General features: G+C 66.4%; 44 protein-coding genes and 2 riboswitches (1 of these 46 only partly in view). Of the genes, 29 read left to right on the forward strand and 15 right to left on the reverse strand.

Going from position 1 to position 57,671, the window contains the following annotated elements; all coding sequences use genetic code 11:
* Positions 1-215: 215 nt before the first annotated feature.
* Positions 216-827, reverse strand: a complete 612-nt coding sequence (locus H4O11_RS05885) for a DNA-3-methyladenine glycosylase (protein ID WP_246333317.1) — start codon at positions 825-827, stop codon at positions 216-218.
* Positions 828-1,119: 292 nt separating this feature from the next.
* Between H4O11_RS05885 and H4O11_RS05890 the strand changes: the two genes are divergently transcribed.
* Positions 1,120-2,409: a carbohydrate porin gene (locus H4O11_RS05890; protein WP_182338478.1), complete on the forward strand. Its 1,290-nt coding sequence runs from the start codon at positions 1,120-1,122 to the stop codon at positions 2,407-2,409.
* Between the two features lie 396 nt (positions 2,410-2,805).
* Positions 2,806-3,219 (forward strand): hypothetical protein, encoded by a 414-nt coding sequence (locus tag H4O11_RS05895; RefSeq protein ID WP_182338479.1) that lies wholly within the window; start codon positions 2,806-2,808, stop codon positions 3,217-3,219.
* 68 nt (positions 3,220-3,287) lie between these two features.
* Here the strand turns inward: H4O11_RS05895 and H4O11_RS05900 are convergent, their stop codons facing one another.
* Complete coding sequence (locus tag H4O11_RS05900; RefSeq protein ID WP_182338480.1) at positions 3,288-4,232, reverse strand: LysR family transcriptional regulator; 945 nt, start codon at positions 4,230-4,232, stop codon at positions 3,288-3,290.
* Between the two features lie 164 nt (positions 4,233-4,396).
* Here H4O11_RS05900 and H4O11_RS05905 point away from each other — a divergent pair, with 164 nt between their 5' ends.
* The 14 genes from H4O11_RS05905 to H4O11_RS05970 all read left to right on the forward strand — a co-directional run bounded on the left by H4O11_RS05905 (position 4,397) and on the right by H4O11_RS05970 (position 18,139).
* Positions 4,397-5,569 carry a muconate/chloromuconate family cycloisomerase gene (locus H4O11_RS05905; RefSeq protein WP_182338481.1) on the forward strand — a complete coding sequence of 391 codons (1,173 nt, stop codon included), beginning with the start codon at positions 4,397-4,399 and terminating at the stop codon, positions 5,567-5,569.
* 21 nt (positions 5,570-5,590) lie between these two features.
* Positions 5,591-5,881, forward strand: coding sequence for a muconolactone Delta-isomerase (catC, locus tag H4O11_RS05910; protein WP_182338482.1), 291 nt, complete (start codon positions 5,591-5,593; stop codon positions 5,879-5,881).
* A gap of 77 nt (positions 5,882-5,958) precedes the next feature.
* Positions 5,959-6,894: a catechol 1,2-dioxygenase gene (catA, locus tag H4O11_RS05915; protein ID WP_182338483.1), complete on the forward strand. Its 936-nt coding sequence runs from the start codon at positions 5,959-5,961 to the stop codon at positions 6,892-6,894.
* 94 nt (positions 6,895-6,988) lie between these two features.
* Positions 6,989-8,338 (forward strand): Rieske 2Fe-2S domain-containing protein, encoded by a 1,350-nt coding sequence (locus tag H4O11_RS05920; RefSeq protein ID WP_182338484.1) that lies wholly within the window; start codon positions 6,989-6,991, stop codon positions 8,336-8,338.
* Complete coding sequence (benB, locus tag H4O11_RS05925) at positions 8,335-8,823, forward strand: benzoate 1,2-dioxygenase small subunit (protein ID WP_182338485.1); 489 nt, start codon at positions 8,335-8,337, stop codon at positions 8,821-8,823. The genes H4O11_RS05920 and benB overlap by 4 nt, the downstream gene beginning before the upstream one ends.
* A gap of 24 nt (positions 8,824-8,847) precedes the next feature.
* Positions 8,848-9,873, forward strand: a complete 1,026-nt coding sequence (gene benC / locus H4O11_RS05930; protein ID WP_182338486.1) for a benzoate 1,2-dioxygenase electron transfer component BenC — start codon at positions 8,848-8,850, stop codon at positions 9,871-9,873.
* Between the two features lie 2 nt (positions 9,874-9,875).
* A complete protein-coding gene (gene benD, locus H4O11_RS05935) occupies positions 9,876-10,652 on the forward strand; it encodes a benzoate diol dehydrogenase BenD (protein WP_182338839.1) in 777 nt (258 codons plus the stop codon).
* Between the two features lie 64 nt (positions 10,653-10,716).
* Positions 10,717-12,054, forward strand: coding sequence for an MFS transporter (locus H4O11_RS05940; RefSeq protein ID WP_182338487.1), 1,338 nt, complete (start codon positions 10,717-10,719; stop codon positions 12,052-12,054).
* 9 nt (positions 12,055-12,063) lie between these two features.
* Positions 12,064-13,266 (forward strand): benzoate/H(+) symporter BenE family transporter, encoded by a 1,203-nt coding sequence (locus tag H4O11_RS05945; protein ID WP_182338488.1) that lies wholly within the window; start codon positions 12,064-12,066, stop codon positions 13,264-13,266.
* Between the two features lie 86 nt (positions 13,267-13,352).
* Positions 13,353-14,021: a 3-oxoacid CoA-transferase subunit A gene (locus H4O11_RS05950; protein WP_182338489.1), complete on the forward strand. Its 669-nt coding sequence runs from the start codon at positions 13,353-13,355 to the stop codon at positions 14,019-14,021.
* Positions 14,021-14,671, forward strand: coding sequence for a 3-oxoacid CoA-transferase subunit B (locus tag H4O11_RS05955; protein WP_182338490.1), 651 nt, complete (start codon positions 14,021-14,023; stop codon positions 14,669-14,671). Before H4O11_RS05950 ends, H4O11_RS05955 begins: the two co-directional genes overlap by 1 nt.
* A complete protein-coding gene (gene pcaF / locus H4O11_RS05960; RefSeq protein ID WP_182338491.1) occupies positions 14,668-15,870 on the forward strand; it encodes a 3-oxoadipyl-CoA thiolase in 1,203 nt (400 codons plus the stop codon). Before H4O11_RS05955 ends, pcaF begins: the two co-directional genes overlap by 4 nt.
* A gap of 2 nt (positions 15,871-15,872) precedes the next feature.
* On the forward strand, positions 15,873-16,646 hold the full coding sequence (gene pcaD, locus H4O11_RS05965; RefSeq protein ID WP_182338492.1) for a 3-oxoadipate enol-lactonase: 774 nt from the start codon (positions 15,873-15,875) through the stop codon (positions 16,644-16,646).
* A gap of 62 nt (positions 16,647-16,708) precedes the next feature.
* On the forward strand, positions 16,709-18,139 hold the full coding sequence (locus H4O11_RS05970) for a DcaP family trimeric outer membrane transporter (RefSeq protein WP_220466629.1): 1,431 nt from the start codon (positions 16,709-16,711) through the stop codon (positions 18,137-18,139).
* A 24-nt stretch (positions 18,140-18,163) separates the two neighbouring features.
* Here the strand turns inward: H4O11_RS05970 and H4O11_RS05975 are convergent, their stop codons facing one another.
* Together H4O11_RS05975 and H4O11_RS05980 are read right to left on the reverse strand one after the other, a co-directional pair.
* On the reverse strand, positions 18,164-19,051 hold the full coding sequence (locus H4O11_RS05975; protein ID WP_182338493.1) for an HNH endonuclease family protein: 888 nt from the start codon (positions 19,049-19,051) through the stop codon (positions 18,164-18,166).
* A 1-nt stretch (position 19,052) separates the two neighbouring features.
* On the reverse strand, positions 19,053-21,353 hold the full coding sequence (locus H4O11_RS05980) for an AAA family ATPase (RefSeq protein ID WP_182338494.1): 2,301 nt from the start codon (positions 21,351-21,353) through the stop codon (positions 19,053-19,055).
* A 263-nt stretch (positions 21,354-21,616) separates the two neighbouring features.
* Between H4O11_RS05980 and H4O11_RS05985 the strand changes: the two genes are divergently transcribed.
* On the forward strand, positions 21,617-24,163 hold the full coding sequence (locus H4O11_RS05985) for a methyl-accepting chemotaxis protein (protein WP_182338495.1): 2,547 nt from the start codon (positions 21,617-21,619) through the stop codon (positions 24,161-24,163).
* Between the two features lie 39 nt (positions 24,164-24,202).
* On the opposite strand, the gene H4O11_RS05990 is transcribed toward H4O11_RS05985, so the two are convergent.
* A complete protein-coding gene (locus H4O11_RS05990) occupies positions 24,203-24,964 on the reverse strand; it encodes an SDR family NAD(P)-dependent oxidoreductase (protein WP_182338496.1) in 762 nt (253 codons plus the stop codon).
* A gap of 108 nt (positions 24,965-25,072) precedes the next feature.
* On the opposite strand from H4O11_RS05990, the gene H4O11_RS05995 reads away from it, so the two are divergent.
* Positions 25,073-25,978 carry a LysR family transcriptional regulator gene (locus H4O11_RS05995; protein WP_182338497.1) on the forward strand — a complete coding sequence of 302 codons (906 nt, stop codon included), beginning with the start codon at positions 25,073-25,075 and terminating at the stop codon, positions 25,976-25,978.
* A 34-nt stretch (positions 25,979-26,012) separates the two neighbouring features.
* Here the strand turns inward: H4O11_RS05995 and H4O11_RS06000 are convergent, their stop codons facing one another.
* From H4O11_RS06000 to H4O11_RS06015, 4 genes are all read right to left on the reverse strand, one after another.
* Positions 26,013-26,570, reverse strand: coding sequence for a redoxin family protein (locus H4O11_RS06000; protein WP_182338498.1), 558 nt, complete (start codon positions 26,568-26,570; stop codon positions 26,013-26,015).
* Positions 26,567-28,975, reverse strand: a complete 2,409-nt coding sequence (locus H4O11_RS06005) for a protein-disulfide reductase DsbD family protein (protein ID WP_182338842.1) — start codon at positions 28,973-28,975, stop codon at positions 26,567-26,569. The genes H4O11_RS06000 and H4O11_RS06005 overlap by 4 nt, the downstream gene beginning before the upstream one ends.
* A 14-nt stretch (positions 28,976-28,989) precedes the next feature.
* The gene (gene cutA / locus H4O11_RS06010; protein ID WP_182338499.1) at positions 28,990-29,328 is read right to left on the reverse strand and encodes a divalent-cation tolerance protein CutA; all 339 of its coding nucleotides are present in this window, start codon (positions 29,326-29,328) and stop codon (positions 28,990-28,992) included.
* A gap of 69 nt (positions 29,329-29,397) precedes the next feature.
* Positions 29,398-31,203: an endonuclease gene (locus tag H4O11_RS06015; protein WP_182338500.1), complete on the reverse strand. Its 1,806-nt coding sequence runs from the start codon at positions 31,201-31,203 to the stop codon at positions 29,398-29,400.
* A 273-nt stretch (positions 31,204-31,476) separates the two neighbouring features.
* Here H4O11_RS06015 and H4O11_RS06020 point away from each other — a divergent pair, with 273 nt between their 5' ends.
* The 7 genes from H4O11_RS06020 to H4O11_RS06050 all read left to right on the forward strand — a co-directional run bounded on the left by H4O11_RS06020 (position 31,477) and on the right by H4O11_RS06050 (position 42,628).
* Positions 31,477-31,767, forward strand: a complete 291-nt coding sequence (locus H4O11_RS06020; RefSeq protein ID WP_042614504.1) for a co-chaperone GroES — start codon at positions 31,477-31,479, stop codon at positions 31,765-31,767.
* A gap of 78 nt (positions 31,768-31,845) precedes the next feature.
* Positions 31,846-33,495 (forward strand): chaperonin GroEL, encoded by a 1,650-nt coding sequence (gene groL / locus H4O11_RS06025; RefSeq protein ID WP_182338501.1) that lies wholly within the window; start codon positions 31,846-31,848, stop codon positions 33,493-33,495.
* 1,013 nt (positions 33,496-34,508) lie between these two features.
* Entirely contained in the window at positions 34,509-35,147 is a 639-nt protein-coding gene (locus H4O11_RS06030; protein ID WP_182338502.1) for a LuxR C-terminal-related transcriptional regulator, read from the forward strand.
* A 58-nt stretch (positions 35,148-35,205) separates the two neighbouring features.
* Positions 35,206-38,292 carry an ATP-binding protein gene (locus H4O11_RS06035; protein WP_182338503.1) on the forward strand — a complete coding sequence of 1,029 codons (3,087 nt, stop codon included), beginning with the start codon at positions 35,206-35,208 and terminating at the stop codon, positions 38,290-38,292.
* Positions 38,293-38,419: 127 nt separating this feature from the next.
* Entirely contained in the window at positions 38,420-38,851 is a 432-nt protein-coding gene (locus H4O11_RS06040) for a DUF1090 domain-containing protein (RefSeq protein WP_182338504.1), read from the forward strand.
* 209 nt (positions 38,852-39,060) lie between these two features.
* Positions 39,061-41,283, forward strand: a complete 2,223-nt coding sequence (locus H4O11_RS06045; protein ID WP_182338505.1) for a fimbria/pilus outer membrane usher protein — start codon at positions 39,061-39,063, stop codon at positions 41,281-41,283.
* Positions 41,284-41,533: 250 nt separating this feature from the next.
* Positions 41,534-42,628, forward strand: coding sequence for a 3-deoxy-7-phosphoheptulonate synthase (locus H4O11_RS06050; protein WP_182338506.1), 1,095 nt, complete (start codon positions 41,534-41,536; stop codon positions 42,626-42,628).
* 51 nt (positions 42,629-42,679) lie between these two features.
* Here H4O11_RS06050 and H4O11_RS06055 read toward each other — a convergent pair whose 3' ends face one another.
* The 4 genes from H4O11_RS06055 to H4O11_RS06070 all read right to left on the reverse strand — a co-directional run bounded on the left by H4O11_RS06055 (position 42,680) and on the right by H4O11_RS06070 (position 50,874).
* Complete coding sequence (locus H4O11_RS06055; RefSeq protein WP_182338843.1) at positions 42,680-45,781, reverse strand: efflux RND transporter permease subunit; 3,102 nt, start codon at positions 45,779-45,781, stop codon at positions 42,680-42,682.
* A gap of 2 nt (positions 45,782-45,783) precedes the next feature.
* Positions 45,784-48,870 (reverse strand): multidrug efflux RND transporter permease subunit, encoded by a 3,087-nt coding sequence (locus tag H4O11_RS06060; protein ID WP_182338507.1) that lies wholly within the window; start codon positions 48,868-48,870, stop codon positions 45,784-45,786.
* Positions 48,867-50,033 (reverse strand): MdtA/MuxA family multidrug efflux RND transporter periplasmic adaptor subunit, encoded by a 1,167-nt coding sequence (locus H4O11_RS06065; RefSeq protein ID WP_182338508.1) that lies wholly within the window; start codon positions 50,031-50,033, stop codon positions 48,867-48,869. The genes H4O11_RS06060 and H4O11_RS06065 overlap by 4 nt, the downstream gene beginning before the upstream one ends.
* Before the next feature lie 223 nt (positions 50,034-50,256).
* Complete coding sequence (locus H4O11_RS06070) at positions 50,257-50,874, reverse strand: trimeric intracellular cation channel family protein (RefSeq protein ID WP_182338509.1); 618 nt, start codon at positions 50,872-50,874, stop codon at positions 50,257-50,259.
* A gap of 80 nt (positions 50,875-50,954) precedes the next feature.
* Positions 50,955-51,048: riboswitch (glycine riboswitch) on the reverse strand.
* A 12-nt stretch (positions 51,049-51,060) separates the two neighbouring features.
* Positions 51,061-51,151: riboswitch (glycine riboswitch) on the reverse strand.
* Between the two features lie 41 nt (positions 51,152-51,192).
* On the opposite strand from H4O11_RS06070, the gene H4O11_RS06075 reads away from it, so the two are divergent.
* Positions 51,193-51,513: a GIY-YIG nuclease family protein gene (locus H4O11_RS06075; protein WP_182338510.1), complete on the forward strand. Its 321-nt coding sequence runs from the start codon at positions 51,193-51,195 to the stop codon at positions 51,511-51,513.
* A gap of 112 nt (positions 51,514-51,625) precedes the next feature.
* Here the strand turns inward: H4O11_RS06075 and H4O11_RS06080 are convergent, their stop codons facing one another.
* Positions 51,626-52,909 carry an NAD(P)/FAD-dependent oxidoreductase gene (locus tag H4O11_RS06080; protein WP_182338511.1) on the reverse strand — a complete coding sequence of 428 codons (1,284 nt, stop codon included), beginning with the start codon at positions 52,907-52,909 and terminating at the stop codon, positions 51,626-51,628.
* Between the two features lie 104 nt (positions 52,910-53,013).
* On the opposite strand from H4O11_RS06080, the gene H4O11_RS06085 reads away from it, so the two are divergent.
* Positions 53,014-53,838 (forward strand): NYN domain-containing protein, encoded by an 825-nt coding sequence (locus tag H4O11_RS06085; RefSeq protein WP_182338512.1) that lies wholly within the window; start codon positions 53,014-53,016, stop codon positions 53,836-53,838.
* Between the two features lie 60 nt (positions 53,839-53,898).
* A complete protein-coding gene (locus H4O11_RS06090; protein ID WP_182338513.1) occupies positions 53,899-54,519 on the forward strand; it encodes a glutathione S-transferase family protein in 621 nt (206 codons plus the stop codon).
* Between the two features lie 142 nt (positions 54,520-54,661).
* On the opposite strand, the gene H4O11_RS06095 is transcribed toward H4O11_RS06090, so the two are convergent.
* Entirely contained in the window at positions 54,662-56,839 is a 2,178-nt protein-coding gene (locus H4O11_RS06095; protein ID WP_182338514.1) for a primosomal protein N', read from the reverse strand.
* Positions 56,840-57,253: 414 nt separating this feature from the next.
* Between H4O11_RS06095 and H4O11_RS06100 the strand changes: the two genes are divergently transcribed.
* On the forward strand, positions 57,254-57,671 hold the 5' portion of the coding sequence (locus H4O11_RS06100) for a hypothetical protein (protein ID WP_182338515.1). The gene runs 584 nt beyond the window's last position; the window shows 418 of its 1,002 coding nt (coding positions 1-418); it begins with the start codon at positions 57,254-57,256; its stop codon lies beyond the right edge, outside the window.

Here is a 57,671-nt window from a genome sequence, read left to right on the forward strand (position 1 = left end):
TGCGATACGCAGGCGCCTGGGCCTTCGGTGGCATGAGGGTAGCGCCGAGCCATGCTCGGCGGCTCTCCGTTGGCGGCCATGGATGAATCCCGCCGAGCATGGCTCGGCGCTACCGTTTTTCTTTCTTTTCATGCCTGGCGTGACGCGAACGCCGCCACGGCTACTGCCACGGCAAGCTCGAAGTTGTTGCCCGCCGCAGTGAAGGCGATGGCCACTCAGCGCCTCGGCCGCACCGATACATGGGCATGGTCCGGTACATGCCAGCGCCACGGAAAATCCGTCGCGCGGCTGATGCCGATGCGCGGCCCGATGACGGGAGAGGAAGGGGGCCGCGTGCCGTCGTCCACGATGCTGACCCCGCGGTCGGTGCTGACCAGGTCCGCGCCATCAAGATCGCGGGTGATGCCGAATGCCTGCGACAGTTTTCCCGGCCCGCTCGCCAGGTCGCGGTCACGCCTGGCCTTGGGCCGGGCAAGCCGCATCGCCTCCAGGCCGTGCAAGGGCTCGGCGGCACGCAGCAGCACACCGACGCCTTCGCCCACTTCACCGCACACCGCATTGCTGCCCCAGTGCATGCCGTAAGTGAAGTAGACATACAGGTGCCCGGGCTCGCCGAACATGGTGGCATTGCGCGCGGTCATGCCACGGTACGAGTGCGCTGCGGGATCTTCGCTGCCAGCGTACGCCTCGACCTCGATGATGCGTGCCGCGCGGCCATCGTCGCGCAGCAGGATCTTGTTCAGCAGGTCCGGTGCTACCAGTGCAGGATGACGGCGATAGAAATCCCGTGGCAACACCATCCACGGTGCGCGGGGTGACTGCGGCATGTTCCACATCTCCAGGCTTTGCGCATAGCGTGCACGGGAACCGGTATCGGCCAGGTCAACGCGCCGTTCCTGCACGCGTGGCGACCGCAGGCCCGCATGCCGACGTTGGCGACGCCGCGGGGGCGTCGGTGTCGCCAACGACATGGCCCGCTGCCCGCCGGCGTTGCTGATTCAAGACATTGACTGGGTGATCAAGCGACATCCTGACGCAATCGACTGAGCTGCGTTCGCGCCCGCGTTGGCGCTTCGGCTGCCATGCAACGTTAAGCCTCCGTCAGAGAAGGAGCGTTGCATGGGCACGGTCTTGTCATTCGCTGGTTCGCCGCTTTCGTGCAGTGCGCTGTTGGCTGCCTGCGTTGCCATCAGCCAGCCATTGCCCGCGTTGGCCGATACCACCGCTGGAATCACCGGCGACTGGGGCGGACGCCGCAGCGCCTGGGCCGACAAGGGCGTGGACCTCGATCTGGGCTACACCGTTGAAGCGGCACGCAACCTGTCCGGTGGCACGCGCCGCAGCGATGCGCATGCAGGGCAACTGTCCGCAGCAGGGCGTTTCGACCTGGACCGCGCGTGGGGCTGGGAAGGGATGCGCGCGCAGGTCTCGTTGAGCCTGCGCGATGGCGACAACCTGGCCGATCGCACGGGCCTGGGCACGCTGATGCAGAACCAGGAAGTCTACGGACGTGGCCACATCGTGCGGCTCGGCAATCTGTGGCTGGGCAGGCGCTCGCATGACGGTCGTTTCGACGTGAAGCTGGGCCGTCTGGCGGTGGGCGATGACTTCAATGGGCTGGACTGCGTGGCGATGAACCTCGCATTCTGCGGCAGCCAGCCGGCGGTGTTTGCCGGCGACTACTGGTTCAATTCGCCACTCAGCCAATGGGGTGGGGTGTTCGAGTATCGCCCGGTGCCAGTGGTTTACCTGCGCGCAGGTGCCTACCAGGTAAACCCGCGTTATGCCGACACGCGCGGCGGCGGCCTGCGGCTTGCGCCATCCGGCACGGTGGGAACATTGACCCCGCTGGAATTGGGCTGGGAGCCGTCGTTTGCTGGCCTGCATGGGCATTACGCATTGGGTGGCTGGTACAGCAGTGCGCCCCGTGCCGATGCCGTGCAGCCGCTGCAGGATATCGGTACGGGCATGACCGCGTTGATGCGCACGGGTGCTTACGGTGGCTGGGCCAGTGCACAGCAGCAGTTGACCGCCGGCAGTGGCGACAGCGTGCGTTCCGGCCTGCGCGGACAGTTGGCGATGGCGATGGGCGACCGTCGCACCGGCAGCGTGCAGCAGATGCTCAACCTGCAGTTGATCTATACCGGGCCGACCGTGGCACGGCCGCAGGACCGGGTCGGTATCGGCGTGGCCACCACGCGCCTCAATCCGCGTGCCGCCCGTTTCGCGCAGGCGCGTGATGGTGGCCAGCGTGCGCAGGCAGAACATGTGGCTGAAGTGTTCTATGGGTGGAAGCCGGTGCCCGGGCTGGATGTACAGCCCGGCGTGCAGTATGTACGCCATCCGGGAGGCTTCCCCGCACACGGGGACGCGGTGGTGATGGGGGTGAAGGCGGACGTCCGTTTCTGATCGCCGCGGGGGGATGGCGGGGTCTCGGTACTGACGGGCCATGCCCGTCACGGAGCGTAGGCAGGAAAAACCGCGCTACGACCACCGTCGCCATCTACCCGAGCCAAAAATGCAGTTTTCCTGATGTACCCGCATGGCGGAATTGCACACGATGTCCTCGCTGGAACCAACTTTTCCAGCCGGGATTGGCGTCCCGATTGCCTTGATTGGATAACTCTGTTGTCGCCTGTACTGGGCGCGGCGGAGAATGCATCGCCTGCCGGTTACATGGCGGGCGGTGTGTGGGGATTCCCATATCCGCCGGTTATTCTTCCCGATCGAGGCGCCGGTACGCCAACCCGCACCGTCCGCCACCTGCCCATGGGCAGGTGGCTCAACGACTATGCGAGGTTTTTCATGGCGGAATTTTCTCCCACCGGCGCGCGACTGCACGCGCTGATCGGTGACGCGGTACTGGACCTTCCCTTCCACCTGGTGGAGCGCCTCGAACACGCGCTGGCCGACGGCGTGACGCCTGAAATGACGCCTGCGCTGATTGGCCATCTGCGCTTGATGGAGCGCGGCGATGCTGGTGATGGCATGCCGTGGGACGAACCAGGGCTGCCGGATGGGCGTAGCGGCGAGCTGGCACGGGTGAGCCGCAACCTGACCGCGCTAAGTGCGCTGTGGCGGCTGTTGCAGGCAGCGTACATGGCGCGGCGCCATGGCGGTGCCGGACAGGGACTGGGGGAGGACATGGAACAGGCGCTGATACTGGCAGGGCGGGAGCTGGCCGATTCGGCGGGTGTGGCATTGCACTCAAGGCGGTGATGGGGGCCGTTGCCGTGACGACCAACGGTCGTCACCCACCAGGGCAGTCATCATCCACCAGACCCCCGTCAGTCGCTGCCGAACTGCGGGCGGGTAGGCAGGTTGTGCTCCAGGTCCAGCCACGGTGGGTTCTCGGCGTACATTTCCTGGATCAGCTTCTTGACGATGCCGATGTAGCGCGAGTCGTCCGCACGCCGGTAATTCAGCACCACCGGCGAGGTTGCACGTTCGCCTTCGATGAGCCGGTAGTGCAGGTCCGCGCGCAGCTGGCGCGATGCGCTGGGCACCACGCACACGCCGGTTTCCGCAGCCACCAGGCCAAGCGCCGTCTGCAGGTCCTTGGCCTCGTGCACTTCGGAGGGTTCGGCGCTATTTTCGCGCAGCAGCGTCAGCACCTGGTCGGCGAAGCCGGGCCGCGCATCCTTCGGATAGACGATCAGCAACTGCCCGGCCAGCGCGGACACCGGCACCGGCGCATCGGTGGTGGCCAGCGGCGAGCCAAGCGGCACTGCCAGGGCCAGCCGCTCTTCGCGCAGTACATCGCCGGCCACCGCGGGATCGTTGTGGCGCAGGCGGCCGATGCTGATGTCGATGCGGCCGGCCTTCAGCGCTTCGATCTGCTGCATGGAGGTCATGTCCATCAGCCGGATATCCAGTTCCGGTGAATGCTGCCGCAGCTTGCGCACCAGCAGCGGCAGTCCACCGTACAGCGTGGAGGCGACAAAGCCGATGGCCAGCACGCTGCGCTCGTTCAGGCCTACCCGGCGCGTCGCGGCCTGCATCTGCTCCACCCGGCCCAGGATCTGCAGCGCCTGCTCATGGAACAGGCGGCCGGCGTCGGTCAGCCGCAGTGGCCGGCTGCTGCGCAGGATCAATTGCACCCCCAGTTCTTCCTCCAGCAGCTGGATCTGCCGGCTCAGCGGCGGCTGGGCGATGTGCAGGGTCTCGGCGGCGCGGGTGAAGTTGCGCTCGTGGGCGACTGCGCAGAAATAGCGGAGCTGTCTGAGGTCCATACTTTGGTCGAATCCTGAAAGCTGAATAGCAATACCTACCCGGTATTGTGCGGTGCACCAATAGTCTGAAATCAATGCTTAGTGGCACATCATACCGTCAGGGTATGGTTCTACACGCAAATGGTGTTGGACGTCACATTGGTTCGCGCTGCATAAAAACCGTCATGAACGCCGCACTTGCCCCTGAAACCAATACGTCGGTCCGTATCGAACGGGTCGATACCCTGCTGGTCGACCTGCCGACCATCCGCCCGCACAAACTGTCGGTGGCCACCATGGATGGCCAGACGCTGATGCTGGTGCGCGTGTACTGCAGCGACGGCACGGTCGGCATCGGCGAAGGCACCACCATCGGTGGCCTGGCCTACGGCGGCGAAAGCCCGGAAAGCATGAAGCTGGCGGTGGATTCCTACTTCGCGCCGATGATGCTGGGCCAGGACGCCACCCGCGTGCAGTCGCTGATGGCGCGCATCGCCCAGGTGATCAAGGAAAACCGCTTCGCCAAGAGTGCGGTGGAAACCGCGCTGCTGGATGCGCAGGGCAAGCGGCTGGGGCTGCCGGTGTCGGAACTGCTGGGAGGACGCCGCCGCGACAGCCTGCCGGTGGCCTGGACGCTGGCCTCGGGCAATACCAGCAAGGACATCGCCGAAGCGGAAGCAATGCTGGCGTTGCGTCGCCACAACGTGTTCAAGCTGAAGATCGGTGCGCGTGGCGTGCGCGAGGACGTGGCCCACGTGGCCGCGATCAAGCGCGCGCTGGGTGACCAGGCGGCGGTGCGCGTGGACGTCAACATGGCGTGGAGCGAAACCGACGCGGCATTCGGCATGGCGGCGCTGGCCGATGCCGGCTGCGAGCTGGTCGAGCAGCCGGTTGCCTCGGCTGCGGCGCTGGCGCGGCTGGTGCGGCGCTTCCCGGTGGCGCTGATGGCCGACGAATCGCTGACCGGCCCCGAATCGGCCTTCGAACTGGCGCGGGTGCAGGGCGCCGATGTGTTCGCGGTGAAGATCGAGCAGAGCGGCGGCCTGTACAACGCCCAGCGCGTGGCGGCCATCGCCGACGCGGCAGGCATCGGGCTGTACGGCGGCACGATGCTGGAAAGTGCGGTGGGGACCATCGCCAGCGCCCAGGTGTTTTCCACCTTCGCCAACCTGCAGTGGGGCACCGAGTTGTTCGGGCCACTGCTGATCACCGAGGAAATCCTCGCCACGCCGCTGTCCTACCGCGAGTTCGCGCTGGATATCCCGGAGGGTCCCGGGCTGGGCATCGCCCTCGACGAAGACCGGGTTGCGTTCTTCACCCGTGACGGCCTGCGCCGCACCATCAGCGTGGCGCGCTGACGCACTACAAGGAACCACGACATGCTTTTCCACGTCCGCATGGATGTCCTGCTGCCGGTCGATATGCCGCAGGACGTCGCCAACGACATCAAGGCCCGCGAAAAGGCCTATTTCCAGCAACTGCAGCGCGAAGGCAAGTGGCGCCACATCTGGCGCGTGGTGGGTGAGTACTCCAATTTCAGCATCTTCGACGTGGCCGGCAACACCGAGCTGCACGACCTGCTGTCCAGTCTGCCGCTGTTCCCGTACATGCGCATCGCGGTCACCCCGCTGTGCCGGCATCCGTCGTCGCTGCACGAAGACGACCGCTAGGAAAGAAACCCGAATCCGGTGCGCTCCCTGGGAGGGAACGCGACCAGGTAGCAATCGCCACCAAGAGGAGCAACCCCATGAGCGTGACCATCTTCGACCAGCCTGACGTGCAGGCCTTCCTGCGTGAGATCAGTGGACTGGACAAGCCCGACGGCAGCCCGCGCGCCAAGCAGATCATCCACCGCCTGATGTCGGACCTGTTCAAGGCGATCGACGAGCTGGACATCACCCCGGACGAATACTGGGCCGGCATCGCCTGGGTCAACGAGCTCGGCATCGCGGGCCAGGCTGGCCTGATCTCGCCCGGCCTGGGCCTGGATCATTTCCTGGACCTGCGCATGGATGCACAGGATGCTGCGCTGGGCATCGACAACAAGACCCCGCGCACCATCGAAGGCCCGCTGTACGTCGCTGGCGCACCGGTAGTGCAGGGCCACGCGCGCCTGGACGACGGTCGCGATACCGACGGCCAGCTGCTGCTGATGCACGGCACCGTGTTCAACGATGCCGGCCAGCCGGTCCCGGGTGCGCAGGTGGAGGTATGGCACTGCGACACGCGCGGTTTCTACTCGCATTTCGATCCTACTGGCGTGCAGGCGCCGTTCAACATGCGCCGCACGATCATCGCCGACCAGCAGGGCAGGTACAGCTTCCGCAGCATCCTGCCCAACGGCTATGGCGTCCCTCCGGGCAGCCCGACCGAAAAGCTGCTGTTCGCGCTCGGCCGGCATGGGCAGCGCCCGGCGCACATCCACTTCTTCATCAGCGCCGACGGCCAGCGCAAGCTGACCACGCAGATCAACATCGCAGGCGATCCGCTGGTCAACGATGACTTCGCCCACGCTACCCGTGACGGGCTGGTACCGGAGGTGGTCGAACACGGCGACGCGGCCAGCATCGCTGCCGCCGGCCTGGAAGGTCCCTTCGCCGAGATCGTGTTCGATTTCCACCTCACCCCGCTCGTGCAGGGCGAAGACAACCAGATCTGCGAGCGCCCCCGCGCCGCTGCCTGACCGCTGGCCACACCGGGGTGGCCCACGCCACCCGGTGCATGCCGGTTTCCTTTCCGCGAATTCCGCGCCGCGTGGCGCAACGGGAGAACCCCTCATGTCCTCGATCATCGAGCGTACATCCGACATTGACGATCTGCTGGCCAACGCGCTGCAGGACGATCCCGAGGCGGGCATCTTCCGTTGCCGCCGCGACATCTTCACCAACGAAGACCTGTTCGAACTGGAGATGCGCCATATCTTCGAATCGAACTGGGTGTACCTGGCACATGAAAGCCAGGTACCGAACAACAATGACTACTTCACCACCTGGATCGGCCGCCAGCCGGTAGTGGTCACCCGCGACAAGACCGGCGAGCTGCATGCGGTGATCAATGCCTGCGCGCACCGCGGGGCGATGTTGTGCCGTCGCAAGCATGGCAACAAGGGCAGCTTCACCTGCCCGTTCCACGGCTGGACCTTCAGCAACACCGGCAAGCTGCTCAAGGTGAAGGACGAGAAAACCACCGAGTATCCGCCGCAGTTCGGCCAGAACGGTTCGCACGACCTCAAGCGCGTGGCCCGCTTCGCCAACTACCGTGGTTTCCTGTTCGGCAGCCTGGACGAAAACGTACAGTCGCTGGAGGACCACCTGGGCCAGACCAAGGCGATCATCGACCAGATGGTCGACCAGGCACCGGATGGGCTGGAAGTGATCCGCGGCAATTCGTCCTACATCTATGACGGCAACTGGAAGCTGCAGATGGAGAACGGCTGCGATGGCTACCACGTCAGCAGCGTGCACTGGAATTATTCGGCCACCATGGGCCGGCGCAAGGAGACCGGCACCAAGGCGGTGGACGCCAACGGCTGGAGCAAGAGCGTCGGTGGCGTGTACGGCTTCGAGAACGGCCACATCCTGTTGTGGACCAATTCGTTGAACCCGGAAGTGCGGCCGGTATGGGACAAGCGCGAAGAGATCGCCGCGCGCGTGGGCGAGGAGAAGGCGGACTTCATCGTGCGCCAGACCCGCAACCTGTGCGTGTACCCCAATGTCTACCTGATGGACCAGTTCTCCACGCAGATCCGCGTGGCCCGCCCGATCAGCGTGGACCAGACCGAGATCACCATCTACTGCTTCGGCCCCAAGGGCGAGAGCGCGACCGATCGCGCGGTACGCATCCGCCAGTACGAAGACTTCTTCAACGTATCCGGCATGGGCACCGCCGATGACCTGGAAGAGTTCCGCGCCTGCCAGGTCGGCTATGCCGCCACCACGGCGCCCTGGAACGACCTCAGCCGTGGTGCGCCGCTATGGGTACGTGGCCCGGACGAGAACGCACGGAAGATGGGCATCACCCCGCTGGTCAGTGGCGAGCGCAGCGAAGACGAGGGCCTGTTCGTCTGCCAGCACGAGTACTGGGCCGGCACCCTGCGCAAGGCCTTGGCGCGGGAGGGGGCGAAGTGAGCAGCATCCATCAGGAAATCACCGCGTTCCTGTACCGCGAAGCGCGCCTGCTGGACGACCGCCAATGGGATGCATGGCTGGAGCTTTATGCGGCCGATGTCATCTACTGGATGCCGGCCTGGGACGACGATGACCAGGTCACCGAAGACCCGCATTCGCAGATCTCGCTGATCTACTACGGCAACCGCGATGGACTGGAAGACCGCGTGTTCCGGATCAAGACCGAGCGTTCGGGCGCCTCCACGCCCGAACCACGCACCAGCCACAACGTCAGCAACATCGAACTGCTGGCGCAGCGCGATGGCGAGATCGATGTCCGCTACAACTTCCTGACCCTGAACCATCGCTACAAGACCGACGACCAGTTCTTCGGCACCTGCTTCGTCACCCTGCGCCGGGAAGGCGACAGTTTCCTGGTCAGCAACAAGAAGATCGTGCTGAAGAACGACTACATCCGCCAGGTCATCGACATCTACCACGTCTGATACGGCCGAGCAGGAGAACACGCCATGAGCCATCGCATCGCCCTCAACTTCGAAGACGGGGTTACCCGTTTCATCGACTGCAAGGACGGGGAGAAAGTCCTCGACGCTGCGTTCCGCCAGCGCATCAACCTGCCGATGGATTGTTCCGACGGCGTCTGCGGGACCTGCAAATGCCGCGCCGAAAGTGGCCGCTACGACCTGGGCGACGACTACATCGATGACGCCCTGACCGCCGATGAGGCAGCCGACGGCCTGGTACTGACCTGCCAGATGGTGCCTTCCAGCGATTGCGTGATCGCCGTGCCGGTAGCCTCCGGGCTGTGCAAGACCGGCCACGCCAGCTTCGCGGCCACGGTGTCCGGCATCGTGCCGCAGGGCGATGCAGCCATCGTGCTGGAACTGGACGTGGACGGCGATGCGCCGGTGTTCCTGCCAGGGCAGTACGTCAACATCGGCGTTCCGGGAAGCGGCCAGCATCGTTCGTATTCGTTCAGTTCGCTGCCGGGGCAGGGGCGTCTTTCATTCCTGATCAAGCGCGTGCCAGGTGGCCTGATGAGCAGTTGGCTGGACCGCGCCGCTGTCGGCGCCAGGGTCGAGTTGACCGGGCCGCTGGGCAGCTTCTACCTGCGTGACGTGCAGCGCCCGGTGTTGATGCTGGCCGGTGGCACCGGCCTTGCGCCGTTCCTGTCGATGCTGGAAGTGGCGGCAGGACGCGGCGCGTTGCCGCCGATGCACCTGGTGTACGGGGTGACCCGCGATGCCGACCTGGTGCTGGTGGAGCAGCTGGAGGCCTTCGCTGCACGCGTGCCGGGCTTCGGCTTCACCACCGTGGTTGCCGATGCCGCCTCGTCCCACCCGCGTACGGGTTGGGTGACCCAGCACCTGCCGGAGCAGGCACTCAACGGCGGTGACGTGGACATCTACCTGTGCGGCCCGCCGCCGATGGTGGATGCGGTGCGCCACCACCTGGACGAGGTCGGCATCAAGCCAGCCAGCTTCCACTATGAGAAGTTCACCCCGAGCCAGCCAGCACAGGAGCGCGCCGCGTGAGCATGCGCTTCGTGGACAAGGTAATGGTGGTGACCGGTGCGGCGCAGGGCATTGGCCGCAGCGTCGCCACCCGTGCCGCCGCCGAAGGCGCTGCGGTGCTGCTGGTGGACCGCGCCGATTTCGTTGCTGAGGTGGCACGCGACATCGCTGCCGCGACTGGCGCCCGTATCGAAGCCTTCAATGCCGACCTGGAAACCTGGCAGGGCGCCGACGATGCGATGAAGCGTGCTGCAGAGGTCTTCGGCGGCATCGATATCCTGGTCAACAACGTCGGCGGCGCAATCCGCATGCGGCCCTACGCCGAGTTCGAACCCGGGCAGATCGATGCGGAGATCCGCCGCTCGCTGATGCCGACGCTGTATGCCTGCCACGCCGTGCTGCCGCACCTGTTCGCGCGCGGTGCGGGCACCATCGTCAACGTGTCCTCCAACGCAACCCGCGGCATCCATCGGGTGCCCTATTCGGCCGCGAAGGGTGGCATCAATGCCATCACCCAGTCGCTGGCGATGGAATATGCCGGCCGCAACATCCGCGTGGTGGCCACCGCTCCTGGCGGCACCTCCGCGCCACCGCGCCGGGTGCCACGCAACGCCGCCGGCGACAACGCCAAGGAACAGGCATGGATGGCTGAAGTCGTCGAGCAGGTCACTGCGTCGACGTTGTTGAAACGCTACGGAACCATCGACGAACAAGTGGCGCCGATCCTGTTCCTGGCCTCCGACGAGGCGTCCTACATCACCGGGACGGTATTGCCGGTTGCCGGTGGCGATCTCGGTTGAACACGAATATGCGGTCGGTTTCGCCGGCCGTCCATGAAGCAGTGCACATCCTGGGAGGGAGCTCATGCGCAGCATCGACGTAAGTGAGGAGATCGACAAGGCGCGTTTCGGACGGTTCCAGTGGTCGGTGGTGGCGCTGTGCGCGCTGCTGCTTGTGGTGGATGGCTATGACGTGTTCGTCGCCGGCACGGTATTGCCCACGCTGATCAAGGAATGGGGCCTGAGCAAGCCGGAGGCTGGCGCGCTGCAGGCGTGGGCGCTGTTCGGCATGATGTTCGGTGCACTGGTGATGGGCCAGCTGGCCGACCGCATCGGGCGCCGCAAGGGCATTGCGATCAGCTTCACCCTGTTCACCGTGGCGACGGTGCTCACCGGCTTCGCCAACACGCCGGAGCAGTTCAAGGCACTGCGCTTCCTGGCCGGTCTTGGTTGTGGTGGCCTGATGCCCAATGCCGTGGCCCTGATGAACGAATACGCGCCCAAGCGCCTGCGCGGCACCATGGTCGCGCTGATGTTCAGTGGCTACTCGGTGGGTGGCATGGTCGCCGCCGCGCTGGGCATCTGGATGATCCCGGTGCTGGGTTGGAAGCCGATGTTCTGGGTCGCGGTGGTGCCGCTGCTGGCGCTGCCGTTGATCCTGTGGCGACTGCCTGAGTCGCTGGGCTTCCTGATCCGCAGCGGCCGCCAGGAAGAAGCACGGCGCGTGTTCGCCAGGCTGGATACCGGAACCGCGGTGGGCCTGCAGGACAGCCTGGTGTTCACCGAGGTCAAGGGCGCCACCGCTTCGGTAGCCGAACTGTTCCGGCACCAGCGCAGCCTGCGCACGATGATGCTGTGGGTTTCGTTCTTCTGCTGCCTGTTGCTGGTGTACCTGCTCAGTTCGTGGTTGCCCAAGGTGATGCAGGAAGCCGGCTACGCCGAGAAGGCCAGCCTGTTGACGCTGTTCTCGTTGAACTTCGGTGGCATGGCCGGTGCCATTGCCGGTGGCTGGCTGGGCGACCGCTTCGGCCTGCCGAAGGTGGTCATCGGGTTCTTCGCCGCAGCGGCGGTGTCGATCGCACTGATCGGTTACAACCCGGCGCCGGTGCTGCTGTTCTCGCTGGTGTTCGTGGCCGGTGCCACCACCATCGGTACCCAGATCCTGCTGTATGCCAGCGTGGCGCAGCTGTACAACATGTCGGTGCGTTCGACCGGGTTGGGCTGGGCGTCGGGCGTTGGACGCGTGGGTGCGATCGTCGGCCCGACCCTGGGCGGGGTGCTGCTGGCACGCGAGATGCCGCTGCAGGAGAGTTTCCTCATCTTCGCGATCCCGGCAGCGGTTTCGGCACTGGCGATGCTGGTGTTCGCCGTCAGCAGCCAGCGCGCGGTGGCGGTCCAGCCCGTCGCGGCGGCACCGCGCTGAGGCCGGCTGATGCAGCCCCTGCGCCAGTTGCTGCGTGACGCGTCGATGCCTGCCGTGCTGGCGGGCATCATCGCCACCCTGGTGTCCTTCGCCGGGCCGCTGGTGATCGTGTTCCAGGCGGCATCGGCGCTGCCGCCGGCGCAGCTGGCATCGTGGGTATGGGCGATTGCCATCGGCAGCGGTGTGCTGGGCGTGGCCCTCAGCCTGCGCTACCGGGTGCCGGTGGTGATCGCCTGGTCGATCCCCGGATCGGTGCTGCTGGTTTCGATGCTGCCGACGGTGGACTTCGCGGTGGCCATCGGCGCCTACGTGGTGGCCAGCGCGATCATCCTGCTGGTGGGCGTATCGGGCCTGTTCGACAAGCTGATTGCCCGGTTGCCGCCGGCCATCCCGGCGGCGATGCTGGCCGGCATCCTGTTCGGCTTCGCCACCCGGTTGTTCGTCGGCATGGGCTCGCAGCCGGTACTGGTGCTGTCGATGTTCACGATGTTCTTCATCGGCCGGCGCTGGTTTGCCCGCTACGCGGTGGTGGCGGTGCTGCTGGTCGGGGTGCTGGTGGCGTTCGCCAGCGGCCAGGTTTCCGGAACCGTGCCCGGCCTGCAGCTGACAGCACCGGTATGGGTGACGCCGCGCTTCGAGTGGCAGGCCGCGATCAACATCGGCCTGCCACTGGTGGTGGTGGCATTGACCGGGCAGTTCATGCCTGGCATCGCCATGCTGCGCAGCAGTGGCTATGCCCAGCCGGCATCTGGGCCGCTGGTGGCCTGGTCGGCGGCGGGGTCGGCGCTGCTTGCCCCGTTCGGTTGCCATGGGCTGAACCTGGCCGCAGTGACCGCGGCAATCTGCACCGGTCCGGAAGCGCACGAAGATCCTGCGCGGCGCTACGTGGCCGGTGTCTCCGGCGGCATGTTGTACCTGCTGCTGGGCTGCTTCGCCGGCACGGTGCTGGCGTTGTTCGCCGCGCTGCCCCCGGAGCTGATTGCCACCCTGGCCGGCCTGGCGCTGTTCCCGACCATCGCCAACGCGCTCAGTGCGGCGGTGGCCGAGCCCGGCCAGCGCGACGCCGCGCTGGTCACTTTCATCGTGTCCGCGTCCGGCATGAGCCTGTTCGGGCTTGGCGCGGCGTTCTGGAGCCTGCTGCTGGGCATGGCAGCGCACGGTTTGCTGCAGCACCGGCGCCGGGCGCTGGCCACGGCGGTGCAACGCACATGAATCCACTTTCCCCCAACCTGGCGTCAACGCAGGAGTCGCACCATGGCTGATCTTTCCTTCCATTCCATCCAAAGGAGGGCGCTCCGGTGATCGACAAGACTGTTGCCAATTGCCGTGACGCCGTCGCCGATATCCCTGACGGCGCCACGGTGATGATCGGTGGCTTTGGCCGTGCCGGCATGCCGGATGAATTGATCGATGCGTTGATCGAGCATGGCGCGCGCGAGCTGACCATCGTCAACAACAACGCCGGCAATGGCGATACCGGGCTTGCTGCGCTGATCGCCAACAAGCGCGTGCGAAAAGTGGTCTGTTCGTTCCCGCGCCAATCCGACTCGCATCATTTCGACACCGCCTACAAGGCAGGCGAAATCGAACTGGAGCTGGTACCGCAAGGCAACCTCGCCGCGCGCATCCATGCTGCGGGCTCCGGCCTCGGCGCCATCTTCACTCCCACCGGCCATGGCACCGAGCTGGCCGCTGGCAAGGAAGCCCGTGAGATCGATGGCCGCCACTACGTGCTGGAGTACCCGATCCGTGCCGACTTCGCCCTGATCAAGGCCCTGCATGGTGATCGCTGGGGCAACCTGGTGTATCGCAAGACCGCACGCAACTTCGGTCCGATCATGGCCATGGCCGCCACCACCACCATCGCCCAGGTGGCGCAGGTGGTGGAACTGGGCGCGATGGATCCCGAACACGTGGTCACGCCGGGCATCTTCGTGCAACGCGTGGTCGCCCTGGAGGTGAACTGATGGTCCTGCTCAGCCGCGACCAGATCGCGCGTCGCGTGGCCCGCGACATTCCCGAGGGCGCCTACGTGAACCTTGGCATCGGCCTGCCGACGCAGGTGGCCAACTACCTCCCGGCCGACAGGGAAATTTTCCTGCAGAGCGAGAACGGCCTGTTGGGCATGGGCCCGGCACCGGCGCCGGGCGAAGAGGACACGGACCTGATCAATGCCGGAAAGCAACCGGTCACGCTGCGCACCGGCGGCTGCTACTTCCACCATGCCGACTCGTTCGCGATGATGCGCGGCGGCCACCTGGACATCTGCGTGCTGGGTGCCTTCCAGGTGTCGACACGGGGCGACCTGGCCAACTGGAGTACCGGCGAAGCCGGAGCGATTCCCGCCGTGGGCGGTGCGATGGACCTGGCCATCGGGGCCAAGCAGGTGTTCGTGATGATGGACCTGCTGACCCGCCAGGGGCAGAGCAAGCTGGTACAGGCCTGCAGCTATCCGCTGACCGGCATCGGCTGTGTTTCGCGGGTGTATACCGACCATGGCGTGTTCGATCTCGGCCGCGACGGCGCCCGTGTACTGGAACTGGTGCAGGGCCTGGGCGTGGAAGACCTGCAGCGCCTGACCGGGCTGGTGTTCGTCGGCAGCGGGGTGGCGGCATGAGCGCTGCCTTCATCTGCGACGCGGTGCGCACGCCGATCGGCCGATATGGCGGCGCACTGTCGTCGGTGCGTGCCGATGACCTGGGGGCGCTGCCGATCCGGGCGCTGCTGGCCCGCAATGTCGGGCTGGATCCGGCCGCCATCGAAGAGATTTTCCTGGGCTGTGCCAACCAGGCGGGCGAAGACAACCGCAACGTGGCGCGCATGAGCGCCTTGTTGGCCGGCCTGCCGGTGCAGGTCCCCGGCGTTACCGTGAACCGCCTGTGTGCTTCGGGGCTGGAGGCGGTGGGGCAGGCCGCGCGTGCTATTGCCTGTGGGGAAATGTCGCTGGCCATCGCAGGTGGCGTGGAGTCGATGAGCCGCGCCCCGTTCGTGGTCGGCAAGCCGGACGCCGCGTTCGGGCGCAGCCAGGTGATGGAAGACACCACCATGGGCTGGCGCTTCATCAACCCGGCGCTGCAGGCCCTGCATGGCACTGAAACGATGCCGCGTACCGGCGAGAACGTCGCCGAGGACCATGGCATCAGCCGCGAAGACCAGGACGGCTTCGCGCTGCGTAGCCAGCAACGCGTGCAGCGTGCGCTGGCCGCCGGCTTCTTCGCCGATGAGATCGTGCCGGTGGTCATTCCCGGCGGTCGTCGGCCGGACGTGGAAGTGGCCGTGGACGAACATCCGCGTGCCGATACCACGCTGGAAACGCTGGCGAAGCTGCGCCCGCTGTTCGCCGGGGGCACGGTGACGGCTGGCAATGCATCGGGCATCAACGATGGTGCGGCTGCATTGATCATCGCCGATGAGGCTGCCATCCAGCGACACGGGCTGGTGCCGCGTGCGCGCATCCTCGGTATGGCATCTGCCGGGGTGGAACCGCGTGTGATGGGCATCGGGCCGATCCAGGCCGGGCAGAAGCTGATGGCACGGCTTGGGCTGCGCATCGAGGATTTCGATGCCATCGAGTTGAACGAGGCATTTGCCAGCCAGGGGCTGGCGGTGATGCGTGGACTTGGCCTGGCCGATGATGCGCCGCAGGTGAATCCCAATGGTGGAGCGATCGCGCTGGGTCATCCGCTGGGCATGAGTGGTGCCCGGCTGGCGCTTACCCTGGCCCACCAGTTGCAGGCCAGTGGTGGCCGCCGCGGACTGGCCACGCTGTGCATCGGCGTTGGCATGGGCCTGGCGCTGGCAGTGGAGAGGGTCTGACCATGCCGATGCTGGATCTGGAAACCCATCAACTGCACTACCGCATCGACGGTGCCGAGGGCCCCTGGCTGGTGTTCTGCAATTCGCTGGGCACCGACCTGCGCATGTGGGATCCACAGGTGGCCGAGCTGTCCAGCCACTTCCGCGTGCTGCGCCATGACCGGCGCGGGCACGGCCTGTCCACCGCACCGGAGGGCATGTATTCCCTCGCCGACCTGGGCGGTGATGTCATTGCATTGTTGGATGCCTTGGGCATCGGGAGCGTGCACTACTGTGGCCTGTCCATTGGCGGGCTGGTCGCGCAGTGGTTGGCGGTCAATGCGCCGCAGCGGCTCGACCGCGTGGTGGCCTGTGCGACGGCGGCAAGAATCGGCAGTGCCGAAAGCTGGAATGCGCGCATCGCCGAAGTACAGGCGCATGGCCTGCCCCCCCTGCTGGGCGCCACCGCCGAACGATGGTTCGGTGCCGCCTTCCGGGCGACGCAGCCGGGCCAGGTAGCCGCCATCCTGGAAAGTTTCGCTGCAACATCCGTGCGCGGCTACGCCGGCTGCTGCGCGGCATTGGCAGCAGCCGACCTGCGGACGGACATCACGCGGATCGAAATCCCGTTGCTGGCCATTGCCGGCGACCAGGATCCGGTGTGCCCGCCGGGCGACCTGCAGGCGATTGCCGGAAGCGTGGGCAATGGTCGCGTTGCGGTGCTGCCTGGCCGGCACCTGCTGAACATCGAATCACCCGCTGCCTTCAACGCGGCGCTGCTCCAGTTCCTGCAGTGACCTGACCTGCGCCACCAACCGGTGGCGTCCATCGCACCATCACATGTTCCTGGGAGGGAAACATGGCCTCACCCGTCGTCGCCGTGCGGCGCGTGCCGTTGGCATGCTCCATCTTCGTCGCCCTGTCGCTGCCTGGCATGGCTTTTGCCCAGCCCACCAAGGAAGCCGAACAGGATGCGCGCATCCAGCAACTGGAGGCAGAACTGACGTTGCTCAAGAATGCCCTGCTGCAGCAGCAGGACACCCTGGCCCAGCAGCAGGCACAGCGTGATGCCGATGCGGCGGCACGGCCCCCGGTGCAGCCGGGCGCGGCGCCATTGTCGGGGCCTGGTGCACAGGCCAGCGGCGCCATCGCACAGCATTCCGCGTTGCCTCCTGCCGGCAAGCCACGCGCACCGATCCAGGACACGGCCATCGTCAGCGGCGACAGCCACTTCAGCTATGGTGGCTTCATCAAGCTGGACATGATGTCGACCCGCACCAGCGATGGCGCCATCGCCGATGGCACGCCGGGACGCATGTTCTATTTTCCGACCGCCACGCCGGTCGGCGGCGGCAAGGGCGAAAGCTATACCGACTTCCACGCGCAGTTTTCGCGCTTGTGGTTTGGCGTGGACCGGGTCACCGAAGGGGGCGATACGGTGAAGGGCTACGTGGAGTTCGATTTCTTCGGCGGTGGCAACAGCAACGTCGGCAACGAAAAGTTCTCCAACGGCTATCCGCCCACGTTGCGGCATGCCTACGTGCAATGGAACAAATGGCTGGCCGGCCAGACCTGGACCAATTTCATGGACCTGGGATCCTTGCCGGAAAGCGTGGACTTCGTCGGCATCGTCGATGGCACCGTGTTCGCGCGCCAGGCCCAGTTGCGCTACAGCACCGGTGCATGGTCGTTCTCGCTGGAGAACCCGCAGACCTGGTACCAGGCCGGCACGCCGGCGCACGTCAGCTCCGGCGAGAACACCGTGCCGGACGTCACCGCGCGCTGGCAGACCAAGGGCGACTGGGGACATTTCAGCGTGGCCGGGATGGCGCGCGAACTGCGCACTGCCAATGACAGCACCACGGGGTTTGCGGCGAGCGTGGCCGGCTCCTACAAGCTGGGCGAGCGCGACCTGCTGCAGTACACCTTCAGTGGCGGACCGGGACTGGGCCGCTACATCGGCTTCGGCATGGCCCCTGATGCCTACCTGGATCCGACCGGCGAGCTGGAGGCGCAGGACCTGTATGCCGGCTTCGCGGCATGGCGCCACAACTGGTCGGGCAACCTGCGCAGCACGCTGGCCTACTCGGCCGCCTACATCGATACCGATGCGTCGGCCGTTGGCCTGCTGGCCACCAAGCGTACCCAGTCGTGGCGCGCGAACCTGATCTACTCACCGTTCCCGCGCCTGGACGTGGGTGCGGAGATCAGCTGGGCCAAGCGCGAAGTGGCCGGTGGCGACGAAGGCGAGCTGGCACGCCTGCATACCACGGTGAAGTACACCTTCTGATGCGCCGCCCCGTTCCAGCGGGCGTCAACCCAGCGCCTCAAGGAATTCATCCAGCCATGCCTGGACCATTGCCGAGTAGGGACGCTCGGCATGGCCCATCGCGATCATCGCTTCCACGTTTTCCAGCATCAGCGCTTCGATCGCCTCATCGCCGTGCAGGTCGGCCAGCCGCGCCAGCCGCAGCACCTGGTCGCCCATCACCTGCAGTTGGCGCAGCACGCGGGTTCGCTCCTGCACCAGTCCCAGCCGGTTCAGTCCGAAGGTAGCGATGGAGGCCTCGCCACGCAGGCTGCCGCGGCGGGCAACCACCAAGCTGCTCACCGGCGATGACGCACCGACGAACCGCAGGTGCCGGGCGGGGTCGTCTTCGCAGGGGTTGAGCAGCAGCGGCTGCTCGGCACCCTCGTGCGGCAACGATTCGGCCTGCAGCCGGTGGCTGCCCGGCATCAACGGGAAGTGGCATCCCTTGCCTGCCAGCACCCGTCGTGCACGGTGGCTGGACGGCATGCAGGCAGGATCCTGGCCGGCGTGCACCGTGTCCTGCTGGCGCGTCCGGTTGCAGTCGATGCAGCTGGGCAGCAGGTTGTCCCAGTGCGCGGCAAGCCACCAGTAGCCAGGGTGCGAAGGATCATCCAGCACCGCCGATTTCGGCCGGAAATGCTCCACGTCGACCGGCGCGGAGGCGCTGTAGAACGTTTCGCAGTAAGCACATTTCCCGTGGAAGAGCAGGTCCAGCGCCTCCTTGACCGCACTGGCCTTGTAGGCGTTGAACGCGAACGGGACCATGTTGGCGCCGCGCGTGTCGCGCCTGCAGTAATGCGCGCGGGCTCGTTCGAGCTCGGTCCTGCCGTCGCGCCCGATGCCGGCCAAGGCTTCCGGTGGCGGCCGGATTCCGCGCGCGACCATGCGCATGTCAGCGCCCTCCCATCGCGCGCAGGATCATCCCACGGGTACGCTCACGCAGCTCCTGGCGCAGCGGCGGGGCCGTGCGCTCGCGCTGCCGCAGGTAGTCGGCAACAGCTTCCTGCACCAGCCTCTGGGTTTCGGTATCGCCGATGGGAAGCGCCGCGGCGACCTCGTCGCGGAACCGGTGCAGCAGCACGGCATCCCCGGCGGACAGCGGCTCCCCGGCGCTTTCGGCGGCCAGCAGCGCGGCAATGCGTGCCATTCCCCGGGTGGTCGCAGGGTCATCGGTGGAATACAGCTGGAAGAAGTCCGAGGTCAACAGCTGGTCCACCCGCATCAGCGTGAAGTCGGGAAGATCGCCGAGCAGGCCGATCCGCAACGGCGAGGCACTGTCGCTGTCGTACCAGCGATGCATCACCACCACTTCGCCCTTGCGCATGCCGCGCAGGCACAGCGGATCATGGGTGGTGGCAATGAAGGTGACCTGCGGCAATGCCCTGCGCAGGCTACCCATCACCTGCAGCTTCCAGCGTGGATGCAGGTGGGCTTCGATCTCGTCCACCAGTACCACCGCCCTGCTCGTCCTCAACGTCCGGAAATCCGGGTTGATGCGCCGGTCCATCAAGCCCTGCATGACGTCGCAGGCCAGGGCGAGGATCGAGCGGAAGCCCGAAGAGGCGGCATGCAAGGGTGTCCTCAGGCGCTGCGGCTCCCCGTTGCGGTCTTCGATGGTGGTGACGACGTGGCACGTCCGCGCTGCCAGGTCGCGCTCGATCACGTCGAAGGGACCGTCGATGCTGAGGATGTCGCGCAATGCCTGCACGACCATGTCGAATGCCGTTGGCTTCAGCTCCAGCAGCCACTCGTGTGGATTGCCCAGCACGCTGCCATCGAACAGGCTGCGGACATGGCGGTGTGGTGCGAACAGCCTGCGACCCTTCTGGTACTGGCGGAACGCGCCGTAGGCGAAGACCGGAACGCTGCGCGCGGGTCCGCTGTCGCGCGTGGAAATCCCTTTCGCATGCAGGCGTATGGTGCGTGCTCCGTGCCGCCCCAGCATGACGCTGACCTCGGCCTGCAGCGGTGCGGCGGTGTCGTCGCGTCCCATCAGCCGTGGGTCCAGCAGGTAATGCTGCCAAGGCACGTCCAGCCGCTGGTGTGCATCCGTGCTGGCCAGTGCCAGGGCAATGGCTTCCAGCACCGTGCTCTTGCCCGTGGCGTTCTCGCCGAGGATCAACAGCGACGGAACCGGCTCATCGGGATCGTCCTGCGAACCGTCGGCCCGTGGCAGGTCCAGGCGAAGCGTGTCGATCGACCTGAAGTTGCGGATGTCGACCCGGGTAAGACGTGCGGTGCGTCGTACGCGCGGACGTATCAACTGGCTGGCCTGCAGGGTCGGGTGCTGGTCTTCAACCACCAGCGCGGCGTGGGCTGCCTGCAGCTGCCCACTGATATCCCTGCGGCCATGGAGGCTGGCCAGCGCCGCACCGATCTTCTGGGCCGACAGCACCGGCCTGCGTGCATCGCCTGCTGCAAGCAGCGTGACGATCCGGCGCAGCATCAGGTGCCAGGTGCCGCCGAACTCCAGGCTGCGGAAGTCGACCAGCGCTTCGATCTCACCGCTTCCACTGCCGGACAGCGTGTCGACGAGCCTTGAAAAATACTCGGCATGGCAGGCCGCCCGCTGCCGGACGCGCAACGCATGGTTGAGGTTGAAGTGACCGATCGTAGGCGCGCCGCGGTCGCCGATGCCATCCAGGTGACCGTCCCAGCGCGGCCGGATGGCCCGATGGAAGTCGGTTGATCCGCACGGGTCGAGCAGCATGGACCGCTCCAGCGGCGCGGGACCGCGCCAGATGCCGAGATTCTCGTCGACGTAGGCCTGGATGCTTTCGATGCCGGGAACGGCGGCGCGCTGGCCTTTGACCGGGAACATTCCCGGCTCTTCGGGCTGGCAGCTGCTGCAGATCGGATAGAGGTTCTGCCATGCATCTGCCAGCCAGCAGTAGTAGAGATGGGCGTTGCCGGCAGGGTCCAGCGGCAACGCTTCGGCCGGCGGACGAAAGCGGTACGTACGCAGGCCGCCATCGCGTGCTTCACAGAAGGCGCAGCGGCCCCGAAACAGCTTCACCAGCGCGGCAAGCACGTCGGCGTCGTGCAGCACGGAGCGGTGGCGCGGCGGGGCGGTCTGGTCGCGCTGCGCAGCGTCCAGCGACATGAAGGCCAGCATGGCGCGTCGATCCTGCGTGATCGGTCCGTGGCCCAGGCTGCGGGGTGGCAATACATTTCCGCGTTCCACGCGCTGCATGCGGTCGTCCTCCTTGTGCGTCGGCGTCGACCTGGCGCCATGTTCCAGCATCACAGCCGATGGATGAAACAGGATATCGCGACAGGCGTGGCCGTTGTCGCATGCAGGCCTGCCGCAATCGCCGGTTGCGCTGTCATGCATGCGTCTTGTGTCGTTGCTAAAACGGGCAGCGAAAAGGGCACGGCGCACCGATCCGCGCGATGGGCCTAAAGTAGATGCAAGGGCAGCCGATACAGGTGTGTCATCCTGTCCCGGAGTCCGTCATGTCGGCTGTACCGCACTTCCTGCGAACGTTCCGCGCCCGCCTGCGCGGACTGTCCGCCTTCGCCAACGCGCGCCTGCAGGACGTTGCCCGCCTCAGCGTGGCGGCCAAGATCAAGGGCAGCCTGCTGGCCTGCGGGTTGGGGCTGGTGGTCGTGGCGGCCATGTATGGGTGGACCAGCCTGGGCAACGAGCGCGCCGCGCGTACCTTCGCCGTCCATCAGCAGGGCGCCGGGCTGGCGTCCACGTTGTCGGCCGAGATAGCCGAAGCGCGTCGCCTGCAGACCCAGTATGCACTTGGTTTCGATGCGGCCGACCGTACCGCGCTGTTGCAGGCACAGCAGCGACTGCAGTTGACCTTGCAGCGGTTGCGCGCGCTGCCGATGGACGTATCAAGCGGGAAGGCACTGGACCAGCTTGCCGGGCACGCTGCAGCCTTTGCCGAGGGGATCGCCGGACTGAACGCACGCGTGGATGAGATGGGGCGGGGCGAGGAGGCGTTGTCGACGCAGCTGGAACGCGCCGCCGAGGTGCTGCAGCAGGCGGTCGGGTCGAGCGGGCGGGTGGAGCTGGCCTTGCACGTGCAGACGATGCGCCGCCAGGAGAGCCTGCTGTTGTTGACCGGTGACTCTGCCCATGCCGACAGGGCAAGCGAGGAGAAACTGCCATTCGATCTCGCCCTGGCCGGCCTGCCGGATGCGCTGCAGCAGCAGTTGCGCGGGCTGATGGATGATTACCAGGGCGCGTTGCTGTCGTACACGGCTGCGCGTGTCGGCCTGGACGTGGAGGCGCAGCTGCTGGTCGAGACGGCTGCCAGCATCGTCCCGGCACTCGGGGCATTCGAACTGGCGCAGGCGGCGAGCCTGGAACAGGCGCGCGCGCGACAGCAGGGCCAGGCGAGGCAGTTGGGTGTGTTGTTCGCCGTGACGTTGGCGATGGTGGCATTGGTCCTGCTCGGCACCTTGCTGATGGTGCTGCGTGCAGTGCGCCGGCCGATCCAGGACACCCTGCAGTTCGCGCAGGACATCGCCGAGGACCGGCTCGACAGCGTGTTGCGCATCCACAATCCGCACGATGAGATTGGCCAGCTGGCGCAACGCCTGGGCCATATGCAGCAACAGCTGCGCATGCGCATCGAGCGCGAACGGGCCGTGGCGCGGGAAAATGCGCGTGCACGCAAGGCATTGGACAGTGCCTCCACGGGTTTGATGGTGATGGACCCTGATGGCACCGTGACCCATGCCAATCCCGCGTTGCTGCAGACGCTGGCCAAGGCGATGCAGGAGGTGGTCGGCCAGCCGGCGATGCAGCTGCACCCGGCGTTGGCCAAGGTCGATGGCAGCCGCCGCTGCGAGTTCGACATCCATCATGCCGGCACCACCTGGCAACTGGTGACCACGCCGATCTTCGAAGACGGGCAATCACTTGGCGAAGTAGTGGAATGGCGCAGCCGCGCGCTGGAAGTGCTGCTGGAAACCGAAGTCGCGGCACTGGTGGACGCCGCGGCCCAGGGCGACCTGGGTGGGCGCATACCCTTGGATGGGAAACAGGGATTCGTACATCGGCTGTCGGCCAGCATCAACCACCTGCTGCAGACATTCGAACACAATCTTGGCGACCTGCAGGCGCTGCTGGCGGCCTTGGCGCGGGGCGACCTGCGCGTGCGCATGGACGGGGACGTGGAAGGCGTCTTCGCGCGCATGCGTGACGATGCCAATGCCACCGTGGACCAGCTTGCGGGCATCGTGTCGCGCATCCAGCACGCGGCGGGCGCGATCGGCGAGGCGGCCGGCGAGATCAGCATGGGCAGCACGGATCTGTCCACGCGCACGGAACTGCAGGCCGCGAACCTGGAGGAAACCGCTGCCTCCATGCATGAACTGACCGATACCGTGTCGCGCAACGCTGAATCGGCCGGGCAGGCCACGGTGCTGGTGCAGGCCAGCGCCGACGTGGCGCTGCGTGGTGGCGAGGCCGTTGGCCAGGTGAAGCAGTCGATGGACGACATCGCGGCTGCATCCAGGCGCATCGCTGACATCACCACGCTGATCGACGGCATCGCGTTCCAGACCAATATCCTGGCGCTCAACGCGGCGGTGGAGGCCGCGCGTGCGGGTGAGCAGGGGCGCAGCTTCGCCGTGGTGGCCGCCGAAGTGCGCCAGCTGGCGCAACGCAGCGCTGATGCGGCCAGGCAGATCAAGGGATTGATCGACGATTCGGTGGCGCAGGTAGGGCACGGAACCCGCGCGGTGGGCCAGGCCGGTGCGACGATGGATGAACTGCAGGCCAGCGTGCAGCAGGTGGCGGCGATCATGCAGCACATCCGCGATGCATCGCTGGAGCAGCGCAAGGGCATCGGTCAGGTCAACCAGGCCATCGTGCAGATGGACGCCAGCACCCAGCAGAATGCGGCGATGGTGGAAGAGGCCACCGCCTCGGCACGTGCGATGGAAGTGCAGGCCGATCTGCTGGCCGATGCGGTGGCTGTATTCCAGTTGCGCAGCCACACCCCACCCGGCCTTCGACAGGCCATGCACACCTCGACGTAGCGCCGGGCCATGCCCGGCGGAATGGGGGACGGCGAGCGATCAGATCAGCATGCCGCCTGACGCCTCCACCCGCTGTGCGTTGATCCAACGCGTAGTCGGTGAGAGCAGTGCCACCACGGCCGGGCCGATGTCGTCAGGCTGGCCTGCACGGCCCAGCGCGGTGATCGATGCCACCATGCTGTTGGTCGCGTCGTCGTCGCGTACACGACCGCCGCCGAAATCGGTCTCGATGGCGCCCGGTGCCAGCGTGTTCGCGCTGATGCCGCGCGCACCCAGTTCTTTGGCCAGGTAGCGGGTGAACACCTCGATGCCGCCCTTCATCATCGCGTAGGCCGAGCTGCCCGGCAGCGAGAAGCGTGCCAGTCCGCTGGAGATGTTGACGATGCGGCTGCCATCGGCGAGCAGCGGCAGCAGCGCCTGGGTCAGGAAGTAGGGACCTTTCAGGTGGACGTTGACCAGATGGTCGAACGATGCCGGCGTGGTATCGGCGATCAGCGCGTAATGGGCATCACCGGCATTGTTCACCAGCCCATCCAGCGAATCGCGCTGCCACTGGCCAAGTTGATCGCGCAGGCGATCGGCGAAGCCGGCAAAGGATCCGCTATCGGCGACGTCCAGCGACAAGGCGGCCGCGCGTCGGCCCAGGCCTTCGATCTGGGCGACCACCGCCTCGGCCGCCTCGGCCTGGCTGCGGTAGGTCAGCACGATATCGGCGCCATCGGCGGCCAGTGCGAGCGCGGCATTGCGGCCAAGGCCACGGCTGCCGCCGGTGATCAGTACGGTGCGGGAAGAAGCGTTCATGACAGGCTCCGGTGCGGGATGGGATCGACGGAACACAGGCTATTGGACTTGTGATGGCGCATAAACTGCGCGATTCTGATTTGACTGTTCAATTTAAAACGACAATCCATGGATAGCCTGGAACAGCTGCGCACCTTCCTGCATGTGGCCGAGCGCGGTTCGTTCACCCGTGCCGCCGACAGCCTGGGCCTGCCGAAGGCCAGCGTGTCGCTGGCAGTGCAGCGTCTGGAGACGGCGATGGGCACCCAGCTGCTGCACCGGACCACGCGCCGGGTGCAGCTTACCGCCGACGGTGAACAGCTGTTCCAGCGCGCGCGCGACCTGCTGGACGACGTGGAAGAGTTGCAGGGCATGTTCCGTCGCGATATCGCGCAGCTGCGCGGGCGGCTGCGCGTGGACATGTCCAGCGGACTCGCCCGTTTCCTGGTGATGCCGCGACTACCGGATTTCCTGCAACGGCATCCGGGACTGGAGATCGAAATCAGTGGTACCGACCGCCGCGTCGACCTGGTACGCGAAGGGTTCGACTGCGTGCTGCGGGTCGGAGCGCTGGATGACAACACGCTGGTGGCGCGGCCGCTGGGCAGCATGCCGGTGGTGAACTGCGCGAGCCCGGCCTACCTGGCGGCGCATGGCACGCCGCATGCGCTGGAGGACCTGCATGCGCACCGGCTGGTGCACTACGTCAGCACCCTGGGCCAGCGATCCTCGGGCTTTGAATATTTCGATGGCGAGCAATACCGCACGTTGCCGATGAGCGGCGCGGTGACGGTCAACAGCGGGGATGGCTACAACGCCGCGGCGCTGGCGGGCCTGGGCATCATCCAGGTACCGCAGCTGGGCGTGCGGCAGGCACTACAGGAGGGCCTGCTGGTGGAGGTGCTGCCGCAGCTGCCGGCCGAGCCGATGCCGGTGACCTTGTTGTATGCGCAGCGCCGGCATCTTCCGGCGCGCGTGCGTGTGTTCATGGATTGGGTCGCGGCGTTGCTGCAGCCCTACCTGATCGTCCGGTGATCAGGGCGCAACGGCAGCGCGGCATGGCCTTGCCCTACCGGGCCCAGCCTTCGATCTCGCCGTGTTCGAACGGACCCAGCTTGCGTCGCACGATGCGTCCCTGCGCATCCACCAGCACGCTATAGGGCAGCAGGCCCTGGGCGTTGCCAAGACGCACGCTGGCATCGGCCGGGCCGGGCGTTTCCAGCACGATGGGATAGTCCACCGGCACCCGTTGCAGGAAATCGCGAACGCCGTCGGGCGTATCCAGCGCCAGCCCCAGCACCTGTACGCCGGTGTCTCCCTGCGCGGCCGCATAGCGCGAAAGCTCCGGCATTTCCTCCACGCACGGGCCGCACCAGCTGGCCCATACATTGACCAACAAAGGACGGCCTTTGAACCGTTGCAGGTCCACCGGTGCGCCGGACAGGTCCGGCAACACCAGGGCGGGCATCAGGTCACCGATGCCGGCGACATCGACCACCGGACGTGGCGGCGGCGTGGCCGAGCCGGCCGACGGCGCCGGCACGGGCTCCAGCCGGTGGCCGGCCCACAGGCCCAGCCCCCCGGCCAGTACCGCGACCCACAGCAACGCGGGCCGCAGCCGCTTCACCGCGCGGTGCGCAACAGGGCTTCCTCGACCAGTGCCTGGGTCAGCACCGTGGGCAGCACGGTCGGCGGTGCGCCGGGGCCATACACGACGTACAGCGGCACGCCGACGGCCTTGTGTTCATCCAGGAATGCGGTGATCTGCGGGTCCACGTTGGTGTAGTCGCCGCGCATGTAGACCGCGTTGGTCCGCCGCAGCAGGTCCTGGAACGCCGGGCGTGACATCACCGCGCGTTCGTTGGCCTTGCAGGTCACGCACCAGTCGGCGGTCATGTTGACGAACACCACGCGGTTGTCGGCACGCAGGCGGTCGAGCATTTCCGGCGAATACGCCACCACGTTCTCGCTGGCGGATTGTGCCGCGGGAGCCGGCGCCACCAGGCGGCTGACACCCCACGCCGGCACCAGCGCGGCGAGGATGACCAGCGTGGCCAGCAGCCCACCGATACGCTGGCTGCGCCAACGGCTGCGTTCGAACCACCACAGGCCCAGCGCCAGCACCACCAGGCCACCCAGCACGAGCGCCATGGCGTCGACGCCACGCTGTTTGCCCAGCACCCACAGCAGCCACAGCGCGGTGGCGTACATCGGGAACGCCAGCACGTGCTTCAGGGTTTCCATCCAGGCGCCGGGGCGCGGCAGGCGACGGGCCAGCGAGGGCACGAAACCGACCAGCAGGAACGGCAGCGCCAGCCCCAGGCCCAGCATCAGGAACACCAGCATCGACTGCAGTGCGGGTGCGGCGAACGCATAGGCCAGCGCCGGCCCCATGAACGGTGCCACGCACGGGCTGGCGACCACGCAGGCCAGCACGCCGGTGGAGAAATCGCCGACCGGACCGCTGCGTGCGGCCAGCGACTGGCCCACGTTGCCAATGCTGCCGCCCAGGGTGAACACCCCGGACAGGCTCAGGCCGACGGCGAACATGAGATACACCAGCGTGGCGATGAACCACGGATGCTGCAGCTGGAAGCCCCAGCCTGCCGCCTGGCCGGCCGCACGCAGCGCCAGCACCAGCCCGCCGATGACGGCGAAGGCGACCAGTACGCCGGCGGTGTACCAGAGCGCGTGCGAGCGCGCACGCTGGCGGCTTTCACCGCTCTGCGCCAGCCCCAGCACCTTCAGTGAAAGTATCGGCAGCACGCATGGCATCAGGTTCAACACCAGCCCGCCTGCCAGTGCCAGCAACAGCACGAACAACAGGCCCTTGGCGCTGGCGGCGGACTCCGGCGGACGCGTGCGCTGGGCATTGCCGGCGCTGGCGTCCGGGCTGGCCACGGGCGTGCCGTCGGAATCCACCGAGGCAGTGCCTTCCGCAGCAAGGGTGTCCCCTGGTGCGTCGGGAATGGTTGGCAGCAGGCGACGGTTGTCCGGCACCTCCGGATCGCTGTCGTCGGTGCGCTGCGCGGTACTGGGCAACGCAGCGCGCAGTTCGCTGCTGGCTGCCGTGCCGGCCGTCGTGGCATCGGCTTTGGCATCCACCTTGCCGGCCGGGATGGCAAGCTTTACCCGGCGGGTCATCGGCGGGTAGCAGATGCCATCGCTCTGGCAGCCCTGGAAGGTGGCCACCAGGGTGGCGTCGACCGCTTCGGCGCGGCTGCGCTGCAGCGGCAGCACCACGTCGGTCTGGTCGAAGAACACCGCCACGTCACCGAAGTGTTCGTCGCGATGGGAACGGGCGGCCGGCCAGCGCAGCGGCTGCATGCGGATGCCGTTGGCGCCTTCCAGCTTCAATGAGGTGCGGTCGCGGTAAAGGTAATAGCCCTTGGCCGGCGTGAAGCGCAGCAGCACGGCGTTGCCGTCATCGACGATGGCCTCGAAGCCGAACGCTTTTTCCGACGGCAGTGGCAGGGCCTGCGCCGCCGCAGCGGTACCCGGCAGGCGCAGCCCGCCACCGCCGGCTGCGCCGAGCGGGTTGCTGAAAGGAGAGCTGGCGTCGCCTGTGGCGGCCGGCAGGGCGGCATCGGCCGCACCGCTACCGGGCAGCTTCACCTGGATCACGCGCTTCTGCGGCGGGTAGCACACGCCGGCATCGGCGCAGCCCTGGAAGCGTACTTCCAGGCTGATCGTCCCGGCATCGGCCGCCGGCGTGCCGGGCAGCGTGGCCTGCAGGCGCTGGCGGTAGGTTTCCACCTCGCCGAAGAAATCATCGTGGTGCCGGTCGCCGGCCGGCATCTTCAGCGCGCCGGCGTTGAACGCGGGGTCGGCCTTGACGCTGGTGCGATGCCGATACAGGTAATAGCCCGGGGCTATTTCCCACTGCAGTTGTATCTGGTCGCGCTGCGTGGCCGTGGCGCTCAGCGCGAACGCTTCATCGACCGGCAGCAGGTCCTTCTCGCTCAGCGCCCACGCTGGCAGGGACAGCAGCAACAGTACACATAGCGATACGCATCGGCGGGACATCGCCATCAATCCTGACTTCATCAATCGTGTTCCTCGCGGGTCTGGGCCCGGATCCAATCCAGATAAGCCGGAAGACCGGCCCGTGTTTCGACCGCGATGCATTCCGGGAGTTCATACGGATGCAGTTCGATCAGTCGCGCCATGGCGGCCTCGATCCGGCTGGCCGTGGTCTTTACCAGCAGCTGCAGCTCGGTGTCGGTAGTCACCTCGCCCTGCCAGCGATAGGTCGAATGCGCACCGTCCAGCCGGGTGACGCAGGCAGCCAGGCGTTCGCCGACAAGGGCATGCGCGATGCGTTCGGCGCTGGCCGGATCGGGACAGGTGGTGAACAGCAGCAGGACGGGGTCGGCGGGTGACATCACCGCCGAGTATAGGGCCCCGGCCCGGGCAGGGGGCCGGGCCGGGGCATCAGACAAATCGGAAAAACGTCAGTTGGCCAGCTGGCAACTGCTCGGCTGGGTGGAGGTGAACAATGCCGGGGTTGCCCACTCCGGGTGGTCGATGAACGGGTTGCGGTTGCCCTGGAAACTGTAGACAACTTCGTTGCGGGCACGTTCTGCGTCGTTCGGCGGGTCGGCCAGGTGCCAATCCATCAGCGTGGACAGCAGGCCCATGTAGGCGGGCGAGCTGCTGGTCTTGACGATCTTGTTGCGGTCGTCGGTGAGTTCCAGGTCCGGTTCGGACTGCCCGGTGGCTGCATCCTTGCCGCCTTCATAACGAATGGCCATGTACATCACCGCACGCGCCATGTCGCCCTTGCGCTGGCCCCAGACTTCGAACGTGCCCTGGTTGCCGTCCGGCGTACGCACCCAGTTCGAATTGCCTGGATAGGCGCCACTGCCGCCGCCCTGGCCATTGTTCGATTCGGTGGCGCGCTCGCCGCAGTTGCTGTCGCACTTTGCGAACGGCTTGTTGCCGCGGTCCGCATTCCACTGCGTGTCGGTCAGGTACAGCATGTGCGTGTCGGTATACGGTGCGTACGGCAGGCCCTTGTCGCCGGTGGTGCTGGCAAAGCCCAGCGAGTTCGGCCAGGTGTGCTCGCGGTTGTAGGTCAGCCCGCTGCCGGTGCCGGCACGGCTGCTGACCTTGGTGTAGCTGCGGTTGCGGTAGGCATCCAGGATGCTGCCGCTGTCGTTGGGATCCTCGTCGGCGATCTCCAGGATGGTCCAGGTGCTGGTGCCCGATCCGCTGTATGGATAAGCGGTGTGGCCCTTGATGGTTTCGTGCAGGGAACAGCGCAGCTGGCTGGGGCTGGAGGTGTTGACCCGCGCGTAGTAGTCGCCGGGGTTGCCGGGATTGCCCGGATCCGGATCGGGGTCGGGGTTGCCGGTGCTGCTGGCCACGGTGAAGGCGATGCGCGAATCAGCCGCCGGGCGTGCACCCTGGCTGTCGCTGATGCGGCTGGCGCGGATGTCGAAACGGCAGGCTTCGCCGGCCACCAGCGCGGTGTTGGTGGAAATCTTCAGCGTGCGTCCGCTGCCCGGGTAGCTGAGTGGCACGCTGCCGGACTGGCCGCAGCTGAGCGCGAAGGCGCCGCTGGCCAGGGTGACGTTCTCGCTGAATGCCACTTCCAGGTCGCCGGCGGCGGGGAAGGTGCTGCTGCCCTGCGCAGGCACGGTGGTGGACACCGATGGCGGGGTGTTCGGGCCCGGGGTGCCGGGGTTGCCGCTGAACGCCTGGCCGTTGTTGCAGGCACCGAAGGTCTGCGCGGCCGACTCGGCCCAGGTGAAATGGACGTACTGGCTGCCGTTGCCGGTCAGCTGCAGCGAGGTGCCGGGCGTGGTGCTGTTGCTCTCGGCGACCGGGATGTTCTGGCTGGTCATGCCGGCGGCGGGGCCGCTGGCAGCGGTGATGGTGCCCTCGTAACTGAGGAACTGGACCACCGCACCGCTGGCATCGACCAGTGCGATGCCGTCGTTGGAGCCGTTCTGCAGGCCATTGGTCGGATAGCTGACCACCGCGACCGTGGCGCTGCCGCAGGAGGCCGGGCTGCCGGCGGGCACCGCATTGTCGGCATACACGCTGGCCGCCGACGGGGTGCTGCCGTTGTACAGGTACAGCCGGTAGCCGGACAGGTCCTCGCCAGCGGTGGCAACGACCTCGATCGCTTCCCCGGTATCCCCGGCCGGCGTGCTGTCGTCGTAATGCAGTTCGTTGATGAAGACCTCGGCCTGGACAGGCGAGGTGGCCAGTGCCAGCAGGCAGGCGGCGGCAAGCGGTGACAGCAGTCGCATCGACAACTCCTTTCCTTGTGAGCGGATCCCCAGACGGGAATCTAAGCCGATGGCGTGACAGTTCTGTCGTAAGTGGCCCGCTGGACGCGCAAGGCGTGATCGCGGTCACCAAAAGATTTTTGCGGCTGGGCCTTGAAAGGCCATGACCGGGCTCCATCTCTGCTCTGTCCCGCATCTGTCGGGTTTTTTCACGAGCGGTTCTGGCAGTCACCCGGGGTGAGTGCTAAAATCGCCGGACTTTTTCAGCACAATCAATCACTTGAGAGGTCTCACATGAGCAACTTGAAGCCGCTTCACGACCGCGTGGTGGTCAAGCCGATCGAAGCCGACGAAATCTCCGCCGGCGGCATCCTGATCCCGGATTCGGCCAAGGAAAAGTCGACCAAGGGTGAAGTCGTTGCCGTGGGCCCGGGCAAGGCGCTGGACAACGGCAGCGTGCGCGCGCCGTCGCTGAAGGTTGGCGACAAGGTCATCTACGGCCAGTACGCCGGCAGCAGCTACAAGGAAGCCGGTGTCGAGTACAAGGTCCTGCGCGAAGACGACGTGCTCGCCATCATCGGCTGAGCTGTCGCGCGCCCTGATTTTCCTTTTTCCGATTAGAGCAGCCGGGCATGGCCCGGCTCTACAACAGAGGTAAACGCAATGGCTGCCAAAGATATTCGTTTCGGTGAAGATGCCCGCGCCCGCATGGTGCGTGGCGTCAACGTTCTCGCCAATGCCGTCAAGGCCACCCTGGGCCCGAAGGGTCGCAACGTCGTGCTCGAGAAGAGCTTCGGCGCCCCGACCATCACCAAGGACGGCGTGTCCGTCGCCAAGGAAATCGAACTGGCTGACAAGTTCGAGAACATGGGCGCGCAGATGGTGAAGGAAGTCGCGTCGCGCACCAACGACGACGCCGGTGACGGCACGACCACCGCTACCGTGCTGGCCCAGGCCCTGATCCGCGAAGGCGCCAAGGCGGTTGCTGCCGGCATGAACCCGATGGACCTCAAGCGCGGTATCGACAAGGCCGTCATCGCCGCTGTCGCCGAGCTGAAGAAGATCTCCCAGCCGACCGCTGACGACAAGGCGATTGCCCAGGTCGGCACGATCTCGGCCAACTCGGACGAGTCGATCGGCAACATCATCGCCGAAGCGATGAAGAAGGTTGGCAAGGAAGGCGTGATCACCGTTGAAGAAGGCTCGGGCCTGGACAACGAGCTGGACGTCGTGGAAGGCATGCAGTTCGACCGCGGCTACCTGTCCCCGTACTTCGTCAACAACCAGCAGGCGCAGACCGCCGACCTGGATGACCCGTTCATCCTGCTGCACGACAAGAAGATCTCCAACGTCCGTGACCTGCTGCCGGTGCTGGAAGGCGTCGCCAAGGCTGGCAAGCCGCTGCTGATCGTGGCCGAAGAAGTCGAAGGCGAAGCGCTGGCGACCCTGGTGGTCAACACCATCCGTGGCATCGTCAAGGTCGTGGCCGTCAAGGCACCGGGCTTCGGCGACCGTCGCAAGGCGATGCTGGAAGACATGGCCGTGCTGACCGGCGGCACCGTGATTTCCGAGGAAGTGGGCCTGTCGCTGGAGAAGGCCACCATCACCGATCTTGGCCGTGCCAAGAAGGTGCAGGTTTCCAAGGAAAACACCATCATCATCGACGGTGCCGGCGACGGCGCGGGCATCCAGTCGCGCGTTGCGCAGATCAAGGCCCAGATCGAAGACACCTCGTCCGATTACGACCGTGAGAAGCTGCAGGAGCGCGTGGCCAAGCTGGCCGGTGGCGTTGCGGTGATCAAGGTCGGCGCGTCGACCGAAATCGAGATGAAGGAAAAGAAGGCCCGCGTTGAAGACGCCCTGCACGCAACCCGCGCAGCCGTCGAAGAAGGCGTGGTCCCGGGCGGCGGCGTGGCCCTGGTGCGTGCCCTGGTTGCCGTTGGCGATCTGAAGGGTGCCAACGAAGACCAGACCCACGGCGTCCAGATCGCCCTGCGTGCGATGGAAGCCCCGTTGCGCGAGATCGTCGCCAACGCCGGTGAAGAGCCGTCGGTGATCCTGAACAAGGTGAAGGAAGGTACCGGCAACTATGGCTACAACGCCGGCAATGGCGAGTTCGGCGACATGGTCGAGTTCGGCATCCTGGATCCGACCAAGGTGACCCGTTCGGCGCTGCAGAACGCCGCTTCGATCGCCGGCCTGATGATCACCACCGAAGCGATGGTGGCCGAAGCCCCGCGCAAGGATGAGCCGGCTGGCGGCGCTGCCGGTGGCATGGGCGGCATGGGTGGCATGGGCGGCATGGACTTCTAAGTCCGTAGCATCCTGTAGTACCAGCAACATCAGGGAACCCCGCCGGAGACGGCGGGGTTCTTTTGTTTCCGGCGGCAGGCAACCTGCTTCCGGGTGGCGGTGACCCGAGCGTTGCGTTGGTGCGGCGCGTTGGTCGTCACGCTCCAGCTCCTGGCTGCGCTGCGCGCGCCCTCAACCTGGCCTGCCTGGCCAGTCAGGGCCGGGGAAGAACGTACAGCATCGGACGGTGCAATGGACTGGCAGCGGGAGCGGGAATTCCCCACGCCGGGGAGCCACCCACGCCGAAGCGCGAGGTGGCAGACGGTGCGGGTTGGCATACCGGCTGAGCAAACCCCCCCCAATGGACCGGCGGATCAAAGATCCCCGCGCACCGTCCACCATGAAGCGGGTGGTACGGTGCATTCTCTGTCCTGACTTCAAGCAGGGACAAAGTGCGGGGGGACTACTCAGATCGGGATGCCAATCCCGGCAGGCCTTGTCGGCCCGCAAGGACAGGATGCGTATCCACCTTGAGCAGGAACATAAGGAAAGCTGCAAAACCGACGCTGCCGTTCCGCCTCGCACAGGCCTTAATGGCGGAGCTCCCCTCTGGTCTGCTGGAAGACCTGGATAGTGCAGAGCGTCCCCAGTCGCTGCGCACGGACTTCCCAGTGAGGGCATGAACATGGCGGAATCAGCCTGCTTCCATCCTGTTTGCCACCAATCGCGGCAAGGCTCCGGTCGGGCCGCCATTGCCAGGTTGGCGCTGCGATCGGGGTGGGCTGAGGACATCGTGCAGACCATGCGTGCAACCGCAGCCGTCGCGATCACCACGGCCGACACAATGCCTGCTGGAAGCACGCCGATGCCGTTGCGGCTGCAGGCAGGGCCTGGGCCAGCGCTTTTGAAGTGATGCAGGCAAAACCAGGCGCATGCCAAGGCGACGGGAATTCAATCGGTACAGGATCGGCTTCGTAGAATCGCCGCCCCGAAATGATTCGGGATCTTCTGTAGCGTGAATCATGCAGATTGCCATGCGTCGAATTGGTCTGGCCGACGACCATCCCGTCATATTGAATGCTTTACAGACATGTCTGATGGATGGCGCCCTGGAAACGGCGTTCGCCGTGCGCACGGGCGGACAGCTGATGGAAACCCTGCGCATGCAGCCATGCGACGTGCTGGTGACGGATTATTCGATGGCGCAGCATCCGCATGGTGGTGATGGGCTGGCCATGGTGGAGCGCGTGCTGCGCCGATTCCCGGAGTGCAGGCTGGTGGTGTTCACCATGCTGCACAACCCGGCGGTATTCGGCCAATTGCTGGCACTGGGTGTCGATGGGATTGTCAGCAAGAACGATGACATCCACGAAGTCCTGTTGGCCATCCGCGCAATCGAGGCCGGCATCGGGCTGCCCTATTGTTCGCCCAGCGTGCGCGAAGCGCTGAGCAGCCAGCTCAACCGACCCGGTGCAGCGTTGCAGGCGCTGAGCCAGCGTGAGCTGGAGGTGGTCCGGTTGTTTGCGCAGGGACAGACGCTGGACGAAATCGCCGCCAATCTTGGCCGCGCCAAGACTACGGTTGCCACGCACAAGAAGAACGCCATGGACAAGCTGGGCGTCATCGGCAACACCGAGCTGATCCGCTATGCCTTCGAGGCGAATCTTGTTTGACCGGGCACTCATCGCCGCGCTGCTCTGCGCACTCCTGTTGCCATGGGGCCGGATGGCCATGGCTTCGGAGCTGTTGACCCTGCGCAGCCAGGTGGCACCGACACGGTTCGCCACCACGCTTTCCGATACGGACGCGACGTGGTTGCGGGCGCATGGCGAGCTTGTCATCGGCCTGTGGGGAAAGGACTTCGCGCCGATCCAGTTCCGGCCTGATGCAGATACATTGGAGGGCGTGGCGGCCGATCACCTGGTCCTGCTCGGGAACGCGCTGGGCGTGCCCGTGCGGGCGCGTTGGTTCGCAGATCGTGGCGCTGCGCTGGCGGCGTTGCGCGCGCATGAAGTGGTGGCGGTCAGCGTATTTGCCGAGCCCGTGGATGAAACGGACTTCGATGTCTCCATCCCTTATCTTCGTGCTCCCTTGGCCATCGTGCGCCGCGCGGGACCTGCGTTGACCGATGACGGCATCCTGGAGGGCCGCGGCGTGGTGGAAGCCACGCAGGCTGATGCCTGGTCACTGCTGCGGCGCTACCCGGAGGCCTCGCCGGTGGCGCCGGTGCCATCCTTTTTCAAGGCACTGGAAGCGGTGTCGCTGGGACGCGCCGATTACTACGTGGGCGACCTGGTATCGGCGACCTATGCGGTCGAGCAGGGCTGGTTCCTCAACCTGCGCGTGGCGCGCATCGAACTGGCCGACACCCGTTTCCAGTTCATGACGGCGGCTGACCAGCCGCAGGCCGGGCGCGTACTGGACGCGGGGCTGGGCGCCATCCGTTCGTGGATGCGTGCCAGCATCCTGCGCAGCTGGGCGGCCGGTGCGGCACAGGACATGGATGCGGCTGGCCGCCTGGTACTCACCGATGCGGAACGGGCGTGGATGAGTGCGCATCCGGTGGTACGCATCGCGGTGAACACCGCCGATGCACCGTATACCTTCATCGACTCGGCGGGTGAGTTCGCCGGCGTGCATGCGGACCTGCTCAAGATGATCGGGCGTCGCACCGGCCTGCGGTTTGAAGTAGTACCGCATACCACCATCGGCGAGCTGGAAGGCGACCTGCGGACCGGTCGGGCCGACATGGTGGCCACGCTGATGCCCACGGCCGAACGCCGCCGCTTCCTGGCCTTCACCGAGGAGGTGGCGCCGATGGTCTGGGTACTGGTGGCGCCACACGATGCGGACGCTATCAACGGCCTGCACAGCCTGCGGGGCAAACGCCTGGTCCTGGTACGCGGGCATGGGATGACGGACTGGATCCGGGAGCGGTTCCCGGAGATCCAGCTGGTTGCCGTCGATACGGTCACCGACGCGATGGACCTGGTCGCCCGCGGTGGCGCGGATGCTTCGCTGCAGAGCATGGCATCGGCCAGCTATGCGATCGAACGCTATTTCGACCAGCTTCGCATTGCTGGCACCGCGATGGATACGCCGGAGATGGCCCGCTTTGGCGTGGACAGGCAGCAACCAGAACTGCTGGGTATCCTCGACCGCGCACTGGAAGGAATGTCGCCGGCCGAGCGTGCCGCCATCGCGTCGCGCTGGCTGGTCAACATCAACTATCCAACCAGCACTTGGCAGAGCTTGCGGCGCTCGGTGTTCCGCTGGTTGCCCTGGCTCGCCGGTGGGCTGGCCGTGGCGCTGCTGTGGAACAGCCTGCTGCAGTACCAGGTGCGTCGCCGCCGCCGCGCCGAGGGACGGTGGCGCGCCGCCACGGAAGCCGCCGAGCGCGCCAACGTCGAGAAGTCCAGTTTCCTGGCGGAGATGAGCCACGAGATACGCACGCCGATGAGTGCGGTGATCGGCCTGCTTGAAATGGCCAACCGACGTGGCCGGGCCGGGGTGGTCGATGCTGAATCGTTGATGCTGGCTGAAGCGTCGGCAAAGAGCCTGCTGGACCTGGTGGGCAATCTGCTGGACCTGCGCAAGATCGAGGCAGGAGAGCTGCGCCTGGTTCCTCGCGCCATGTCCTTGCATGCGCTGTTGGCGGATTCGGTCACGTTGTTCCGCCATGCGGCGCACAGCAAGGGCGTCGAGCTGCACCACACCGTGGCCGCGGATGTGCCCGAATGGATCCACTGCGACCCCTTGCGCATGCGCCAGGTGCTCACCAACCTGCTGTCCAACGCAGTCAAGTTCACTGGGCAGGGGGAGATCATGCTGGCAGCCACGCTGCAAGGCGACCGGCTCTGCATCAGCGTGCGTGACAGTGGTAGTGGCATCGCCGCGGAAGACCTTGCCACGATCTTCGAACCATTCCGGCAGGGCGACTCCCCCGCAGCCGCCATGGGCACCGGCCTGGGCTTGGGCATCGTGCGCCGGCTGGTCACCCTGATGGGCGGTACGGTGACGTTGGACAGCTCGCCCAGCGCAGGTACCGTCGCGCGGTTGACGTTGCCCTGCCAGGCTGCGCTGCATGTCGAACAGCCGCACGATGAGCTGCTGTTCGCTGTTGCAGCGTTACGGGTACTGGTAGTGGACGATCATCCGATCAACCTGCGCGTGTTGACCGACCAGCTGCAGTGGCTGGGTTATCACGTGGTGCAGGCCGCCTGCGGGCAGGCGGCGCTTGAATGCCTGGATACCTGCGGCCCGATCGATCTGGTGCTCACCGATTGCAGCATGCCCGGCATGTCGGGCATGGCATTGGCCGAAAGGATTCGCCGCGAGGAGAGCCAGCGCGCCACCTCGCGCCGGACGCTGGTCGGGTATACCGCCAATGCACTGCCTGAGGCGCGTGAGGCCTGCCTGGCCGCCGGCATGGATGCGGTGCTGGTCAAGCCATTGAGCCTCCCGCAGATCAGTGCCGCGCTTGCGCCCTGGTTTGCTGGACGGGTGGCGCCGAAGCCCGGCAAGGCTGGCCAGCCCGCAACCGCTGCAGCAATTCCCGGATCGGCCAGCAGCCTGCGCGGCGACCTGGAGGTGTTGCGTGATGCGCTGGTTGGAGAGCGCTGGGAGGAAGTGGCGGACCTGGCGCATCGGCTTCGTGGTGCAGTGGCCTGCAGCCGTGCCGATAGCGACGTTGACCAGGCGTGCCTGGTGCTTGAACTGCAGGCCCGGCGCGGCGCGCAGGCCGGAATCGAAACGGCCATGGCCCAGTACGACCTGCTTGCCGAACGTGTGGTTCGTTGGCTGTCTGTGCCGTATTGAGCGGAACGCCATGCACGACAGTTCGGATTCTAGAATCCATTCGATGGTGGCACGGCAGTGGGATCCGCAAAGTAGGCGTCGTCGGCAGGGAACGCCGCGGCCTCATCCACTCACCGAGAGAATCATCATGAAAAAGATCATCCTGACCGCCCTGATTCCGTTTGCCCTGCTGGCTGGTTCCAATGCATTCGCCGGCACGCAGAACTGCGCTGCCAAGATCAGCGCCATCGAGGCACAGATCGAAGCGGCCAAGCAGTACGGCAACACGTACAAGATTGCCGGCCTGCAGACCGCACTGGCACAGGCCAAGGCCAACTGCACCGATGCAGGCCAGGCATCCAAGGCCGAAGAGAAGGTCCGCAAGGCCCAGGAAGACGTCCGCAAGACCCAGGAAGACGTGCGCAAGGCCGAGCAGAGCCTGCGTGAAGCCCAGGCCAAGCGCGATGCCAAGAAGATCAGCAAGGCGCAGGAAAAGCTGAACGAAAAGCAGTTCAAGCTGCGCGAAAAGATGCAGGACCTGCGCGAAGCCCAGGCCAACCTGGCAGCGCTGAAGGGCTGATCCAGACGTAATCGCCGAGTTGAAACAGGAAAAGGGGCTCTGCCCCTTTTCCTGCGTTGTGCTGTCCCGTCATCTGGTTTTAACGGAGTGTCGTCGTGCGCCGGCCATTGATTCTTTTCGTGCATGCCCTTTGCTTGCTTGTGGGCTTTCCTGCACTGGCATCGCCTGCCGATGACGCAGTCGAAGATCCGACGCGGATGTTTCCCGGCATGACCGCTTCACCCGTGCGCATGAGCGTGATCATCAACGGCCATTGGAAGGGGTACTCGTGGCTGCGCATCCGTGATGATGGACAACCCTGTGCACTGGTGTCGCACTGGATGGAATGGGGCGTGGCGTCGACTGCTTCCTTCGCAGCGGATTCGGAGATTGCCGACCATGCCAACTGCGTGCAGCCGCAGCCAGCCGTGCCACCGGACATGGCCGCCGCGACGGATGCGGGAGCCGTGGAGTCGAACAGCCAGGACAGTGACAGTGACGATGATGATGACGAACCGGTGGTGCGCAGGCGCTACGATGCGCAGCGCCACCAGCTGAATGTCCGGGTGAAAGACGAGCTGATGAGCCGTGCGCGTGGCGATGTTCCCTTTTCCCGGTACGAGGACGGCGTGAGCGCCGTGCGCCTGGATTACCAGGTCAACGCAGCACAAGGCACAAGGACCATCGACGGGGTCAGCACGCGCAACGATACGGTGTACGCCACGCTCAATCCCGGATTCAACTTCGGCCCGTGGCGGGCCCGTTCCACGCTGAACTATGCGCGTGACAAATCGTTGTCAGTGGGCGGTGCGAACGACCCCCGCTGGACGCGCGACAACACCTATCTCACCCGTGACATCGGCAAGTGGCGCAGCAGGATGTTGATCGGAGAGGGATATACCGACAGTCTGCTGTTCGCCAGCATTCCATTCACCGGCGCGCGGATATCTTCCGAGGACAGCCTGCTGCCGGACTATCTGGAAGCATTCACGCCGGTCGTGCGGGGTGTTGCCAACAGCAATGCGGAAGTGCTGGTCCGGCAGGGAGGCGTGCTGTTCTATCACACCTCGGTCGCTCCAGGCCCCTTCGTGCTGTACGACGTGCGGCCGCCGTCCTCTTCCGGCGATATCCGGGTCACCGTGCGTGAGGCCGATGGCACCGAGCACGTGTCGATCGTGCCTTACACGGCGATGCCGCTGTTGACGCACGGAAAGGTCTGGAAGTATTCGGTGAATGCAGGCCAGTACCGCCCGCTCTTCGGCAACGCATATCCGCGCGATGACTTTCTCCAGGCCACTGCTGGCTACGGACTGCCGTATAAACTCAGTGCGTACGTCGGTGCGCTGTCCAGCAGCGGCTACGAAAGCCGATCGTTCGGCATGGGCTGGGACCTGGACAAGGGCGGTGCGCTGTCGCTGGACGTATCGCGCTCGCGGATCGGGCAGGCCATCGCCGAGGCGGCCGGGCGGCAGTGGCGGTTGCGCTATGCCAAGTCCTTCGCAACCATCGGCACGGGTGTCAGCCTGGACTATCGTCGCTTCGACGCTGGCCATTTCCGTACCCTTGAATCCCTGTTCGCGCGTGATGAACAGGTTGCTTTCTGGCGTGACCTCGTGGGCGAGGAGCACGCCGATGAGTGGGTGACGGAGACCAAGCCGCGGACCCAGGTCCGCATGGAGCTCAAGCAGAACGTCGGCGATACCGGCAACCTGTATGCCACGCTTACCCGCCTGGATTACGCGTCCGATACGCGCCGGCGGACGTCGGCGCAGATCGGCATGACCTGGTACGGCAGCCGTTTCGACCTGGACGTGCAGGCCAATCACAATCGCGTCGGCACGACGGGCGTCACCTCGGCACAGTTCAGCCTGAGCATTCCGCTGGGTACGGTGCGCGACAACACGCTGCGCTATGCCGTCAGCGCAGACCGCGATGAAGAGGGCGGCATGACATGGAACAACCGCGTAGCCGGTTCGGGGATGCGCGATTATCGACTCAACTACGTCCTGAACCAGCAGCGCGCTTACAAGGACAGCAGCAAGAGCGCGGACAGCGTGCGCGTCAATTACCAGGCTGATGCTGCAAGCTGGGGCCTGGGCTATACGCAGGGCGGGGGAAACCGCCGCGCCGACGCCAGCCTGGAAGGCAGCATCATCGGTTGGCCGGGTGGCGTGGTGCTGGGGCAGCCGTTGGGTGAAACAGTGGGCATCATCGATGCGCCCGGATTCAGCGACGCCAGCATCGATGGCCAGATGGCCACGCGGACGGATGGACGAGGGCGCGCGGTGGTGTCCTACCTCACTCCCTATCGGGTCAACCGGCTCGGATTGGACAGCATCAAGCTGGGGGACGATTATGACTACGACACGCTGTTCCGGGAGGTGGTTCCCACCACGGGCGCGGTGCTGGTGGTGCCGATCAAGCCTGAACCGATGCCGGCCCCGTTGCCATGACATTCCCGGCATCGATGGCGCCGTTGCGATTGAAACTGTTGCACTGGCGCGGATATGTGCTGACAATGCCTGCCATGAACGCAGCCCCCGCCAGCTTTTACTGGTATTACTTTCCGAAGCCACTGGCGGAGGAAGGACTGCGCTCACCCTGAAGAAACCTTCAGACGCATTCCCGAAAGCCGCCAGCGAACCTGGCGGCTTTTTTTTGCCGCCACGCTGGGGACCCCCACACGTTCCGGAGATCCCTGCCATGCCCCCCCATACCGACGACCTTCGCATCCGAAAAATCGAGCCGCTGACGCCGCCGGCGCAGTTGCTGGCCCTGCTGCCCTGCGACGATGAAGCATCCGACACCGTCAGTGCCTCGCGCAGTGCACTGCACGCCATCCTGCACGGTGCTGACGATCGCCTGGCGGTGGTGGTCGGGCCATGCTCGATCCACGACCCGGCGGCCGCCATCGAGTACGCGCAGAAGCTCAGGCCGCTGCGCGATGCGCTGGCCGGAGAGCTGGAAATCGTCATGCGCGTGTACTTCGAGAAGCCGCGCACCACGGTGGGCTGGAAGGGGCTGATCAACGATCCGGACCTGGATGGCAGCTTCAACATCAACAAGGGCCTGCGCATCGCACGTGGCCTGCTGCGCGACATCAACAAGCTGGGCCTGCCAGCCGGCGTGGAGTTCCTGGACGTGATCTCGCCGCAGTACATCGCCGACCTGGTGGCCTGGGGCGCCATCGGCGCACGCACCACGGAAAGCCAGGTGCACCGCGAGCTCGCCTCGGGGCTGTCGTGCCCGGTGGGCTTCAAGAACGGCACCGATGGCAACATCAAGATCGCTGCCGATGCAGTCGGCGCGGCGATGAATCCGCACCACTTCCTGTCGGTCACCAAGCAGGGCGACACTGCCATCGTGGCCACTGCCGGGAACCCCGATTGCCATGTCATCCTGCGTGGCGGCAAGCAACCGAACTATGATGCGGCCAGCATTGCCGATGCCTGCCAGGTGCTGGCCAAGGCGAAGTTGCCCACGCGGTTGATGGTCGATGCCAGCCATGCCAACAGCCTGAAGAATCCGGACAACCAGCCGAAGGTGATCGAAGACATCGCCGTGCAGATGGCGGGTGGCGAGCAGCGCATCGTCGGGGTGATGGTCGAGAGCAACCTTGTCGGTGGTCGCCAGGAACTGGTGGAAGGCCAGCCGCTGGTGCATGGCCAGAGCATCACGGACGGCTGCATCGACTGGGCCACCACCGAAGTGGTGCTGCAGCGCCTGGCCGCTGCGGTGCGCGCGCGCCGCAAAGCCGTGGCAGCCGTTGAAGCTGAAATGGAAATCGAAGCCGCCTGAGCGGTGGTACGTGTGTGGATGACGGATGCTGCCTGCGGGGGCGCGCCGTGATCAGCGGTGGTTGGCGGAGTTGGCAGCCACCGCGTCCGCACCGGCGATGCGCCTGGCGCTGCGCAGCTGCGCCAGCGCCAGGTACATCGCCGGGGTGGTGTAAAGGGTCAGCAACTGGCTGACCAGCAGTCCGCCAACGATCGCGATGCCCAGCGGGCGCCGCAGTTCCCAGCCCTCGCCGCCGGCCAGCATCAGCGGCAAGGTGCCCAGCAGGGCCGCCACCGATGTCATCAGGATGGGCCGCAGGCGCAACCGTGCGGCTTCCAGCACCGCATCATGCGCGCTCGATCCGCGCCGCTCGGCGGCCAGCGCGAAATCGACCAGCAGGATGGTGTTCTTCATCACCACCCCGACCAGCAGGAACAGGCCCAGCAGCGAGATCAGGTTCAGCTCGTTGCCGAACAGCAACAGTGCCAGCAGCGCGCCGACGCCCGCCGAGGGCAGCGTGGACAGGATCACCAGCGGCTGCAGGAAGCTTTCGTACAACACGCCCAGCACCAGGTATACCGCCAGCGTGGCGCCCAGCAGCAGCAACAGCTGGCGCTGGCGCATCTGTTCCAGCCCGGCCGCCTCGCCTGACAGCTTTGCCTGCACGGTGCGCGGCAGCATCAGGCCGGCCATCGCGCCATCGATTGCAGCGACCGCCCGTTCCAGGTTCACGCCGGGCGCCAACGCAAACTCGATCCAGATCGAAGCGAACTGCTGGGCGTGATGCACGCGGTCGGCGGCCATGCCATAGCGCCAGCTGGCAATGCTGGACAGTGGGATGCGCTGGCCTTCGCTGCCCGTCACCTGCAACTGCTGCAGCGTGGTCGGGTCCTGGGTATGGCGCGGGTCCAGCTCCATCACCACCCGGTACTGGTTGAGGCTGTCATACAGCGTGGCCACCTGGCGCTGGCTGAAAGAGTTGTTGAGCACGTTGGCGACCGTACGCACGTCCACGCCATGCCGCGCGGCCGCTTCGCGGTCGATGTCCAGCACCACCTGGCGCATGCCCGCTTCGCCCTGCGCCTCCACGTCCACCAGTTCAGGCAGGGCTTTCAACGCGGCGCTGACTTTCGGTGCCCATTCGCGCAGCGGCGCCAGGTCGGCGGCCAGCAACTGCAGTTCCTGCTTGCCGCTTTCACCGGCCCCCTCCAGGCGGATGTCCTGGTCCACCCACAGGTACAGGTTGCCGCCAGGCAGCGGCGGCAGGTTCGCACGGAGCCGGTCGATCACCTGCTGGCTGGACACCCGCCGCTCGGAAAGCGGCTTCATCTTGATCATGATGAAGGCGTTGTTCACCCCCATGCCGCCACCGATGTAACCGATGATGTCCTCGATGGCCGGGTCGTCCAGCAGCAGCCTGCGGTAGGCGTTGATCTTGGGCTGCATGGCCTGGAAGGAGAGCCCGTCATCGCCACGGGCGAAGCCGCGCAGCTGCGCCGTATCCTGCTGCGGCACCATGCCCTTGGGTACCTGCTGGAACAGCCACGCATTGAGCGCGATCACCGCCAGGAACACCAGCAGCGGCCAGCGCAGCCGAAGCAGGCCTTTGTCCAGGGTACGCAGGTAGCCGCTGCGTACGCGTTCGAACAGCCCATTGCTCCATCGCTGCCAGCGCGATGGTTCGGGTTGGGCATCGGCGAACAGCCGCGCGCACAGCATCGGTACCAGGCTCAACGCGACCACCACCGACACCGCCATTGCCGCCACCAGGGTCAGCGAGAACTCCCGGAACAGGCGTTCGACGAAGTCATCCATGAACAGGATGGACACGAACACTACCGCCAGCGCAAGGTTCATCGACACCAACGTGGCGCCGACTTCGCCGGCACCACGGACCGCCGCCTGCCAGCGGTCCGCACCGAGCTCACGATGGCGGGCGATGTTTTCCAGCACCACGATGGCGTCGTCCACCACCAGTACCGCCGCGACGATCAGTGCCATCAGCGACAGCGTATTGAGCGAAAAGCCGAGCAAGGCAATCAGCGCCAGCGTGCCGAACAGCACCACCGGGATCGCCACGCTGGGCACCAGCGCGGCACGCCAGTGACCGAGGAATCCCAGCACCACCAGTACCACCAGCACGATGGCCAGCAGCAAGGTCAACTCGGCTTCATGCAGGGTGGCGCGGATCACCGGCGAACGGTCCATCACCAGCTGCATGTCCACGTTGGCCGGCAGCAGGGCATGCAGCTGCGGCAGTTGCCGTTGGATGGCATCCACGGTGGCGATGATGTTGGCACCCGGCTGGCGGCTGACGATCAGCAGCACGGCCGGGCGCTCGTTGTGGAAGCCGCTGGAGTAACGGTCCTCCACGCCGTCGGCGACCTGCGCCACGTCGCCCAGCCGCAGGGGGCGACCGTCCTTTACGGTCAAGGCAAGATCGCGGTACTGCGCGGCCTGCCGCAGCTGCAGGGGCGCCTCCAGCTGCCATTGGCGTTCGTCGTTGCCAACGGTTCCGAGGGGGCGCATGGCATTGGCGCGTGCGATGGCCTGTGCCACCTCGTCCAATGCCAGCCCGGCGTGGTTGAGTGCGTTCGGGTCCAGCGACACGCGTACGGCGGGCAACGCGCTGCCACCGACCTGTACCTCGCCCACGCCCGGTACCTGTGACAGTTTCTGTGCCAGTACGGTGGAACCGATGTCGTACAGCTGGCCTGGCGAGAGCAGGTCCGAGGTCAACGCGAGTGCCAGGATCGGTGCCTGCGAAGGATTGACCTTGCGGTACTCGGGCATGCCGGGCATGCCGCTTGGCAGTTGGCCGCGTGCGGCGTTGATCGCGGCCTGCACTTCACGCGCGGCTTCGTCGATGTTGCGATCGAGCACGAACTCCAGTTCGATCTCGGTCTGGCCCTGCGAGCTGGACGATTCCAGGCTGGTGATGCCGGGAATGCTGCCCAGCGCGCGTTCCAGTGGCGTGGCTACGGTGGCCGCCATCGATTCGGGCGACGCGCCGGGCAGGCTGGCACTGACTTCGATGGCCGGGTAGTCCACCTGTGGCAGTGGCGCCACTGGCAGCAGCCGCAAGGCCATCAGCCCGGCCAGCACCAGCGCGACTGCCAGCAGGATGGTCGCCACCGGGCGCTGCACGCAGGCCCGCGCGATGCGCGCGGCCATGTTCACGCACTGGCTCCATCGCTGGCCGCCGCCGTGCCCGTGGCGCGGCGACGACGTTGCAGGCGATCGAACGCCAAGTAGATCACCGGCGTGGTGAACAGCGTCAGCACCTGGCTGACCAGCAGGCCGCCGACCATCACCCAGCCCAGCGGCTGGCGCAGTTCAGCCCCGGAGCCACTGGCCAGCATCAGCGGCACCGCACCGAACAGGGCCGCCAGGGTGGTCATCAGGATCGGCCGGAAGCGCAGCAGTGCAGCCTGGTGGATGGCTTCGCGAGGGGCCATGCCGCGAGTGCGCTGCGCATCCAGCGCGAAGTCGATCATCATGATCGCGTTCTTCTTGACCAGGCCGATCAGCAGGATGATCCCGATCACCGCGATCAGGTCCAGGCTGCGCCCACTGATCCACAGTGCCGCCAGCGCGCCGACGGTGGCCGACGGCAGCGTGGACAGGATGGTGATCGGGTGGATGAAACTCTCGTACAGCACGCCCAGCACGATGTACATCACCACCACGGCAGCGAGGATCAGCCACAGCGTGCTGGACAGCGAACTGTTGAACGCGGCCGCGGCGCCCTGCATGCGCAGGTCGATGCTGGCCGGCAGCGCGATCGCCGCGCGTGCTGCTTCAACGGCGGCGACCGCTTCCCCCAGCGATGCACCAGGTGCGGGATTGAACGACAGCGTGGCCGCAGGGAACTGGCCGACATGGTTGCGCAGCAGCGGGGCCGGCCCCTGTTCGATGCGTGCCACCGCTCCCAATGGCACGGTCTGCTGCTGCGCGTTGCGCACGCGCAGGCCGGCGATGGCATCCGGCCCCGGCTGGTGCGCCGGATCGGCTTCCAGCACCACGCGGTACTGGCTGGCCTGGGTGAAGATGGTGGAGATCTGGCGTTGGCCGTAGGCGTCGTACAGCGCATCGGCCACGGCCTCCACCGATACGCCCAGGCGCGCGGCGGCATCACGGTCGATCACCACGCGCGCTTGCCGGCCCTGCATCTGCAGGTCGCTTGCCACGTCGGCCAGTGCCGGTGAACGGCGCAGTGCCTGCAACAGTTGTGGTGTCCACTCCTGCAGCGCCTGCATGTCCGGGCTGGTCAGGGTGAACTGGTATTGGCTGCGGCTGATGCGGTCTTCGATGCCCAGCTCCTGCACCGGTTGCAGGTACAGGGTGATGCCGGGAATGTCGGCCACGCGCCGTTGCAGGCGTGCCATCACCGTGGCGATATCGTCGCCACGTTCGCCGTGCGGTTTCAGCTCGATCAGCAGCCGCCCGGTGTTGAGCGCCGCATTGTTGCCGTCCACGCCGATGTACGACGACAGGCTTGCCACTGCCGGATCCTGTTCGATCGCCTCGGCCAGGGCCAGCTGGCGCTCGCGCATGGCGCGGAAGGAAATCGCCTGCGGCGCCTCGCTGATGCCCTGGACCAGCCCGGCGTCCTGTACCGGGAAGAAACCCTTCGGCACCGCGACATACAGCGCGACGGTCAGCGCCAGGGTGGCCACCGTGGCCAGCAGCATCAACGGCTGGCGTTGCAGTACCCAGTGCAGCTGGCGATCGTAGGCGGCGATGATGCGGTCGAAGATGTCACCCGAGCGGGATGGCCCCTTGTGCGGGCGCAGGAAGCGGGCGCACAGCATCGGGGTCAAGGTCAGTGACACCAGCAGCGAGATGCCGATGGCCACGGCCAGGGTGATGGCGAACTCATGGAACAGCGCGCCGACCAGGTCGGCCATGAACAGCAGCGGGATCAACACCGCGATCAACGAAACCGTCAGTGACACCAGGGTGAAGCCGATTTCGCGCGCGCCGTTCAAGGCAGCCTCGCGCGGGCTCTCGCCTTCTTCCAGGTGGCGTGCGATGTTCTCCAGCATCACGATGGCATCGTCGACCACGAAGCCGGTGGCGACGGTCAACGCCATCAAGGTGAGGTTGTTGAGCGAGAAACCGGCCAGCAGCATCACCGCGAACGTGCCCACCAGCGACAACGGCACCGCCACGCTGGGAATCAGGGTGGCCGGGATGTTGCGCAGGAACACGAAGGTCACCAGCACCACCAGGCCGATCGCCAGTACCAGCTCTTTCTGCACGCCGCGCACGGAGGCACGGATCGATTCGGTGCGGTCGCTCAATACCTCCATCCGCACTCCGGCGGGCAGCGCGGCCTGCAGTTGCGGCAGCAGGCTGCGCACCTGTTCCACCACCGCGATGACATTGGCGCCGGGCTGGCGCTGGATGTTCACCAGCACCGCCGGGGTGGTGCCGGACCATGCGGCCAGCTGCCGGTTCTCGGCGCCATCGGTGATGGTCGCCACGTCGCCCAGCCGCAGCGGCGCGCCGTCGCGCCAGCTCAGCACCAACGCGCGGTATTCCTCCACGCTGCGCATCTGGTCGTTGGCATCAAGCATCACCGCACGGATCGGGCCATCGAAGCTGCCCTTGGGCAGGTTGACGTTGGCCGCCGCGATCGCCGTGCGGATATGGTCCATGCCCAGCCCGTTGGCGGCCAGTGCGGCCGGGTTGACCTGGATGCGCACTGCTGGACGCTGGCCACCGGCCAGGCTGACCAGGCCGACGCCGGGCAGCTGCGCCAGGCGCTGTGCGACGCGCGTATCGACCAGGTCGTGCACCTGCGGCAGGGCGATGCCCTGCGAGGTCACCGCCAGGGTCAGGATCGGGGTGTCGGCCGGATTGACCTTGCGGTAAACCGGCGGCACCGGCAGGTCATCGGGCAGGAAACCGTCGGCGGCGTTGATCGCTGCCTGCACATCCTGCTCGGCCACGCCCAGCGATACCTCCAGTGCGAACTGCAGGGTGATCACCGACGCGCCGCCGGAACTGGTGGAAGCGATCTGCTTCAGGCCGGGAATCTGCCCCAGCTGCTTTTCCAGCGGTGCGGTGACCATGCGCGTGGTCAGTTCCGGGCTGGCACCGGGATACAGCGTGGTGACCTGGATGATCGGGTAGTCCACCTGCGGCAATGCAGCCACCGGCAGCAGCCGATAGGACAGCCCGCCGGCCAGCAGCAGCGCCACCATCAGCAGGGTCGTGGCGACCGGGCGCAGGATGAAGGGACGCGACAGGTTCATGTGCCTGCCTGCGCTGCGTCCTCGGTGATGATGCGTACCGCGCTGCCGTCTTCCAGTCCGTCGATGCCTTCCACCACCACTTTCTCACCGGCCTGCAGGCCGCTGTGCACCGAAACGCGGGTGCCGTCAGCCGGCCCCAGCACCACGTCGCGTCGCTGTGCCTTGTTGCCTTCGTCGATGACATGCACGTAGTTGCCCTTGCTGCCGAACTGCACTGCCGCGTCAGGGATCACCACCGCGGCCTGTTCGCCGAGCTGCAGGCGGATGTTGACGAACTGGTTCGGGAACAGCGCCTCATCGGCGTTGGCGAACAGCGCGCGCAGCTTCAGCGTGCCGGTGCCGGTGTCGATCAGGTTGTCCACGCTGGACAGCGTGCCGTGCGCGAGCGCGCGACGTTCCTCGCGGTCCCAGGCCTGTACCGCCAGGGCGGGTTGCGTGCGTACCGCATCCAGCAGCGCCGGCAGCTCGGGCTCGGGCACGGTGAACAGCACGCTGATCGGTGCGGTCTGTGCCAGCGTGACAAGCCCGTCGGCATCGCTGCTGCGGACCAGGTTGCCCATGTCTACCCGACGCAGGCCGACACGTCCGCTTACCGGCGCGGTGATGCGGGTGTACTGCAACTGCAGGCGCGCTTCGTCCACCGTGGCCTGGTCGCTCTGTCGCCGGCCCTGCAGCTGCCGCACCTTGCTCTGCTGGTCGCTCAGTTCCTGTGCGGACACATAGTCCTGCGCCTGCAGTTCGCGGAAGCGCTGCAGCTGGCGTTCGGCATTTTCCAGTTCGGCCAGGTTCTGCTGCTGGGTGCCTTGCGCCTGTGCCAGCAGCACCTGGTACGGCCGCGGGTCGATCTGGGCCAGCAGGGTGCCGGCATCCACGTGCTGGCCTTCGTGGAAGTGCAGCTTCAGCAGTTCGCCATCCACGCGGCTGCGTACCACCACGTTATGCAGCGGCGTCACCGTGCCGATGGCTTTCAGCCGCAGTTGCAGTGGTTCGGCGCTGGCGCGTGCCACGCGCACCGGCGTGGCCTTGGCATTGTCCTCGTTGCTGGTCGCATCGTCGGCAGCGTGTGGCCAGGCCCACCACGCCAGCAGTCCGGCGATGGGCAGGGAAGCGGCCAGCAGCAACGTGCGGGCACGACGGAAGCGCGACGGATCAGCGACGGACATGGGGCATCCTGCACCCTGCGCAGGCGCAGGGAATTACGGCGCCGGACGCACGGCTGCGCGGCCTGGCAACGAGGGAAAGGGTTGTCTGGCGGGGCCGCAGGGGCAGCGTGGCTGGATACCGCCGCGATGCGACGGGCGCGTCATGTTAGCCGGAAGCGGCATGGATTTCCGCATGACCTTGGTCATGGGGCCAGGTTCCTTCGGGAATCCGGCCCCATGCGCCTCAATGCACTTCGTCGTGATACACGAACTTCGGCATTTCCCAGCGGTAGTGGATCGCCAGCAGGCGCAGCGCGAAGCCGCCGGCCAGGCAGCACAGGATGGCCACGTTGTCGGCCACGCCCCAGCGCAGCAACAGCAGGTAGGCGGCGCCGGTAAGCAATGACACGATGGCGTACAGCTCCTTCTGGAAGATCAGCGGTACTTCGTTGCACAGGATGTCGCGCAACACGCCGCCGAAGGCGCCGGTGAGCATGCCGGCGATCAGCACGATCGGCGTGGCATGGCCGCCTTCACGGGCGATCGCGCAGCCGATCAGGGTGAAGGCGATCAACCCCAGTCCATCCAGCACCAGGAACGTGCGACGGAAATGGTGCATCCAGCGTGCCAGCCAGGTGGCGATCAGTGCGGCGCACATGGTGAAGCCGAGGAACTCCGGGTGTTCCACCCAGGCCAATGGGTAGTGGCCGAGGATAATGTCGCGCAGCGATCCTCCGCCAAGGGCGGTGACGCAGGCGATCATCACCACGCCGAACAGGTCCATGCGGCGCCGGCCAGCGGCGAGCGCGCCGGTCATGGCTTCGGCGGAAATGGCAATGAGATAGATGATGGACAGCAACATGGGCAGGCTCCGGACGCGGTAGGGCCGGCCACGCCGCGTACCTGCCGTTGCCTGCGCAACGACGAACGAAGCTGGCCGGTGCCGCTCCCGCTGTCCTTTTGCCTGAGAGTTCAGCGGCGTGTGCCGCGTGCCCCTTCGGCGGGTCCGGATGGACCTCTCTCCAGCTCGGCGAGTCGGATGCATGGTTGATGGGGTCCAACCCCACCGGCCTGAGCGATCATGGGAGCCTGCGCCTTCGGCGGGTGCCTGCCTGGCACCTCTCTCCTGCATCCGGGCACCAGTGTAACCGCTGCACTGCAACAAGCGATAATCGCGGGCATGGCCCGCTCTTCCGTCCCCTGGTTCCTGTACCTGCTCGAATGCCGTGATGGCAGCTACTACGCGGGCATCAGCACCGATGTACAGGCGCGTTTCGCCATGCACCTGGCCGGCAAGGGCGCGCGCTATACCCGCTCACGGCCACCGCTGCGGATAGTGGCGGTGCGCCAGTATGCGGACCGGGCGGAAGCATCGCGCGCGGAGTGGCAGCTGAAACAACAGCCCCGGGCGCGCAAGCTGGCGTGGCTGGCGTCCGCCGAGCATGGCTCGGCGCTACCAGAGCGGACCCCGGTAGCGCCGAAGGCAGGTAATTCCCGTTAGTGCCGAAGGCGGCGGCAGGAGCCGCTGCCAACGTCGCTTGCGACGGCCCGAAGGGTGCCGGGCAGGAAGACCGGCATAGCCATGCTCGGCGAGCGCAGGGGTAAGACACCGCTCAGTCGCGCGGCGGTTCCTTCGGCGGCTTCACGTCGCCGAATATGATCCGCGCGCTGCGCTGGTAGCTCCAGTACGCCACCGCCCAGTTCAGCAGTACCACCATGCGGTTGCGGAAACCGATCAGGAAGAACACGTGCGCGGCCAGCCAGAACCACCAGGCCAGCACGCCCGACAACTGCAGCCTGCCCAGGTGCACGATCGCCGCCATGCGGCCGATGGTGGCCAGGTTGCCATAGTCGGCGTACTTGAATGGCCCGGGCTCCGGCTTGCCGTGCAGGCGGGCGCGAAGGGTGTCGGCCACGTGCTTGCCCATCTGCTTGGCGGCCGGCGCTACGCCCGGGACCGGGCGCCCGTCGGCCTGGGTCAATGCGGCCAGGTCGCCGGCCACGAACAGTTCCGGGTGGTCGGGAAGGGTAAGGTCCGGCAGTACCTGCACGCGGCCCGCACGGTCCAGCGGCACGTCCAGCGTGGCGCCCAGTGGCGAGGCCGCTACGCCCGCCGCCCACACCACCGTGCGTGCGGGAATGAACTGCTCGCCCAGTTGGAAACCGAAGCTGTCGATGGCGCTGACCGGAGTGCCGGTGACCACTTCCACGCCCAGTTTCTCCAACTGCCGGCGCGCCTTCAGTGACAGCGTTTCCGGGAACGAGGACAGCACGCGTGGGCCGGCTTCGACCAGCCGCACCTTGGCCGAGGCCGGATCGATGTGGCGGAACTCGTTGCGCAGGGTGTGCCGCGCGATTTCGGCCAGCGTACCGGCCAGCTCCACGCCGGTGGGGCCACCGCCGACCACCGCGAAACTGAGCCATGCGGCCTTTTTCCCCGGGTCCGGCTCGGCCTCGGCGCGCTCGAATGCCAGCAACAACTTACGACGCAAGGCGATGGCGTCATCCAGTGTCTTCAGGCCAGGCGCGTCCTTGGCCCACTCGTCATGGCCGAAGTAGGCATGGGTGGCGCCGCTGGCCAACAGCAGGCTGTCGTATTCCAGCGTGGCGCCATCGGCCAGGTGCACGTTGCGCGCCTGCTTGTCGATGCGGATCACCTCGCCCAGCCGCACTTCGACGTTGCGTTGGTGGCCCAGGATGTGCCGCAGCGGCGCGGCGATGTCCGGGGCTGACAGGCCGGCCGTCGCGACCTGGTACAGCAGCGGTTGGAACAGGTGGTGGTTGCGTCGGTCGACCAGGGTGATGCGGATGCGCTCGCTGGCCAGGGCACGGGTGGCCCAGAGACCGGCGAAGCCGCCGCCGACGACGACCAGGTGGGGGGTGCGCTCGCGCGTCATCGCGTAGCTCCAGGAGGTGGGGGCGATGGGATGATCGCATGTCACGCCGGGGCACGCCGTGCTGGAACATACTGTCCCCTGCCTACCGTCAGCCTGGAGTTGGTATGTCCGAGCCCGAAAAGCGCATCGCCCTGTTGATCGATGCCGACAATGCGCCAGCTGCGAAGATCGAGGAGGTGCTGGCCGAGGTTGCCCGTCACGGCGTGGCCAATGTACGCCGTGCCTATGGCAACTGGAAAAGCCCGAACCTGAAAAGCTGGGAAGCGGTGCTGCACGAATACGCGATCCGGCCGATCCAGCAGTTCGCCTACAGCCGCGGCAAGAATGCCTCCGACATGGCGATGGTCATCGATGCGATGGACCTGCTGTACGCGCGCAACCTCGATGGATTTGCCATCGTCTCCAGCGATGCCGATTTTACCCCGCTGGTGATGCGCCTGCTGACCGACGGAGTGAAGGTGTATGGCTTCGGCGAGAAGAAGACACCGGAACCCTTCGTCAACGCCTGTTCGAAGTTCACCTACGTGGAGGCGCTGGGACAGGCACATTCCGGCCCACCGGAAGCAGAAGCGGAGGCCGGCGCTGCCGTGCCGGGTGAAAGCAGCGGCGAAGCACGGCCGCGCAAGACCGGTGCGGAAATGCGCAGCGATACCAAGCTGGTGAACCTGCTGCGCCGCGCGGTGGCATCGGCCGAGGGCGACGACGGCTGGTCGCACCTGGGGCCGGTCGGCAGCCAGATCGGCAACCAGGCTTCGTTCGATCCGCGCAACTATGGCTACGGCAAGCTCAGCGACCTGTTGGCGGCGATCGGATTGTTCGAAATGAAGAAGGACGGCAAGTCATCCTACGCCCGCGCATTGGCGAAGAAGCCGGCGGCCAAGCCGGCGACCAAGCGGGCGGCAAAAGCCGGCAAGGCCGATGCCGCGTGATGGGGTTATGGTAACGGTCCCGCGCCTGACGGGCGCACGTTTGCCTGCAAGGAAAAATACATGCTGAAAATATGGGGCCGGCGCAATTCCAGCAACGTGCGCAAGGTAGTGTGGTGTGCCGAGGAAATCGGGCTGCCGTATGAATCCATCGAGGTGGGGGGCAGCTTCGGTGGAACGCAGTCGGCCGATTACCAGGCCATGAATCCCAACGGGCTGGTGCCGGCCATCGAAGACAATGGCCTGCCGCTGTGGGAATCCAATGCCATCGTGCGTTATCTGTCGGCACGCTATGCGCTGGGTAGCCTGTACCTGGAAGATCCGGCCGAGCGCGCGCATGGCGAGAAGTGGATGGACTGGACCACCTCGCGCATGGCGCCGGTATACAGCGAGCTGATCTGGGGCGTGATGCGCACTGCGCCGGCGGACCGCGACGAGGCGCGCATCAGTGCGGCGCTGGTCAAGGCAGGAGACCTGCTGGGCATGGCCGATGCGGCGCTGGCCAGGCAGCCATGGTTGTCTGGCGATGCCTTCGCGATGGGCGACATACCGCTCGGCGCGCTGGTGTATGCATGGTATGAAATGCCGATCCAGCGTCCGGACCTGCCGCACCTGGCGGACTGGCATGCACGCCTGCGCGAACGCCCCGCCTACCAGCGTGGCGTGATGACGCCGATGACCTGAGCAGGTTGGTGCGGGTAGCGCCCAGCCTGAGGTGGGTAGCGCCGAGCCATGCTCGGCGAGCACGCGGTAGGCGGTATTGGCCGGGCGTCATGAGGTCCGACGCAATCCGCCGAGCATGGCTCGGCGCTACCACGGACAATGGTCAGTACAGGTCTACCGGATCCACGTCCAGCGACCAGCGCACCCGGCGCGCTTCGGGCAGGCCATGCAGCAGCGGCACCACGTGGTCGAGCACGGCGTGCAGTACCGGCCGCTGCGCGCTGGACAGCAGCAGTTGGGTGCGCTGGTAGCCAGCCCGGCGCGGCATCGGCGCAGGCATCGGTCCGAAGGCTTCCAGGCGCGGTTGCTCGCCCAGCAGCGCACGCGCGGCCAACAGGAATGCATTGGCATGCTCCACCTGCTGCGCCTCGGCACGCAGCAGCGCCAGGTGCGCGAACGGAGGGAAACCGGCGGCCTGGCGCTGGTTGAGTTCAGCCGCGGCGAAAGGGTGGTAGCCGCCGTTGACCAGGGTTTCCAGCAGCGGGTGGCCCGGATGATGGGTCTGCAGCCAGACCTCGCCGGGGTCGCGCGCGCGGCCGGCGCGGCCAGCCACCTGGATCAGTTGCTGGGCCAGCTTCTCGGTGGCACGGAAATCGGAGGAGAACAGTCCTTCGTCGATGCCCACCACCACCACCAGCGTCAGCTTCGGCAGGTCGTGGCCCTTGGCCAGGATCTGCGTGCCGACCAGGATGCCGGCCTGGTCGCCCAGCGTGGCCAGTTGTTGTTCCAGCGCATCGCGCCGCGAGGTGGTGCTGCGGTCGATGCGCAGCACCGGCACGTCCGGGAAGGCCTGTGCCAGATGTTCTTCCAGCCGCTCGGTGCCAATGCCCTGCGGCTGCAGTGCCAGGCTGCCGCAGGCCGGGCAGGCCAGGGGCGTCGGCTGTCGCGCACCGCAATGGTGGCACTGCAGCCGCCGGCCGGCACCGTGCACGGTCATCGGCGCGTCGCAGCGCTGGCAGGGGGCGGTCCAGCCACAGTCGTGGCATAGCAGTACCGGCGCGTAACCCCGACGGTTCTTGAACACCAGCACCTGCTGGCCATTGCCCAGATGGGTGGCGATGCCTTCCAGCACCTCCGGCGAAAGTCCATCGCGCAGCGGACGCTTGCGTACGTCGAGGATGCGCACGCGTGGTGGCCGCGCTTCGCCCGCGCGCTGCTTCAGGCGCAGATGGGTGAAGCGACCCGCATGGGCGTTGTGCAGGGTCTCCAGGGCCGGCGTGGCGCTGCCCAGCACCACCGGCACGCCCAGCGCCTTGCCGCGCACCAGGGCGAAGTCACGGGCGTGGTAACGGATGCCATCCTGCTGTTTGTAGCTGTTGTCGTGTTCCTCATCGACGATCAGCAACCCGGCTTCCGGCAGCGGGGTGAAGATGGCCGAACGGGTGCCGACGATCACCCGTGCCTCGCCGCGTGCCGCAGCCGCCCAGACGCGGCCGCGTTCGGCGTCACCCAGCCCCGAATGCAGCGCGTGCACGGCGATGCCCAGCCGGCCGCGGAAACGGGCCAGCGTCTGCGGGGTCAGCCCGATTTCCGGCACCAGCACCAGCGCCTGCCGGCCCCGCGCAAGGCAGTGGATGATGGCCTGCAGGTACACCTCGGTCTTGCCGCTGCCGGTGACGCCGTCCAGCAGCAACGGCGCGAAGCCCTGTGCGGCGGTGATCGCTTCCACCGCCGCGGCCTGGTCCGGGTTGAGGGTGGGGCCTGGCAGCGGATTGGCCTGCAGCGGGGCCACGCCCAGTGCCACCTTCTCGGCCAGCCCGCGCTTGGCCAGGCTGCGCGCCGCCACGCGCCAGCCATCCATGCGCGCGGCGATGACATCCTCGTCCACCACGGCATCGGCCAACAGCTCGGCCAACTGGCGCGGACGGCTGCCGGCGCGCAAGGTGTCGCGTTGCTGCCGGCCTTCACCGGTCAGTTGCCAGCCCCAGTGATGGGTATCGGGCAGCGGATCGCCATGGCGCAGCGGTCCGGGCAATGCGGTGGACACTACTTCGCCGAGTGGCGCATGGGTGTAACCGGCCAGCCATTGCAGGCTGCTCCACAGCTCGCCCTGCAACAGCGGCGCCGGGTCCAGCCAGGCCAGCGCCTGGCGCAGCGTGGTGCCTGCATCCACCTGGCCGGCTTCGACCACCAGCCCGACCAGCTCGCGCGGGCCGAAAGGCACTTTCACCCGGCACCCGACGGCCGTGTCCGGTGCCGGCCCGGCGGGGGCCAGGTAATCGAAAAGCTGGGGAAGCGGCACCGCCAGGGCGACGCGCAGGGTAGGGAGGGGGGCAGCCATGCCGCCAGTGTAGCGGCCTGTTCAGCCGGACCAATATCCGGGTTCCACGACCTTGCGGTTCAGTGTTGAGTGTTTGAATGCGAGCTAAATATCGGAGTCCATTGAAGATTCAGGGTTATCCACATTTTCTGGGGATAAGTCTGTGTGTTAGAGCCGGCGGAACACGGCAAGTACCGATCACGTCAGAGTCGAACCTTCATTGGTCAAAAAATCGCCACATAATATTATTGTTTTAAATCAATAGCATGCGTGTGAAATATCGCTGAAACATGCGAATTCACCGGTGGGAGCTCCTGCAGGGCGTGCGGTTCGTGATGCTGTGCACAACGTGGAGCACGATCCCCTGATCAGCGCAAGTCCTCCGCGCCGTTATTGGTAGCAGCTATCATTCCGCGTGAATTCCTGGAGTACCCAATGACGGCTGCGTCCGCTTCTGTTTCCCCAACCGCGGCCGGTGCGTTGTCGGCGTTTCTTCGAGGTGTCGAGCGGCGTGCGCTGGTGGTCGCCGAACTGCAGACCGGCGATGCGGCGCGTGCCGAGCAGGCACTGGTCGCGGTGATGCGCGCCTTCGCTGCCGTTGCCAGCGACCTGCCGATGGCACAGTGGCCCCCGCGCTTCTGGGCGCTGTTGTCGGCCCGCCAGGCGCTGCGCGAAACCCCCAGTGGACGCTGGGAAGGCGAACTGCTGCACCTCGGCACGCTGGACCCGCTGGTGCGCCTGGCCCTGCTGTTGCGGGTCGGTGCCGGGCTGGACGAGGACACGGCGGCGCGGTTGCTCGATACCGACGTGGACGGTTACCAGGAGGCGCTGGCCGTGGCCTGCCCGCGTGATG

The organism is Stenotrophomonas tumulicola (genome assembly GCF_014117215.1).
GTDB classification, from domain to species: Bacteria; Pseudomonadota; Gammaproteobacteria; order Xanthomonadales; family Xanthomonadaceae; genus Stenotrophomonas; species Stenotrophomonas tumulicola.

Coding starts and splice junctions, on each gene's coding strand:
- H4O11_RS06095 (WP_182338514.1), bottom strand. CDS start 56,839: ATGGCTGCCCCCCTCCCTACCCTGCGCGTCGCCCTGGCGGTGCCGCTT.
- catC (WP_182338482.1), top strand. CDS start 5,591: ATGCTTTTCCACGTCCGCATGGATGTCCTGCTGCCGGTCGATATGCCG.
- H4O11_RS06080 (WP_182338511.1), bottom strand. CDS start 52,909: ATGACGCGCGAGCGCACCCCCCACCTGGTCGTCGTCGGCGGCGGCTTC.
- H4O11_RS06075 (WP_182338510.1), top strand. CDS start 51,193: ATGGCCCGCTCTTCCGTCCCCTGGTTCCTGTACCTGCTCGAATGCCGT.
- cutA (WP_182338499.1), bottom strand. CDS start 29,328: ATGTCACCCGCCGACCCCGTCCTGCTGCTGTTCACCACCTGTCCCGAT.
- H4O11_RS06020 (WP_042614504.1), top strand. CDS start 31,477: ATGAGCAACTTGAAGCCGCTTCACGACCGCGTGGTGGTCAAGCCGATC.
- H4O11_RS06085 (WP_182338512.1), top strand. CDS start 53,014: ATGTCCGAGCCCGAAAAGCGCATCGCCCTGTTGATCGATGCCGACAAT.
- H4O11_RS05980 (WP_182338494.1), bottom strand. CDS start 21,353: ATGCAGCGCGTGGAACGCGGAAATGTATTGCCACCCCGCAGCCTGGGC.
- benD (WP_182338839.1), top strand. CDS start 9,876: ATGCGCTTCGTGGACAAGGTAATGGTGGTGACCGGTGCGGCGCAGGGC.
- H4O11_RS05995 (WP_182338497.1), top strand. CDS start 25,073: ATGGATAGCCTGGAACAGCTGCGCACCTTCCTGCATGTGGCCGAGCGC.
- H4O11_RS05940 (WP_182338487.1), top strand. CDS start 10,717: ATGCGCAGCATCGACGTAAGTGAGGAGATCGACAAGGCGCGTTTCGGA.
- H4O11_RS06035 (WP_182338503.1), top strand. CDS start 35,206: ATGGCTTCGGAGCTGTTGACCCTGCGCAGCCAGGTGGCACCGACACGG.
- H4O11_RS05985 (WP_182338495.1), top strand. CDS start 21,617: ATGTCGGCTGTACCGCACTTCCTGCGAACGTTCCGCGCCCGCCTGCGC.
- H4O11_RS05975 (WP_182338493.1), bottom strand. CDS start 19,051: ATGCGCATGGTCGCGCGCGGAATCCGGCCGCCACCGGAAGCCTTGGCC.
- groL (WP_182338501.1), top strand. CDS start 31,846: ATGGCTGCCAAAGATATTCGTTTCGGTGAAGATGCCCGCGCCCGCATG.
- H4O11_RS06005 (WP_182338842.1), bottom strand. CDS start 28,975: ATGGCGATGTCCCGCCGATGCGTATCGCTATGTGTACTGTTGCTGCTG.
- benC (WP_182338486.1), top strand. CDS start 8,848: ATGAGCCATCGCATCGCCCTCAACTTCGAAGACGGGGTTACCCGTTTC.
- H4O11_RS05895 (WP_182338479.1), top strand. CDS start 2,806: ATGGCGGAATTTTCTCCCACCGGCGCGCGACTGCACGCGCTGATCGGT.
- H4O11_RS05920 (WP_182338484.1), top strand. CDS start 6,989: ATGTCCTCGATCATCGAGCGTACATCCGACATTGACGATCTGCTGGCC.
- H4O11_RS06050 (WP_182338506.1), top strand. CDS start 41,534: ATGCCCCCCCATACCGACGACCTTCGCATCCGAAAAATCGAGCCGCTG.
- catA (WP_182338483.1), top strand. CDS start 5,959: ATGAGCGTGACCATCTTCGACCAGCCTGACGTGCAGGCCTTCCTGCGT.
- H4O11_RS05990 (WP_182338496.1), bottom strand. CDS start 24,964: ATGAACGCTTCTTCCCGCACCGTACTGATCACCGGCGGCAGCCGTGGC.
- pcaD (WP_182338492.1), top strand. CDS start 15,873: ATGCCGATGCTGGATCTGGAAACCCATCAACTGCACTACCGCATCGAC.
- H4O11_RS05900 (WP_182338480.1), bottom strand. CDS start 4,232: ATGGACCTCAGACAGCTCCGCTATTTCTGCGCAGTCGCCCACGAGCGC.
- H4O11_RS06045 (WP_182338505.1), top strand. CDS start 39,061: ATGACCGCTTCACCCGTGCGCATGAGCGTGATCATCAACGGCCATTGG.
- H4O11_RS05890 (WP_182338478.1), top strand. CDS start 1,120: ATGGGCACGGTCTTGTCATTCGCTGGTTCGCCGCTTTCGTGCAGTGCG.
- H4O11_RS05905 (WP_182338481.1), top strand. CDS start 4,397: ATGAACGCCGCACTTGCCCCTGAAACCAATACGTCGGTCCGTATCGAA.
- H4O11_RS05945 (WP_182338488.1), top strand. CDS start 12,064: ATGCAGCCCCTGCGCCAGTTGCTGCGTGACGCGTCGATGCCTGCCGTG.
- H4O11_RS06055 (WP_182338843.1), bottom strand. CDS start 45,781: ATGGCCGCGCGCATCGCGCGGGCCTGCGTGCAGCGCCCGGTGGCGACC.
- H4O11_RS05885 (WP_246333317.1), bottom strand. CDS start 827: ATGCCGCAGTCACCCCGCGCACCGTGGATGGTGTTGCCACGGGATTTC.
- H4O11_RS06040 (WP_182338504.1), top strand. CDS start 38,420: ATGAAAAAGATCATCCTGACCGCCCTGATTCCGTTTGCCCTGCTGGCT.
- H4O11_RS05970 (WP_220466629.1), top strand. CDS start 16,709: ATGGCCTCACCCGTCGTCGCCGTGCGGCGCGTGCCGTTGGCATGCTCC.
- H4O11_RS06090 (WP_182338513.1), top strand. CDS start 53,899: ATGCTGAAAATATGGGGCCGGCGCAATTCCAGCAACGTGCGCAAGGTA.
- H4O11_RS06060 (WP_182338507.1), bottom strand. CDS start 48,870: ATGAACCTGTCGCGTCCCTTCATCCTGCGCCCGGTCGCCACGACCCTG.
- H4O11_RS06015 (WP_182338500.1), bottom strand. CDS start 31,203: ATGCGACTGCTGTCACCGCTTGCCGCCGCCTGCCTGCTGGCACTGGCC.
- H4O11_RS06030 (WP_182338502.1), top strand. CDS start 34,509: ATGCGTCGAATTGGTCTGGCCGACGACCATCCCGTCATATTGAATGCT.
- H4O11_RS05955 (WP_182338490.1), top strand. CDS start 14,021: ATGGTCCTGCTCAGCCGCGACCAGATCGCGCGTCGCGTGGCCCGCGAC.
- H4O11_RS06065 (WP_182338508.1), bottom strand. CDS start 50,033: ATGTCCGTCGCTGATCCGTCGCGCTTCCGTCGTGCCCGCACGTTGCTG.
- H4O11_RS06070 (WP_182338509.1), bottom strand. CDS start 50,874: ATGTTGCTGTCCATCATCTATCTCATTGCCATTTCCGCCGAAGCCATG.
- pcaF (WP_182338491.1), top strand. CDS start 14,668: ATGAGCGCTGCCTTCATCTGCGACGCGGTGCGCACGCCGATCGGCCGA.